Below are 57,381 nucleotides of genomic sequence, written 5' to 3' on the forward strand. Positions count from 1 at the left end.
GTACGACGGCGCCATGCGCGCCACGATCTGCATGTGACCCGGGCAGTTCACGGGCTTGATGGCGGCGGCGTGATCCTCCTCGGACAGCCGAAACATGTTCGAGGAGAAGTTGTCCCAGTGGCCGCTCGCCTTCCAGATCGCCTGCCGCAGGATCAGCGGCGTGCGGACCTCTCGATAGCTGTCGCGCATCATCTGGCGCCGGACCGCCTCCTCGAGGAGGCGATAGAGCGTGAAGCCGCGCGCGTGCCAGAACACCATGCCAGGCGCCTCCTCCTGGAGGTGGAACAGATCGAGGCGCTGGCCCAGATAACGATGATCGTCTTCGTCGAGCATGTCAGTCTCCGTCGGCGGTGGCCGGGCCAGACGGAGCGCTGAAAAGCGACGTGCCCCGTCCGGAGTCCGGCGGGGCTTGGTGTCTCGTGGTTCGTCAGCTCATCGCATGCACACGAGAACCATCCCGCCGGTGCGGGTAGTGGTCGTCGTGGTCGCGGTGAGGCGGGAGCTCACGAGGGGAGTTTTATCGCGGTGACCTGGGCTCGTCAAGCGGGACGTCCGTGCGCGTTTCGTGCTCCGGGCGCGTCCCGCGCGGCCTCGGGGCTGGCCGGCCGGCCGGCGAGGGCGCGGGAGAGGAGCACCGCCCCGGTGAAGAGGTAACCCGAGCAGGACCGGAAGACGTCGTAAGAGCGGCCGATGAACGGAACGTTCCGCAGGATGTCCGCGACGCGCCAGATCTCCTCGTGACGCGTGATCCTGAAGCTCTCGCCGCCATCGATCAGGTCGAACTCGTACGTCAGGATCACCCGCATCGGGTACGCGCAGCGCGGGAACAGCCTCAGGTAGAGGGTGCCGTCGACGACGGCGCGGCCCGCGTCGCGCGGCGCGCAGAGCCGGACGCTCAGCTGCGAGACGTCGAGGTCGAAGCGGGGACCGCCGCGCGCTCCGGAGAGGTCGACCTGGTACGTCTCGACGCCGCGCACGCGCCGCCACGGACCGACGAACTCGATGCCAGGGGCGAGGTAGGGATAAACCTCCTTCTCCAGCGTCGCGCCCGGAACGCTCGTGTCGTACAGGAGGAGCGAAAGGCGCCTGAAGCGGTCCTCGAGGTCGTCGAGCCCGAGGCGCGGCATCGAGGGCATCGTGAACGGGAGGCAGTTCACCTTTGTCGCCATGTCGTGACTCTCCATCTCGTTGCGTTCCCCGCCCGGTGTGAATCGACGGCGCGGACGGGGAAGATGAAGGCCGAGACGCAATGGACGGGCCGAGGCGGAGCGCGCTCCGGTGCGTGCGCGGCGGCGCCTCGCCCCGCCCGGCGCGCCGCGTGTGGTCCGCCGCGCACGGCGCTCGAAAGGCCCAGATCTCCGCGCGGCAGCAGGGCGAGAATCGGCGCGCTCGCCGCCGATTGGCCTGGTCGCGGGGGCGTCCGCCGCTATCTTCCCGCGCCGTTCGGCTCGCGAGGGGCGCGGCGTTTCGCGCCCTCTGCAGCCGGTGAGTCACGAGGAGAGGGAGTGTCACGGGTGCTGGAGAGCGCAGCGAGCGCCGCCGGGAGGTTCACGGAGCCGCGCAGGGCGGCGGCGCGGCGGCTCGCCGCCCTCGCGGCCGTCGCCCTCGCCTCGGCGGGGTGCATCGCGCGGGGGGCGCCGGCGCACGCCGGCCATGGAGACGCGGGCGCAGCGGCGCCGGCGCGCAGCGGTCACGGAGGCGCGGGCGCGGCGGCGCCGGCGCGCAGCGGTCACGGAGACGCGGGCGCGGCGGCGGAGCGGCTCTTCCGTGAGGCGGAGTCGCTGGCGAGCCGCCGCCGCGCGATCGGCGTGCAGCTCTTCGTGCTCGACGAGGCCGCGGAGGCCGGCGCCGCGGGCGAGCGCGCCGAGGCCCGGCGGGCGGCGCTCGAGGCGGAGGCCGCGCGGGCGCTCTCGAGGACCGTCGCGGCCTACGCCGCGCTCGTCGACGCGCCGGCGCTGCGCGCGGCGGAGCAGCGGCCCTCGGCGCTCCTCAAGCTCGCGCAGGCGCTCCAGGACAGCGGGGACCTGCGCGGCGCCGAGGCGCGGCTGCGCCAGCTCGCCCTCGAGCACCCGGCCTCGCGCGAGGCGCCCGAGGCCCACCTCGCGCTGGCCAACCTCGCGTTCGCGGCGGGGCGCCTCGACGAGGCCGTGAGCGCCTGCGACGCCGCCCTCCGCGGCGCCGCGGGCGCGGCGCTGCGAAAGCGCGCGCTCTACGTGAAGTCGTGGAGCCTGCGGGGGCTCGGCCGCGGGGGCGCCGTCGAGGAGGCGATGGAGGCGCTGCGCGCCATCGTGCAGCTCGGCCCCGCGCGCGCGGGCTCGCCGGAGGCGACGATCGACGAGGCCGCGGAGCGCGAGCTCGTCGAGCTCTACGCGGCGCACGGCGATCCCGCCCGCGCCCGCGCGTTCTTCGCGGGCGCGGGCGAGCGCGCGGGCCCGCGCCTGCTCGGCGAGGTGGAGGCCCGCGCCGCGCGGCGGCGGCGCCCCGGGGCGCTCGATCGACCGACGCTGTGAGCGGCCGCGGGGAGGGTCACCCTTCGCCCGCGTCGACGCGGAACCGCGGCGCCTCGATGCGCTCCCCGCGGCACGCCGGGCAGCGGCTCGGCTTCGCCAGCGAGCGCCGCTCGTCGAACGCGTAGCCGCACCCCAGGCAGCGCGCCGGCGCGATCGAGAGCCGCTCGCCGCGGGCGCGCAGCGAGCGCGCGAGGTGCTCGAGGTGCGGCGTCACGTCGCGCTCGCGCAGCCCGACGCGTGCGGAGAGCTCCCACGCGGTCGCGGCGCCCCTGCGCAGCTCCTCCAAGAGCGTCTGCCGCACCGTCTCCGACCGGGGCGCTGGGCTCGGCGGTGGCTTCGACTTGCTCATACAATTCCAGATCGTGACACCGCGGCTGCGCCGGTCCACCGCCGGCGCTGTGCCCCGCGCGCGGCGAGCGGTCCTCTGCCGGACGCCGGGCGCCGGGCGCCGGGCGCGCGCCGCGCGTCGTCGCGGCGCGGCCGGGACAGACGGGCTCCGTCTCGCGACGGCGGCGGCGCAGCGCGGCGCGGCAGAGCCCGCGCCACCATTGCGCGGAACACTCCTCGCACGGAGAATGCCGCTCCGGAGAACCGCAGCGCATGACCCCGTGCCCGTCCGAAGACGCCCTGGCCGCCTGGCTCGAGGGCCGCCTCCCGCACGAGGCCACGGCGACCCTGCGCGCGCACGTCGACGGCTGCGCCGACTGCCGCGCCGCGATCTCGGCGCGCCCGAGCGAGAGCGGCGTGGGCGCGCCGCTCCTGCTCCCCTCGACGGGGCACCGCGCCGGCGAGGCCGAGCCGCCGCCGTCGTCCTCGGAGCCGTGGGCGCCGCCCTCGACCTTCGACGATTACCGTGTGGTCAGGCCGCTCGGCCGCGGGGGCATGGGGCAGGTGTACCTCGCCCACGACGAGGTCCTCGACCGGCCCGTCGCGCTCAAGTTCGTCGCCGCGGACAACCCCGATCCGAGGACCATCGAGCGGCTGCGCGTCGAGGCCCGCGCGATCGCGCGCCTCCAGCACCCCAACGTCGTCGCCGTCTTCCGGATCGGCGAGGTGCGCGGGCGGCCCTACATCGCCTACGAGTTCGTCGAGGGCGAGCCGCTCGAGCTGCTCCCGAAGCCGGTCCCGTGGCAGGCCGCGCTGCGCATCGCGCTCGGCCTCGCGCGCGGGCTCGCCGCGGCGCACCGGCGGGGCGTCCTGCACCGCGACATCAAGCCGGCGAACGTGATGCTCGACGCGAGCGGCGAGGTGAAGCTGCTCGATTTCGGGCTCGCCAAGCTCGTCGACCGGACCGCCGGCCGCGACGCGGGGCGGCGCGTCTCGTCGAGGCCCCCCGGCGCCCCCGCGCGCCGGCCGCTCTCGGACGTGTCGGCGTTGACGACCGCGATCCTCACGGAGCCCGACGCGGCCCCCGCGCTCGAGGCCGCCGGCCTGACCCACGGCGGCACGATGATGGGCACGCCGCTCTACCTCGCGCCGGAGCTCTGGGCCGGGACCGCCGGCACGCTCCAGTCCGACGTCTACGCGCTCGGGCTGGTCCTCTACGAGCTGTGCGTGGGCCGGCTGCCCCACGCCGGGCTCGACCTGCACGCCATCGCCAGCTGGGTGACGGCGCGCGCGCTCCCGCCGCTCCGCTCGCTCTGCCCCGACGTCCCGGAGATGCTCGCGGAGGTCATCGACCGCTGCGTCCTGCGCGATCCCGGGGCGCGCTTCGCGTCGGCCGAGGAGGTGCAGGCCGCGCTCGAGGAGACCGAGGCGCTCTGCCGCGCGTTCCAGATCGTGCGCTCCGGGCCCGCGTCCGCGGGGTCGCCGGAGACGGACGCGGACGTCGTGGGCGCCTCCTTCGCGCGCCTCGCGCCGCGCGCCGAGGAGCTCGTCTCGCGCTTCTACGAGCGGCTCTTCCACCGGGAGCCGGCGCTCCGGGCGCTGTTCCCGCCGGACATGCGCGAGCAGCGGCTCAAGCTCGCCGCGGCGCTGCAGCTCGTGATCGACAACCTGCGCGCGCCGGACAAGCTGATCGAGATGCTCGAGGCGCTCGGGCGCCGCCACGCGGCCTACGCCACGCTGCCCGAGCACTTCGACGCCGTGGGCCGGGCGCTGCTCGAGGCGCTCGAGGCGCTGGAAGGCGACGCGTGGACGCCCGCCACCGCGCGGGCGTGGGCGGGCGCGTACGCGCAGGTCGCCGAGGCGATGCGGCGCGGGCTCGAGGCCGCGCGGGGGACGGCGGTCTCCTCCGCGCGGGCGCCGGCGCCGCTGCTCGCGGCGGAGACCCGGTTCGCCACGAGCGCGGACGCGAGCCTGGCCTACAAGGCCGCGGGCGACGGGCCGCTCGATCTGGTGCTCGTCCAGGGGTGGGTGACGCACGTGGAGGCCGCGTGGGAGGACGCGCTCATGTCCCGGTTCTTCGCCGAGCTCGGCGCGGGGTCGCGGCTCATCGTGCTCGATCAGCGCGGCACCGGCATGAGCGAGCGCGAGGGCGCCGGCGCGCCCGCCGAGCAGCAGGCCGAGGATCTGCTCGCCGTCCTGGACGCGGCCGGCGTGGAGCGGGCGGCGCTCCTCGGCGTGGGGGGCGGCTTCGCGCCGTGCGCGCTGCTCGCGGCGGCGCACCCGGCGCGGGCGCGCGCGCTGATCGCGCTCGGCAGCGCGGCGCAGATGGCGGCCTGGCCCGGGTGCCTCTTCGGCCTCGCCGGCGAGGACGCCGAGGAGGCCGAGCGCGCGCTGCGGAGCGCCTGGGGCGAGCCGCTCTTCCTCGATCGCCTCGCCCCCTCGGCCGCCGAGGACGCCGCCTTCCGGCGCTCCTGGGCCGCGTACCTGCGCCACGGCGCGAGCCCGAGCGGGGCGGCGCGCATGCTCCGGGCGCACGCGGCGGCCGACATCCGGTCGGCGCTGGGCCAGGTGAGCGTCCCGTCGCTGGTGCTGCACCGCGCCGGCGATCGGGCCGTCCCCGCGGCGGCCGGGCGCGACCTGGCCGGCCGCATCCGCGGCGCGCGCTACGTCGAGCTGCCGGGCGACGATCACCTGCCCTTCGTCGGCGCGTCGCGGCCGCTGCTCGCCGAGCTGCGGGCCTTCCTCGACGCAGAGGCCGCCGGGGGGAGCACCGTCGCGAGCTTCGTGCCGCCCGCGGCGCTCCGCACCTCCGGCGCCGCTTCCGGCGATTGACGCGTGACGCGCTGCCCCGAGCACGTCGCGAGTCGATGAACGTCCGCCGGCGCCGCGACGGCGGACGTTCATCGACTCGCGCTGCGGAGCGCGTGTGGGGAATATGCCGCTCGCGCGAAGCGCCGTCGGACCGGCGCTCGCCCCTCGGGCGCTCGAATGCGCTCGTTCATGGGTATTCGCGCGCATTCGAGCGCCGCGCAGGAGCGCTCGAATTCAGCGATCAGCGCCGCTCTCTCCGGTTTTGCCCGATACGACTTGAGAGATCTCCTTATCCATCTATCTTGTTGTGCAAAGACGGTATCCGCCTTGCCGGTGCATGATTCGACCGCTAACTTGAATTGATGGATATGTGGACACGCGCGCTCACCTGTGGCTGCGCCTTGATCGGAGCGCTCGCGAGCGCTTGCTCCGGGACGGAGCAGGGCGCTCCTGCCGCAGCGTCGAGCGCGACGGATGCGGGCGGCGAGGGCGGCGAGGGCGGCGCAGGGGACGCGGGCGAGGGCGGCGCAGGGAGCGCGAGCGAGGGCGGCGCCGGGAGCGCGGGAGAAGGCGGCTCAGGGAGCGCGGGCGACGGCGCGGGCGGCGCTGCCGGGGGCGCGGGCGGCGCCGGCGGGGAGGCGGGCGGCGGTGGCTGTCCTCCTGGAGAGGAGGGCTGTCCGTGCGGGTCTCTCGGCGAGTGCGGCGGCGAGCTCCGCTGCGTGGACGGCGTGTGTATCTCGGGCTGCGGCTGCACCGACGGATACGCCACCGTCGAGGGCGAGTGCGTCTGGCAGGGAGGCCCGCAGGATCCCTCGTTCCAGAGCGCGGACACCTGGAGCGCAACGGGCGCCGCGCTCGTCCGCCCCGAGGCCGAGGGCAACGGCAACCCGGGGGCCGGGGTCATCGGCAGGGGCGCGGTGTGCCAGATGGCGGGCTTCTCTCAGCAGCTCACGATGCCGGACCTCGCGTGCGCCGAGCCGCTGCTCCTCACGTTCGCCGCGCACGTCGCCTGCGACGCGGGCATGGACTGCATCGGTCCCCCGGGCGTCGGTGTCCGCATCAACGGCGGATTCACGAACCTCGATCTCATGCCCTCTTCGTCCTTCGCCCCGCAGCGCGTCTGCCTGGGAGAGCGCGCCTATGGAGGGCAGATCGAGCTGCTCCTCGGGCCCTCCCGGAGGTCTCCCCAGTGCGACGAGGAAGCCGGACAGGGCTACATCCTGGCCTTCGATGACGTCGCGATTCGACCGGATAAGATGAGCGCTTGTCCCCTGCCGGGCCAGGTGCTGAACGGCGACTTCGAGGCAGGCGACGCGGGCTGGACGGCGAAGCCGGAGAACGGCGTCTCCGAGGTCACGAGCGGCCTCGGCCAGGGCGGCGGCAAGGGCGGGCACATCGGCACCACGCGCTTCTGCCAGTATCCCTCGCTCGAGGGCACGGTCTCGGCCCCGTTGCCCTCCCCCGCGCTGCCGAACCCGGCGCTCCGCATCTGGAGCCAGGGCAGCCCGGGCGCGGTCGTCAACGTCACGCTGAGCACGCACCAGCTGACGGCGCTGACGGGCACGGGCGAGGCGCAGGTCTCGCACGTCTGCTTGCCCCGGTGGGCGCTCGGCATGGCCCACAGGCTCGCCTTCGCCTACCGGAACCGGAGCAGCCAGCCGTGCACGGACGAGAACCAACGCGACTTCGCGGTGGACGATCTCGCCTTCGTCTCCGACGATCGGTGCCCCGGGGACGCGCCGCTGTTCGACCCCGGCTTCGAGAACGCCGGCGCCGGCGCGAGCCTCTCGCCGGCGTGGGTCCTGAACGCGGACGATCCCTCGCGCGGCAGCGCCAGGCTCGCCGTCGACGCCGCCGCCGCGCACTCCGGCGAGGTCTCCCTCTCGCTGTCCGTGAAGAAGCCGTGCCGGGAGCCGTCGGCCTCCACCGTGTTCACGGTGCCCGAGCCCGAGGGGACGGCCGGCCCGGCGCTGAAGTTCTGGTACCGCACGAGCGACCTCCGCGCGGCGACCGCCTCCTCGAGCCCGGGCGCCGCCCTCCCCGCCAGCGAGCGCTGGAAGCAGCGGACGATCTGCCTGGATCCGCGCACGGCGGGCAGGCCCCAGCACCTCTCCTTCAAGCTGGGCGCCAGCGGCGTCTGCAACGAGCCGCTCGGTCAGGAGACGCTGCACGTCGACGACGTCGAGGCGACGACCGACCCCTCCTGCCCGGCCGCGCCGCCCCCCTGAGCTCCCGGCCCCCGGCGCGGTCGTTGCGCCGTCGTTGCGCCGTGCCGCGCGCCGCTCGGCTCAGCCGCGCTTGCGCCCCACCAGGATGACGATCGGATACGCGAAGCACACCTCGTCCCCCCGGAGCGCCGCGCCGACGCCGAGCGCGTCGACGCCGACGTCGGCGCGGTAGAGGGCCCGGAGCCGGTCCGCCCCGCCGGGCTCCGGGAAGGAGGCCCGGAGCGCGGCCTCGAGCTCCACCTCGAGCCTGTACCGCGCGGTCGTCTCGATCTCGAGCCCCGCCGCGTCGAACAGGGCGCCGAGCTCGCGCTCGGTGTGCGCGCGCGCGTGCGACGGATCGCGGATCTTCTCGGCGGCGTCGTACGCGTCCCGCTTGTCCTCGGCGGGCGCCACGTCGATCACGGCGACCCGCCCGTTCCTCTGGCACACGCGGGCCATCTCGCGCAGCGTCACGAGCGGATCCAGCAGGTGGTGGAAGCTGTAGCGGGTCGTGACGAGGCGAAAGCTCTCGTCCGGATAGGGCAGCCGGCTCGCGTCGCCGAGCTGCCAGGTGACGTTGGAGAGGCCGAGGCTCGCCTGTCGCTTCCGCGCCTCGTCCAGCATCGCCGGGACGATGTCGAGCCCCCGCACGCTCGCCACGCGCGGCGCGAGCGCGCAGGCGACGATGCCCGGCCCGCAGGCGACGTCGAGGGCCGCGTCGCCCGGCGCCGGCGCGAGCGCGTCGAGCAGCAGCGCCATGGCGGATTCGGCGGAGTGGGCCGGGACCTCGGCGAACGGCCTGGCCTGCCTTGTGAACTGTTCCTGGATCAGCGCATCATGCGTCGTGGGATCGGCTTGGCTCATGGGGCTCGAAGGTGGACCACCTCGGTCTTTACGGCTGCCGGCGACAGGACAAAGATCGTCGCCGAGAGGCCACGCCGTGCAAGCCCGCGTCATGACCCCCACGGAGACCGCCGAGCACCTCGCCAGGCTCGGGCTCGACAAGGTCCCCGCGCGCGCGTTCTCCTATGAGGACGAGCTGCCGGGCGTCGCCTACGCCTGGCACACGCACGCGCGGCACCAGCTGCTCTGTCCCCTGGCCGGCACGGCGCGCCTCGACGTCGAGGACGCGTCCTTCCTGCTCCCCCCGCAGCGCGCCGCGCTCATCCCCGCGGGCGAGCCGCACGCGACCACCCGTCGCGACGCGTCGATCGTCTCGATCTATTTCGAGCCCGCGGCGTTCCCCTCCCCCCTCGCGGCCGTGAGGGTCTTCGAGGTGACCGCGCTCCTGCGCGAGATGGTGATCTACGCGCGCCGCTGGCCGGTCGCGCGGCGCCCCGACGACGCCGCGGCCGACACCTTCTTCGCGGCGATGGCGGATCTCATCGCGCCGCTCCTCGATCGCGGCGCCACGTACCGGCTGCCCCGCGGCAGGACGCCGCCGGTGCAGCGGGCGATCGCGTGCGCGCTCAGCGACGTCGCGAGCGCGGATCTCGCGCGGGCCGCCGCCTTCGCCGGGGCGACCGAGCGCACGCTGCGGCGGCGGTTCCGCGAGGAGACCGGCGTCACGTGGCGCGCCTTCGTCACGCGCGCGCGCGTGCTCCGGGCGCTCGACCTGCTCTCCGGCCCGAGCGCCAGCGTCACGCAGGTCGCGGTCGACGTCGGCTTCCAGAGCCTCGGCGCGTTCGCCGCCGCGTTCCGCGCCGTGACCGGCCAGACGCCGAGCGAGTTTCGCAGGACCGCGCCGCCCTGGCCGGGCGGCGATGGCCACAGCAGCTGGCCCGAGCCGACCTGACGGCGCAGGCGAAGCGCCCGACGAGCGTGGATCCGACCGCGGCCGTGCGCGCCGCACCCGCAGCGCGCGCCGCACCCGCAGCGCGCGCCGCGCGAGCCCTCGCTACTGCGTAATCGCCTTGAGGTCGAGCATCTCCTCGACGCTCGGCACCACGATGAGGTCGCACCGGCGGTTCTTCTGCCGCCCCTCGTCCGTGTCGTTCGTCGCGACCGGGTCGGTGTCCGCGAAGCCCGCGGCGCTCCACTTCGCGACCGGGAGCGCGCCCCCGCCGCCCTTCATGTCGGCCGGGCTGACCAGGTACAGCAGCACCTCGCGCGCGCGCATCAGCGACAGGCCCCAGTTGTCGCGGAACTGACCGCCCGCGAGCGGCTTGTTGTCGGTGTGGCCGGCGACCTGGTAGTAGCGGTTGAGCAGCGACGGGTCGTTCCGGACGACCGTGGCCACCTTGAGGAGGATCTCCTTGCCCTCCTTCTTCAGCGTCTCGCGCCCGGAGTCGAAGAGGACGTCCCCCGGCAGCGAGATGACCATCCGGTTGTTCCGGATGTTCACCGCGAGGCCGAGCTTCGTGAGCTCGTCCAGCTTCTTCCGGAGCGTCTCGAAGCGCGCCTTGATCTGCTCCAGCTGGCGGGCGCGGGCCTTGAACTCGGCGAGCGCCTTCTCGCGCTCCTCGAGCGTCGAGCTCAGCTGCGACACCTGCGTGCTCGTCGCCTGGAGGTTCTCGTTCAGCTTGCTGATGTCGACGCCGGCCGCCTCGAGCTGCCTCGTCAGCTCCGCGACCTTCGCCTGCTCCACCTCGAGCGCCTTCTGCGTCTCGGCGAGGCGTTGCTCCGTGCTCTGCTGCTGGCTCTGGAGGCGGCTGTACTTGTCGAGCTGGGCCTTCCACTCCTCCTCGGAGTAACCGCACCCCAGCGAGAACGACGCGATCACGGCAGGCAGGAAGGCCGCGAAAGCAAGGCTGCGACCTTTCAAGACACGAGGGTGCATGAGCACGCTCCTTCACTCTAGTTGGTGAACATCGGCGGGGGCGGATGGCCCGGCCCGCGCCCGGTTCCAGGTGGACAGCGGCCCGTCAGGCCGTGCGGGGGCGTACCCTAGCGAGGTCGGCCGCGGTTGTAAAAGGCGCATCGCACCACCTCCCCCGGTCGCCCGCGCGCCGGCAGGCGAGCGCGCGGCGCGCGCTCGGGCTCGCTTGCCCATTGTTCCCGCCAGCACACCTGCTAATGGGACGGACCATGCCCTATCGCATCACGTTGATCCCCGGCGACGGCATCGGCCCGGAGGTCGTGAAGGCGACTCAGGACGTGGTCTCCGCCGCCGGCGTCGCCGTCGACTGGGAGATCCACCACGCGGGCATCGAGGTGGCGAAGCTGACGGGCTCGCCGCTCCCCCTCCCCGTCATCGACGCCGTGCGGAAGAACCGGATCGCCCTCAAGGGCCCGGTGACCACGCCCATCGGCGGCGGGTTCCGGTCGGTCAACGTGACGCTCCGGCAGACGCTCGACCTCTACGCGAACGTGCGGCCGATCCGCAGCCTGCCGGGCGTCGAGCCGCGGTTCGACGTCGACATGGTCATCGTGCGCGAGAACACCGAGGGGCTCTACGCCGGGCTCGAGCTCATGATCCTGCCCGGCGTGGCCCAGAGCATCAAGCTCACGACCGAGCGCAGCTCGACGCGCATCGCCGAGTTCGCGTTCCGGTACGCGAAGCGGCACGGCCGGAGCAAGGTGACCATCGTCCACAAGGCCAACATCATGAAGCTCTCCGACGGCCTGGCGCTCGACTGCGCGCGGCGCGTCGCCGTCGGTCACCCCGAGGTCCAGCTCGGCGAGATGATCGTGGACGCGGCGGCCATGACGATGGTCCGCGAGCCGAACAAGCTCGGTGTGCTCGTGACGGAGAACCTGTACGGCGACATCCTCTCGGATCTCGGCGCCGGCCTGGTCGGCGGCCTCGGGATCGTGCCCGGCGCGAACATCGGCGACGAGGCCGCGGTCTTCGAGGCGGTGCACGGGTCGGCGCCGGACATCGCGGGCAAGGGCTACGCGAACCCGACGGCGCTCGTGCAGAGCGCCGTGATGATGCTGCGGCACCTCGGCGAGCACGAGGCGGCCGACCGGATCGAGCGGGCGCTCACGGCGGTCTACCGGGCCGGCCAGGTGCGCACCCGCGACCTCGGCGGCACCGCGAGCACCGACGACTTCACCCGCGCGCTCTGCGCGGAGATCGAAAAGCCTCGCGCCGAGGCGTAGCGACGGGCATCCTGATCCCGCGGACGTGGGATCTGCCTGGACGTGGCTGCTCGAGCGGTGCGCCGAGACCGTCGGCGTGACGGACGGGGCCGCCGGCTCGGCGGGCGACGCCGCGCGGCGCCGGCGTCGGCGGACGCTCGCCCTCCTGCTGTCGCTCCTCGTCGGGGCGAGCTGCCTCCTCGGCGAGCGCTGGGGCGCGAAGGGCCTGCTCCCCGCGGTCGCGCTCTTCCTGCTGGCGGTGCAGGCCACGCGCGCCGTCCTCGCCGCGCGCGCGTCGGTGTGGCGCGCCGCCGCCCTCGAGCTCGACGACCCCGCGCAGCGGCCGAGCGAGCGCGCGGATCCGTGGTTCTCGCCGCCGACGGCGCGGGTCCTCTGCGCGCTGGCCTCCGTGATCGACGCCGCGCGCCGCGAGCGCTATGCGATCGCGCTGGAGCGGCTCCCGTACGTCGATCGGGCCGCGCTCCGGCCCGACGAGGTGCGGCTGCTCGACGCGGCGCGGGCGCTGCTCTCCCTCGGCCTCGGCGATCCGGCGCGCGCGGCGCAGCAGGCGATCGTCGCGCTGCCCACCGGGATCGACGCGATCGACGCACGGCTCGGCCGCGTGGTGCTCGCCGACGCGTGGAAGAGCCCCGCGCGGCTCGAGGCGATCGAGCGCGCGTGGCGGAGGGAGCTCCAGAGCGGCGTGACGTCCGAGGCGCTGGAGCGCCTCCTGTCGCTGTCGCGGCTGCGCTTCGCGCCGCGGGCGCTCGAGGCGCTCAAGCCCGCCGAGGCGCGCGCGCTGTCGGCCGAGGCCTGGTCGATCGGCGAGGAGGAGCTCGCCGCGGCGCTCGAGGCCCGCGCGCGGGGCGGCGTCTACCGCTGAGCCTCGCGCTCAGGGCGGCGGCTCGCGCTCAGGGCGGCGGCTCGCGCTCGGGGCGGCGGCTCGCGCTCAGGGCGGCGGCTCGCGCTCAGGGCAGCGGCTCGCGCGGCACGGCGGGCGCGGTCTCGCGCACGAGGCGGAGGCCGCCGAGGGAGATCTCGACCACCGCGGCGAGCCGCTCGCCGACGAGCCGCTCGGCGGAGGGCCCCGCGGCGCGCGTCTCGGCGACGAAGGCGAAGCAGCGCCGGCCGGAGCCGCCGAAGGCGACCGCGAAGCCGTCGATCGGCGCGCCGGGCGGGGCGTCGGCGACGCCGATCGCCACGACGGTGTCGAAGCCCTCGGGCACGTCGATCCGGCGCTCCACGGCGGTGAGGCTCTGGTCGGGGCGCGGCAGGTCGCGCCAGAGCCGCGCGCGCGCCTCGCACGCGGCGCGGCTCGCGCGGCCGTCCTCGCGCCAGGTGCGGACGAGCAGCGACGTCGACGACGCGGCGTGGGTCGCGACGAGCCAGGGGCCTTCGCCGTCCTCGACGCGGAAGCTGCGCGCGTCGGGCAAGGGGAGCAGGAGATCGAAGCGCTCCGAGCGGTATTCGCCGAGCTCGCCGTCGCCGAGCGTCGATGGGGGTGGGGGCGGCGCGAGCCTCGGCGGCGTCGCGGGCGGCGCGGCCAGGGCCGGCGCGCACGCGGGCAGCAGGGCGAGCAGCGCCGCGGCCGGCAGCAGGCCGCCGAGCGCCGCCCGCGCGGCCGGCAGCAGGACGCCGCGCTTGGCGCGCGCGGCCGGCCGCCGCGCGTGCCCCGGCGTCTCGGCAGGCTCCCTGCGCGCCTCCGGCCTCATCGCGCGAGCAGCACGAGCACGGCGCCGGCGCCGCCCTCGGCGTCCGGGGCCGTGGAGAACGCGGCGACGTGGCGGGCGACGCGGCCGTTGCTGAGCCAGGCGGCGATCTCGCCGCGGAGCACGGCGTGGCCGCCGGGCGAGTGGTTGCCCTTGCCGTGGACGATGGCGACGACGCGATCGCCGTCGCGCTGGCGCTTGCAGACGAAGGCCTCGACGGCCTCGCGGGCCGCCTCGAGCCTCAGGCCGTGCAGGTCGAGGGTGCCGTCGACGGCGTAGCGGGCGCGCCGGAGCCGCCGGAGCTCGCGCGGATCGACGTCGAGGCGCCTGCCCTCGATGCGCGCGCTGTCGTCCGTGGTCTCGAACTTGATGCCCTCGATGACGAGCGAGCGCATGCGCGAGCGCGCTTCCTCGTCCGGATCGGACGCGATCGTCGGCAGCGCGGCGCGCTCGACGCGGCTCGCGGTGACCGGGATCCGGTTCACGCGGTCCTCGAGCACGCGGACGCCTGCCATGTAGATCGCGAACGTCTCGGGGTCGACGGGCCGCGGCGCCGGCTCGACGCCTGCCTGCGCCGCCGCGCCGGCGGACGCCTTCGCCCTGGCCTTCGCCTCGGGCTCCGCCTTCGCCCTGGCCTTCGCGTCGGGCGCCGCGGCCGTCTTGGCCTTCGCGTCGGGCGTCGCGGCGGCCTTGGCCTTCGCGTCGGGCGTCGCGGCCGGCTTGGGCTTCGGCTTCGTCAGCTGCCGGAGCGTGGAGAACGGCTGGTAAAACGCCTCATTCGCCTTGTGTGCCGCCGCCTTCGCGGCCCGCCCCGGGCTGGCCGTCGCTCTCGGGTCTCTCTCGCGCTTCGCGCCCTTCGCCATCCCCCAGAACATCGCGCGCGAGACCGCGGAGCGCAAACCGAACGGACTCGATGCCGGCGAGCTGCCCGTCCTCGAAGTGCCAGTCCGGGTCGTCGAGGCCGGGGAAGTCGTGCGGGTTGCGGATGTCCTCGGCCGTGAGCGTGGGGATGAGGCGCCGCGCGAGCTCGACGACCTTGGCCCGCTGCGCCTCCTCCATGGCCGCGAGCAGCGCGAAGATGCGATGGAAGAGCTCGGCGGGCGGGAGGGCGGCGTGCCGGGCGCCGGGCTCGGCTGCATCGGGAGGGGGCATCGGGCGCAGGATACTTCATCGGACCGGCGCCGCCGCTCGGCCCGCTCACGGCGCGCCGCCGCTCGGCCCGCTCACGGCGCGCCGCCGCTCGGCCCGCTCACGGCGCGCCGCCGCTCGGCCCGCTCACGGCGCGCCGCCGCTCTCCTGCGGGGCGGGCGGGCGATGCTGGGGAGATGCGCCGTCTAGCGGCGTCAGCGATCCTGGAGGCTCACGGCGGGCATGGGGCAGCCCCCTGCCGGCGTCGCCTCGGATCGCCCGCGGTCACGGAGCCGCGCGTCGTAGGGATCGAACGGCCGGAAGGGCCGGAACGGCCTGTGCGGCACGAAGTGCCCATACGGCCGGAAGGGCCTGTAAGGCTCGAAGGGCCTGTACGGCTCGAAGGGCCTGTACGGCCGCAAGAGCCCATAGGGCCGGAGGTCCCCGCGATAGGGGCTATCGTCCGGGGGGATCCGGGCGTCGGCGAGCGTCGGGCTCGCTGCCTCCTCCACGATCACGAGCTCCTGGACGGGTACCGTGTCCTCCGCTGCCGCGAGCTGCGCGGCGCCGAGCGCGATCCCGGACAGCGCCAGCGCACCGAGCGCTTTCACCAGCTTCATCGCCGACTCCTTTCACGATCCGAGCGGCTTGCCGGGTGTCGTCCCATGCAGGCTGCGTCCACGGCGATGCAAGCTCGAGGCCCGTTCGCGACGGATCGCCGGGTGTCACGCGGCGAGTCGTGGATTCCCGAGAGCCTCGGGTTTGCGGCTGCGCGCCCGTCCAGCGGGGCGTCTCGTGTGCAAGGCGTGGACAGCGGACAGCGCCTCACGGGGGGCGCCGCGGATCCAGGGGCGAGCATCACGCCAACCTGTCGCATCTTCCCGACGTCGGCGGGTATTCCTCCGCGCCCGCCGAGCTGGCGAGGCACGAGCAAGCAGCAAGCGTCTCAGAAATCAACAGCGGTTGCGCGCATCGACGCATGTTGCACGGAATTGGCGCATGCGGCTCGGCGCCAGCGGGCCCAGAGGCCACGATTCGACAGTGCGATCGAGGGTTTGACCTGACGGCGCAAGAGGCTTGCCCGGCGTCGACGTCGGGTATGCACAGGATCGCATCCCACATTATCTGACCAAATTCACCTCATTCCTCCATTGGACTGCATCGAAGGGGCGACTCACACGTTGATCATCGAGCCGTCTCGCACAGGAGGAGGGGGAGATGCCTGCCACGATGGTCACCGGGAAGTCGCTCCGTCGATTTGCTGCGCAGTCGAGCAAGATCGCGGGAGCGGGAGATCGAGCGATGAGCAGCGATGGGCATAAGGACGCTCCCTACGCGAATACCTTGCTTTCCTCCGCGTCGCCGACGAGCGCCACGCTGCCTCAGGGGGAGACGTTCGAAGCCGGCTGCGCGGCCGCGGGCGCTCGCGAGCGGAAGGGCCGCGCGGCGACCGCGGTGGTCGCCCCGCCGCCCTCGCTGCGGTTGCAGACCAAGCCGCCGCCTTCGGCCGGCACCCGCATCGGCCATTACGAGCTCCTGCGCGAGCTCGGCCAGGGTGGGATGGGCGTGGTGTTCCTCGCGCGCGACACGCGGCTCGCGCGCCTGGTCGCGATCAAGCTGCTCACCCGGCTCAGCAGCCTCGGGGTGCAGCGCTTCTTGGTCGAGGCGCAGGCCACCGCGCGCTGCAAGCACGAGCATATCGTGACGATCTACGAGGTGAACGAGCACGACGGATATCCGTACATGGTGCTCGAGTACATCGAGGGCCAGAGCCTCCGCGGCTGGATGGAGCAGCGCAGGCCCGCGGGCGCCGGCGAGGAGGCGTCGACGGCGCCGCTGCCGCCCGGCCTCGCGGTCGACATGATGGTCCCCGTCGTGCGCGCCCTCGCGAGCGCGCACGCGTCCGGCATCGTCCATCGCGACCTCAAGCCCGAGAACATCATGCTGGACGCGTCGGGCGCGATCAAAGTGGTCGATTTCGGCATCGCCAGGCTGCGCGACGACGAGGCGAGCCTCGCGGCCGAGGGCTCGTTCGCCGGAGACGCGCGCCTCACCCCCGACGGAGGGATGATCGGCACGCTGCCGTACATGTCCCCCGAGCAATGGAGAGGCGTCGAGATCGACCCGTCCAGCGACATCTGGGCGGTGGGCGTCATGCTGCACGAGCTCGTGCTCGGCGCGCACCCGCTCGCGCCGTACGACAGGATGGTCCTCCTCCGCGTGCCGGCCCTCGACGAGCCGATGCCCGAGGTCGGCGCGCGCCACCCCGAGCTCGGCGCGCTCGGCGCGATCATCGATCGCTGCCTGCGCAAGCGCAGAGCCGAGCGGTACGCCTCCGCCGAGGAGCTCCTGGCCGAGCTCCTGCCCCTCCTGCCCGGGTGCGGGGAGATCCACCTCGGCGCCGACGAGAGCCCGTTCGCCGGCCTCTCGTCCTTCCAGGAGGCCGACGCCGACCGCTTCTTCGGCCGCGCGCAGGACGTCGCGGGCGTCGTCGCGCGCCTCCGCAACCAGCCGCTGCTCGCGATCGCGGGCGCGTCGGGCGTGGGGAAGTCGTCGCTCGTGCGGGCCGGGGTGATCCCGGCGCTCAAGCGCTCCGGCGAGGGCTGGGAGGCGCTCGTCGTGCGGCCCGGGCGCGAGCCGACGGCGGCGCTCGCGGAGCTCTTCACGAGCCCGGCCGTGACCCTGAGCGCCGAGCTGCAGGCGCTCGTCCCGGAGGGCGGCGCGGAGGCGCGCGCGGCGCTGGCCCCGCGGCTGCGCGCCGAGCCGGGCCTGCTCGGCGCGGCGCTCCGCGGGTGGGCGGCCCGCGCGCAGAAGCGCCTCGTGGTGTTCGTCGATCAGTTCGAGGAGCTGTTCACGCTCGGCGCCCCGGCCGACGAGCGCGCGGCGTTCCTCGCGTGCCTGGAGGGCATCGCCGACGACGCCTCGTCGCCGCTGCGGGTCGTCGTGTCGGTGCGATCGGACTTCATCGAGCGGCTGGCCGGGCACGAGCGCTTCATGGCGGCGATGCTCCGCGGCCTCGTGTTCCTCCGGCCGATGGGGCGCGAGGGGCTGCGCGAGGCGCTGGTGAGGCCGATCGAGGCGGCGCGGCACGAGATCGAGGACCCGGCGATGGTCGAAGGCATCCTCGACGCGCTGGAGGCGACGCACGGCGCGCTGCCGCTGCTCCAGTTCACGGCGGCGAGGCTCTGGGAGATGCGCGATCGCAAGCGCCGGCTGCTCACGCGGGCGAGCTACGAGGCGCTCGGCGGCGTGGCCGGCGCGCTGGCCAGCCACGCCGACACGCTCCTGGCCGGGATGAGCGGGCGCCAGGCGAAGCTGGCGCGGGCGGTCCTGGAGCGCCTGGTGACGCCGGAGCGGACGTGCGCCGTGGCCAGCCTGGGCGAGCTCTGCGAGCTGCCCGGGGATCCGGTCGCCATCGAGCGGGTGGTCGGCCTGCTCGCCGACGGGCGGCTCCTGGCGATCGAGCGGGGGAGCGATCGCGCGGGCGGCACGGTGGAGATCGTGCACGAGTCGCTGATCGAGCGCTGGCCGACGCTCAAGCGCTGGCTCGACGAGAGCGAGGAGGACGCGGTGTTCCTGGACCGGCTGCGCGCGGCGGCGAGGCTGTGGGATTCGAGCCATCGCGCCGCGGACATGCTCTGGCGCGGCAAGGTGGCCGAGGAGGCGCGCGGCTTTCGCAGGCGCTACCGGCGGGAGATGCCGGAGCGGGAGCGGCTCTTCCTGGAGGAGGTGCTCCGGCTGGCCGACGACAAGCAGCGCCGGCGGCGCCGGCTCGTCACCGGGGTCATCGCGGCGCTGTTGCTGCTGATGGTCTCGGGGACGGGGTTCGTGAAGGCGACTCACCAGAACTGGCTGATCATGGGTCAGAACGAGGACATGTGGCGGGCGATCGCGAGCGCGGCGGAGGCGAGGAGCGCGGCGGACAAGGCGCGGCGGGAGAGCGAGGCGCAGCTCGTGCTGGCCGAGCTGATGCTCCGCGACGCGGTGGAAGACCGGGAGCGCGCCGAGGTCGAGGCCGAGCGCGCCCAGCTCGCCGCGATCGAGGCGCGGAAGGCCGAGGTCAAGGCGAGGAAGGTGGTGGAGGAGGCGGCGCGGAGACGGCGCATGCGGAGCGGACCCTATGAGATAGCGACAGAACGGTAGACGGCGCTCGATCGATGTGGAGGTCGACGACCATGGCGGCGCGGTGACGTGGGACGACGGAATCGCCGCCGGCCTGCTCTCACGCCGAGATCGCCTTTTCCGCCGCGCCGAGCTGCTGCACACGCAGCTCCGTGGCGAGCGCCTCCGCTGGCCTTCCCGCCGTCCGCAGCAGCTCCACGAGGGACGCCCCGACGGCGGCGTACGAGGTCGTCTTCCGCACGCCGGGGTCGAGCGACTGGGCGAACGCGAGCGCGTCCTCCCACGTCCGCTTGGCCAGCGCGGGATGGCCTTCCAGGCGCGAACACTCGCCGTGCATGCGCATCGCCTCGAGCACGAGCGCTGGCGCCTCCTGCCCCAGGTTCGCGGCCGCGGCATACGCTTCGCGCGCCTCGGCCAGGCGCTTCGCTGCGAGGAGGACGCCCGCCTCGCCGAGCGCCGCGTGAGCCCCGAGCAGCCGGCGCCCGGCGGCGAGGGCGAGCGCCTTGCCCTGGCGAAAGGCGGCGAGCGCGGCGCGCGGGTCACCCGCCGCGGTCGCGGCGCTGCCCAGCGCGATCGACGCTGCGGCCTCCTCCTGATCGAGGCCGCTCACATGGCAGAGCATGCGGGCGGCGCGCAGCTTGCGAACGGCGCGCTTGAACGCGCCGTCCTGCATCGCCTTGCCGCCGTCGAGCAGCAGCCGGCGCAATGACGCGCCTGCGTCCTCCGAGGCGATCTTCCGGCCGAGCGCCCGCTCTACGGCGTCTTTCTGGCGGGGGGCCAGCTTCGGCTGCCCTTCGGTGGGCGCCGGCGTGCCATCGCCACCGAGCTGCCTGAGGGAATCGAGCAGCGCCGCCTGGTCGACCTCGAACCTCGCCTCGCCCGGAAGAAGCGCGGCAAGATCGCTGCCGGGCACCTCGAGCGCCGCGAGGCGCAGCGTGGTCCCGTTGGATACCGGGACGAGGCGCCCGACCAGATCGCGGTACGCCGACGCCTGCTCGACCTGCGCGGGAGCGAGCACGACGACGAGCCCATCGAGCACACCGGCCGCCGTCCGCCCTGCTTCCGCGAGGCGCTTCCGCAGCGCGGCTTGGTCCACGGGTCCCCTCGCCGGAGGGAGCGGCGGCAGCGCCAGCCCGTCTTTCGCGAGCCCGTCTCGAAGCGCGGCGAGGTCGCGCTCGAGCCGCTCGGCGATCGCCTCGACGTACGCCGCTTCGCCTGCGAAGGACGCCTCGACCACCACGAAAGGGTGCCGGTTGTCCGGCTGCCACTCCATCCACCGGAGCGTCTTCAACCAGTCTCTCCGATCTGCCGGGCCTGTCCTGACCCGCAGCGCTCTCGGCCCGCTCCGCTCGTGGCCGGGCGGCGGGGACCAGAACGCCTGCCATTCTCTCCGGAAACGCTGCGCCGCGAGCGTGATCGGGTCCATGGCGGCTCCCTCAGTTCACCTTCACGACGCTGCCCGTGATGTCCACGGTGCCCCCGGCGATCTTGATCGCGCCTCCGGTGATCTCGACGCCTCCCGCGGAGATCTTGATCGCGCTACCCCCGCCCGAGAGCACGATCTCGCCCGCGGCGGTCGCCGTGATGGTCGCGCCCTGAAGTGTGACCGGCCCGGTCGCCACGGCGCTCAGCACGGTGGAGTTGATCCCTGCCACCGTGGTCGCGTTGATCGTGGTGACCGTGCTGTTGATGGTCATCATCGTCGCATTGACCGTCTCCACCGGCGTGTTCAGCGTGTGCCGCGCCGCCGCGTTCACGGTCATCGGGGAGGTCACCGACAGGTCCAGGGTCGCGCCGACCGTCTCGGTCTTCGCGGCGGTCACGGTCACTTTTTGAGGCCCGTTCACCGTGTACGTCTCCGGCCCGGTGCTCACCTCGTGCGGACCGGTCACCGTGAGCTTGCGATCCGCGGTCACGGTCATCTCCTGTCCGCTCGTGATCGTGAGGGTCTGGCGCCCACCGACCGTGATGCGTTCGTCTCCGTCCACCGATTCTTCGTTCTTGCCGCCCACGTGGGCCTTCCGGTTCGATCCCGTCTCCTCGGTCCGGTTCACCTTCACGGTCGAGGTCGAGTCGTTGGTCACCGTCTCGCTGCGGTTGTGTCCGACGTCGGTGTTCATGTCCTTGCCGGCCGAGACCTTGATTTGCTCCTTGCCTGCGGTGTCGTCGAACGACAGCTCGTTGTGCGTCTTGCCGCCGGGGCTCGACATCGACTTGAAGGTGCTCACGGTCGCCGCGCCTTTGCCGGCGGCGGGCGGCTTCTGAACGCCGTTGTAGACGCGCCCGGTGACGATGGGTCGATCCGGATCGCCGTCGATGAACTCGACGACGACCTCGGTCCCCACGCGCGGGTGGAACACCGCGCCGCCGCCCGCCCCGGCGAAGCTCTGGCTGACGCGAATCCAGCAGCTCGCGGGCTCTTTCCTGTGCCGTTCCACCTCGGTGTCCCAGTGAAACCTGAGCCGCACGCACCCGTTCTCGTTGCCCGCGGGCCCTCCGACGTGGATCTCGGCGCCGCGCGCGCTCGGCTCGTCGACGACGAGCGCCGTCTGGGAGCCGTGGATCCGCGGCTTCTGCGTGCGTCGGGCGGGCCGGAACCTCGACTCTTCCGCGCGTCCGGCGGCGCCGCGTCGGGCGCACTCCACGCGCGCCCAGAACGGCGCGCCGTCCGGGGTACCGGGGTCCCTTCGCACGCCGAAGCCGCCCGCGAGCTCCCCCTCGGCGGCGCCCCGCAGCTCGGCGCGGGTGACGAGGTACTCGCCGTCGTAGCGGTCCACCGGGTGATCCAGAAAGAAGACCGTGCCCGCGCCGAGGAGCCGGCAGGCCCCTTCGGCCGTGGCAAAGCGCGCCTCGGTCTGGAGCCGCTCGAGCAGCGCCCGCGCGATCGGCTTGCCTTGTTTGGGCGCGTCGGCGTACCGGCCGGGGTACGCTGCCACGAAGAGGTCGCCGTCACCGGCGCTCGCCTCCGCGGCCATGTCGAGGTTCGGCTTCTCCCAGTTGTAGTCCGTCAACCTGACGCGCGTTGGCCGCAGGCGGCTGCCGAGCCGCACGTTGTCCAGGTGGCGGCCCTTGGTGTAGGGCGTCAGCGGGTCGAACGGCGCGAGCTTGAAGCGGCCCTGGTCGCTGTCGGACAGGACCAGCACGACGGCGCGGTCCGTGTGCTCGAAGTGGTAGGTGATGCCGTCCTCTTCGAGCAGACGGGCGACGAAATCGAAGTCGCTTTCTTCGTACTGTACGCAGTAGGGCCGCGCGCTCGGGTCGTCGAGCCGCGCCGGATCGCGGATGCGGAAGGCGAACGTCTCGCTGGGCGTCACGAACGGGTCGGCTGGTTCGGCTGCGCCTTGCGGCGGGTCTCCGGGCTGCATTCGCGGATCGCCGGTGAGGACGGCCTGGAGGATCTGGCGCGTCGTCTTGTTCAGGAAGATGCGGCTCCGGCGGCGGTGCATCGCGCGAACCAGCGGCGGCATGAGCACGACCTCGTAGGTCATGCCAAGGACCGACGGCCCCAGCTCGACCGCCTCGACGATGAGCCCATGGACGAAGCGGAGCGGCGGCTCGGCGCCGGTCAGGATCCGCAAGGTCGCGAGCTTGCCGATGAGGTCGGCCGGGTCAACCTCATCGTCCTGCCCGCGAGCCTGGAGGGTGATCCGCGCCTGGTACGGCGCGCTCAGTGCCTCCTCGATGATGAAGCCGACGACGTGGAGGTGGTTCCACGATGCTCCGCCGCCGTCCCAGTGGAGCGTATATTCACCCTGTTCCAGAGCCATAACAACCTCTCTATCATAGACGCGTCGAACACCCATCTCACCACGCCCCCCCCGCTCGCCCCATCCTCAAGAATCAGATTGCAAACAATCAATTAGCACACAAAGACCCCCTCACCAGAGGCGAGCAGCCCTTCCAGCTCTCCTATGTCGAGCACATGGTCAAAAATTCCTGCCATTACACCAGGAGAAAACCTCAAGAGCGCCGCCGCCAAAGACACAGCAAACGTCGCCGCGTCATTCGACGCCTGACAGCCCATCACAAGACGGTATTCACACATAGGCCTGCCCCCTAGGCGACTCTCAACAGACACCGCAACCCTGCCCTCATACGAGCACCCACAACGATCTTCGGAGCCAACCCTCCGCAACAGCCAAAAATCATCTCCACCATGAACAACAACCGCAGCAAGAGCCTCTTCATTTTCATCAAAATCCGCACCATAAATACGACGAAGAGCGCTCAATCCACTTTCAACCATACCGCGGTCAGCCGGATCAATTTCGATAGCATCAAACCCTTCGAGCGCAAAACCGATCTCGACACTCGACACAAAGAACAGAGAAATATCTAAACCAAGCAGCCTAAGTCCGGACACTTTACCCATTTCATTTTCAACATCAGGACCAACAAACGAGTACACAGCAAGCTGCACCACGCCTTTCCAACGCCTTAGAATTTGGAGCGCAACAATTACGGCCAGAGGACCACTTTCAATCTCGCTGGAGAGAACCAGACTGACGCTAGACTCCGGTTTCCTTCGCAGCCGAAGCACCACACCTTCTTCCGGCCGCTCAAAAACTCCGCGAAGCGTCGATCGGGCGCCGTAGATCCATACATGAACACGACCAGCAGAAAAACGAACGCTCAAACGATCACCATCGATAACCTCTCCGCCTATGGAAGCCATAAAACACTCAAAGTCGCGCTCTTCAACACGCTCCTCAAAGTACAACGATATCGACCGACTCATGGCTTCACCAATGCAACCAGATCATCGAGCGTTCTCACCACCAGACCACCCGCCTCAACAATATCATTCTCAGCAAGACGATTGTATTTTTCAGAAAATATTATAACAACTTTATTATCTGGATTGAACAGGGGCGTAAGATATTTATCTTTAACCTGCCCCAATTTACCAGTCTTACTCACCGTCGCTTCAATGATGGCATGCTCAAGCTCAAAATCGATCTCTCCGATTTCCACACCCAAATCGTCATATATTTTCTTATTTCTCTGAAGGATAGGAATTCCCTCTGCTTTCAATCGAGCTTCGATTTTTTTCTCTAGAAGGTCCCCTTTGCTACCACACGCGCCAGCAAGCCCGAACACATCGGTCCAGGTCAATGAGCTGTGCACGTAGCCATACGGTCGGAGTCCGCCGATCAGCCCGATCGGGTCCTGGCTGATATACCTCCCGCTCTCCGGGTCGTAGTACCTGAACCTGTTGTAATACAGCTCCGTCTCCGGGTCCTCATACTGCCCCGGATACCTCCACGGGCACTCCGCCCTCTTCGCAGCGAGATCCTCCCGCGGCACCCCGTACAGGTCGAGCTGCGCCTTCCACGCCGCCTGCCCCTCCTCGGTCATGAGCATCGTCGGGGTCCCGAGGTGGTCGGTGACCACGCTGTACCGCTTCCTCCCCTCGAATTTCGCCACCGGCGCGAACGCCCCAGGCTCGAAGATCCACGTCACCAGCGGTTCCAGCGTCCCGTCCGCCCTCCGGACGCGCTCGTGCACGAGGTCGTCCCCATCCCAGACGTACTCGGTGGCGCTCCCATCGAACTCTTTCCGCACTCGCCGCCCGAGCGCGTCGTACGCGAACGTCACCGTCTTGCCGTCCGGCCGCTCGACCTCCCGCAGCCGCCCCGCCGGATCCCACCGGTACGTCCACCGGCTCCCATCCGCGAGCCGCTTCTCGCTCAGGTTCCCCGCCCCGTCATACCGGTACTCGGTCTCTCCGGCCCGCAGCAGCACGCCGCCGCGCCCGTAGCTCCGGTCCTTCCGGTCCGCGCTCCGGAACAGGTTGCTCACCGCGTCGCTCTGCCGATGCTGCGTCGTCCCGTCCGGAAACAGCGCCGCGATCAGGTGCCCCCGCGGATCGTGCGTGAATCGCGTCGCACCCTTCCGCGTATCGATGAGCGCCGCGATCTGCTCCGGCCCCTCCCACTGGTACCCGACACGCATCACGTCGGCCCCCGGGCTCGACCCCTTCGCCCCGGTGAGCACCTGCCGCAGCGCCGGTCGCCCGAACGCGTCGCGCTTCCATGTCGCGACCACCCCGCCCGGCAGCCGCCGCGCGAGCTCCAGCCCGAGCGGGTCGCGCTCGATCTTCATCTCCCAGTCCGGCATCTCCATCAGCGGCAGCCTCAAGCTCACGATCGCCGGTGAGAGCAGCCGCGTGCTCGGCCCCGCGCGCACGCCGGTCAGCTCCCCGGCCTTGTCCCACGTGTACTCGGCGCGGTGCCCCAGGTCGGTCTGCCGCTCGACCCGCAGGCCCGCATCGTCGTACCGGCTCTCCACCTCGTAGCTCGCCTCGCCCGCCTCGTGCCGCTCGCGAACGACCTGCCCCAGCGCGTCGCGCTCCAGCACCACATTCACGTCGCCCGACCGCGCCTCCACGAGCTCGCCCAGCGCGCTGTACGCAAACCTCTCCTCCAACGGCACCACCCCTCCCAGCGGTGCGCTCAGCGTCCTCCGCGTGATCCTACCGAGCGCATCCCGCTCGATCTGCGTCACGCTGTAGTCCGGCCCCAGCACCCGCAGCGTCCGCCCGGCCTTGTCGTACAGGTAGCGGTGCCTGCGCCCGTCGAAGCCGATCTCCGCCTCTACCCGCCCCGCGCGATCCAGCTCGAACCGGTACTGCTCGCCGTGCTGGTTCTCCACCGCGACGAGGACCTCTTCCTTGTCGTAGCGCAGCCGCACCGCATACCCCATCGGATCGGTGTGCTCCACGAGCCGGTTCATGCCGGCGTACCGCATCGTCACCCGTCGCCCCTGCGCGTCCACCTGCTCGACGACGTTGCCTTCCGCATCGCGCACCATCGACAGCCGCTCTCCATCCACGCGCTCCAGGTACGTGATGCGCCCCAGCTTGTCCCGCACGGCGCGGGACACGCGCCCGCCCGCATCGACGCTCTTCACGAGCCGCCCCCGCGCGTCGTGCTCGAACCGCGTCACCCGCCCTTCGCCGTCGGTCGTCTCGGCGAGGTCGTGCCGCGGCGTCCAGCGCATCCGCGCCCGCCGCCCCGCCGAGTCGTCCAGACCCACGAGCCGCCCCTGCTCATCGTGCGCGTACCACGTCACGGCCCCGGCCGGGTTGCGCGCCCACGCCGGCCTGCCCCGCGCGTCGTACGCAGCAGACCACTCTCCGCCCGCGGCATCGACGAGCCGCACGAGCTGGTCCTCCCGGTCGTACTCCATCCGCGTCTCGTTCCCGAGCGCGTCGCGGTAGAGCACGCAGTTCCCCCGCGCGTCATACGCCCATTCGCTCTTGTTCCCGAGCCCGTCGGTCTCCGACGTCTTCCGGCAGTAGCCGTCCCACGTGTACTCGGTCACGGCGCCCATCGGATCCACCATTCGGTCGACGAGCCCGAGCGCGTTGCCCCAGTACTGCGTGATCCCGCCGCGCCCGTCCTCGACCGACGTGAAACGCCGGTGCTCGTCGTACGTGATGCGGCGATCGTAGATGCCCCCGTCCCCCCAGGTCCGGACGCACCACCCCTCCGGGTGATACCAGCTCCACGCGAAATGAAACGAGAGCCCACCCTTGTGGGTCTCCTTCACCATCACCCCGCCGCGGTACTCGTACCGCAGCGCGTGTCCCAGTGGGTCCGTCGCTGCCGACAACCGGCCTTCAGCGTCGAAGCTGTAGCGGACGAGCGGCTCCCCCTCGAAGTACACCCCCTCCATGCGCCCTTCCCGCGTCCAGCGCACCTCGAGCACGCGCCCCGCCGTGTCGAGGATCTCGCGCATGAACCCGCGCTCGTACTTCAGCACGACCGCATTCCCCGACCGATCGACGAGCCTCGTCAGCACGAACCGCCGCGCGCCCGCGGGTCTCGTGAACACCACGCGCACCCCGTCCGCCCCGCGCTTCTCGTACCCAGCGTCCGTGCGCGTCAGCATGTAGCGGTCCTCGCCGTCCCAATCCGAGGCCCCCACGCGCAGCGGCGGGTGCTCCTTCGGACGCCCGTCCGCCAGCCGCAGCACGACCCCGGTCGCCGTCTCCTCCACGCTCTCCTCGAACGGATGGCTCCACCCGGGGCCGAGCGCTCCTTCCTCGGTCTGCCGGCTCCGGTAGTTGCGCTCCCACACGATCGGGATCATCCCCGGCAGCTCGAAGTCGACCGCCTCCGCGATCAGCTCCCCCGTCATCACGTCGACCGGGTGCCCTGTCAAAAAACAGATCACCTTGCTCCGGAACGACCCCTTCGTCGCTCCCGTGAGCGCGTGCAGCTTGTTCGACACCCACTTCGTCCGGATCGCCTGCGTCGCCGCCGCCGCGAAATCCACAGCCTCGGGCCCGCCGATCAGCACCGGCGCCCCCATCGGCACGGCGAGGCAGACGCTCGTCGGCAGGTTGATCGGGAAGTTGCAGCTCATCACGACGGACGCCGTACGGCTCTGGCTCGACCCCTCGAAGTCCACGGTCTTCGAGCCCGTGATCAACGTACCGTCGTTGCCAGGGATATCGTTCGGCGCGAAGGACACGCCCGGCGGCGTGGGGAAGTGCGGCACCCCCTTCACCTCGGTGCCCGTGTTCCCGACGGGCATGCCGTTGACGCGCACCGCGCCCCCTCCGCCGAAGACGGCCCCGATCACCGCGCTCATGGCCGCGCCCATCGGGTCGAACACCACGCCGACGAACGGGTGCGGCAGCGGCGTCGGCACAGGGCCGCCGGGCGTCGGCACCATCACCATGTGAATATCGATGCCGAGGACGGGATCACCCCACTTCGCCGCGATCATGCGAGAACCTCCACGGCTGCTCTCTGAAGCCAGAGGCCGCACGGTAACACCAAGACACTACCGTCCGGGAGCTACGGAGCGCGTCGGAACGGCACCATGGCGGCTGGCAGCAACGTCGCCCCGGAGAGGGGTAGCGTCTCCTCTTCGGGGAGCGGCCCGGCGCTCGCAGGAAGCAGCTGCGTGGCGCAAGGATCTGCCATGTCGCCGGCCTGCGGCGCGCAAGCGCCGGCGGCCGGCTCCTCCAACGCACCGGGCCGCTGCGCCTCCCCAGCTGCCTTGAAGGGGAGCGCCTCCTTCGGCGCGAACGTCGAAGCGTGAAGCAGAGCAGTCGATGTCGCCTCGGACTCCCCCTCAGGCTCCTCTCCCAGCGCATCATCCAGCGCGGTCGCGCGGCCCGGATCGCTCGATCCCAATTGCCCCCATGCGACACGATAAGCTGCCTCGAACACGCGCAAGCTCGAGGGCTCACCGCGCTCCACGTCATCCGCCAGAGACGCGAGCCATCCCTCCTCGACCTCGTTCCAGCGGCCTGCGTCGAGCCCGAAGTCCGCCAGCACCTCGCGCTTCGGCTGACCCGCGTCGAGCCGGGCTCGCACACGCGCGAACTCCTCCAGCGAGACACCCCGATCCCTCGCCATCCCCCAACCTCCTGCTCGCGCGCCGACAGATCCCCCGCCGCCCCACCGGCAGCACATTACAGGAGTCAAGTCGAGCCTTCCTCATCCTACAGAATGAAGACGCGTCCCGTCAAGGCCGACGTGAGGACCCTCACCCCCGCTCCGGTGGGATGCGCCAGCGAGCGAGCACGATTCGGCCGGCTGCGAGCGGTTGTGTCCCGTCGGAGAGCGCAATTACCCTCACCGCCACCGGAGGATCGTCTCATGGCCAAACCCAAGTCCCCGAAGAAGGCATCCGCCCAATCCACACTGGCCGGCTCGTCCGAGGATGCGCCGCCGCCGCTCGTCCTCACTGCCGCGGAGCAGGATCTGCTCGAGCGCTCCCTCAAGCTGCTGGTCAACATCCAGACAACCCCCTTCAGCGCGCGCGCCCGGCGCGAGGGCTATACCGCGGACGAGCATCGCGAAGGCTGGCGGCGCCTCCGGCTCGCCTCGGGTGAGGCGAAGCCGCTCGAGCACCTCTTCGCCGAGGTCGCGAGCGGCGGGGCCGTGGAGGGCGCGGAGCGGCTCCGGCTGCTCCAGGACGTCGACACCTTCGAGAACACCTGGTTCCCGCGCACCCGGGCCGTCATACGCCGCGTCGTCCCCCGCGCCCGCCGCGAGGCCTTCGAGGCCGCCTTCTTCAAGAACCTCGAGCAGCAGCCCCTCGGGCCGGCCGTCATCGTGTCGGTTCGCGCCTTCCTCACTCGCCTCGACGGCCTCTCGCAGAGCGACGACGCCGACGCGAAGGAGGTCCGCAAGACGCTCGTGAAGCGCGGCCTGACCGACGAGAAGCTGAAGGAGGTCCGCGGCATGCTCGGCAGGCTCGAGGTCGGCGGGGGCTCGCCGCCCGAGCGCAAGGTGTCCGCCGCCGAGCTCGCGAAGGCCCATCAGGAGCAGCGCGAAGGCCTCGACGATCTCCGCGATTGGTTCAACGACTGGGCCACGACCTTCCGGCAGGTGTTCAACGTCAAGGCCCAGATCAAGCTCGGCCTCACCACGGCCAAACGCGCTTCGAACGGCAGGACGGAGGCAGTCGAGGAGGAAGACGACGGCGAGGAGACCGACGACGAGGACGTCGGCGACGATGCGGAGGACGGCGCCGACGAGGTGGACAGCGACGAGGAAGATTCGGAGCTCGACGAGGAGGAGTAGGCGATTGCAGAATCCGGTCCGCTGAACGGCGCCTTCGGTCGAGCGAACGAAGACTTCGCTCTCCCGAACCTCGGGCGCGGGTCTCGCGAACGGAAAGCGGGGTCTCGAGGTCCGCCGAGGGGGGTCTCGCGAACGGAAAGCGGGGTCTCGAGGTCCGCCGAGGGGGGTCTCGCGAACGAGATGGCGGCTCTCGAGAACGAAATCCTGGCTCTCGAGAACCGCGCGCGGGGTCTGGAGATGTGCCCCGACCGCGCCGCGCGACCTCGAGACCTCCGATCCCGTGGACCGGAGCCATGATTCTGCAGCCGCGACCCGAAATCTCGCTCCAGCGACCCGAAATCTCGCTCCGAAGAGCGCCGATCCCGTTCCGCCGCCTCGAAAGCTCGGTCTCTCGACCTCGGGAGCGGTCCTCACCGCCGCCTGGGCGGCCTGGGCCGACCGCTTTACGGGCGCCGCGGTCAGCGCGGGGACGGGGCCGCGACGGCGAGCGCCCGCAGCAGGGTGACCACCGCGATCACGTGGCTGATCCGGCCGTCCTGCATCGCCGCCGTCACCTCGTCGGCGCTCATCACGACCGGCTCGGTGCTCTCGTGCTCGTCGCCCTCGGGCTCGCCGACCCGGCGCGCGCCGCGCGCCAGGTAGAGAGAGCAGCGATTCGCCTGGAGCGCCGGATTCGGGTGCACCCACCCGAGCGACTCGATCGACGCCGCGGCATATCCTGTCTCTTCGAGCAGCTCGCGCAGCGCCGCGGCGGCCGGCTCCTCCCCGGGATCGACGATGCCGCCCGCCGTCTCGATGGTCACCGCGTCGACCCCGTACCGGAACTGCCGCACCAGGACGAACTCCCCTGCATCGGTGACTGCGGCCACCGAGATCCAGTCGGCGAGCTCGATCGTGAAGACAGGATAAGGCGCGCCTTCGGCCACGACCTCATGACGATGTACCGCCAGCGGACCGAACGTACCGGCGACCGCCGAGGCGTGCCGGCGAGGGATGGTGATGCCCATCGCGCCTCCCTACTACAGCGCGCCGCCCGCCGCCTTCTCCGGCGCGCCGCCGGTTGACTTCTCCGGAACAGCGCGCGCCGTCTTCTCCGGCGCGGCGCTCGTCGACTTTTCCGCCGCCTTCTCCGGTCCAGCAGCGCCCGCCGCCTTCTCCGGTCCAGCAGCGCCCGCCGCCTTCTCCGACGCGCCGCCCGCCGCCTTCTCCGCCACCGCGCTCGCGGCCTTCTCCACCGCGCCCTCCGCCTTCTCCGCCGCGCCCTCCGCCTTCTCCAGCACCGCGCTCGCCACCGCCGCCGGCGCCGCGCTCGCCGCCTTCTCCGCCACCGGCGCCGGCTTCTCGCGGCGCTCCCGCCGGAGCACCTCCTCCGCGTTGTCGCTGGACACCGCCTCCGTCGCCGACCGCGCCTCGTCCTGCGACGGCGGCCACGCGGCGACGTAGCGGGGCACCTCGCCGGGCCCGGACGCGTCGATCCAGGACACGGTCCCCGTCCCCGGCGCGCGCACGTCGACGTGCACGAACGAGCTGTTCGGATAATACCCGCAGCCCGTGTCCGCGAGCGCGCGGCACGCCGCCGCGAGCTCGTCGTTGCGCACCCCCGCGATGCGCAGATCGAGCGCCCGCCCCGTCTGGTGCAGGCTGCCCTGGCTCTGCGGCCGGTACCCGCTCACGAGCGACACGAGCCGGCCCGGATACCGCCGCGCGAGCGCGTCGATGCGCGTCAGCAGCCCGGGATCGAGCAGCCGCACGCCAGGCGCGACCTCCCCGGCCTGCACCGCGCTCGCCCGGCTCGCCTTGCCGGAAGCGGCTCCCCGCTTGTCGCCCGCCGGCCGCCGCTTGCTGCCCGCCGCGTCCGCCTTCGGCGCAGCCGCGCGCTCGCCGTCCAGGATGGGCCGCGGCGTGCCCCAGGGACGCGCGAGCAAGGAGAGCGCGCGCCGCGCCTCCTCGCGCGGCTTGCCCTTGCAGTCGACGAGCTCGAGGCGCTCCGGCTCGATCCCGCTCCGATCCATCGAGAGCACCGGCCCATGGCACGGCTTCGGAGGCGCCTCCCTGTCGAGCCCCTTCTTCGCCCCGCGCCGCTTGCTCTCGACCGTCCGCGCCGCCCGCCGCTTCTCCTTCTTCTTCCCCCCGGTCACCTTGGCCGCGCCCCCCTGCTTCGCGCCCGCGCCCTCGGCCGCCTGCGACGCCTGCGCGCGGCTGCGAGCCTTCCGACCGCTGGCGCCGCTCGCCGCCTCGTCACCGGTCGCGCCGATCGCCGCAGACGCCGTCTTCCCGCGGCCACGGCGCGGCTTCTCCCGCGCCTCCGTCCGCGGCCCGCGCTCCGCGCCCGGCGGAGACGCGGAAGAGCCCGGCGCACGATCGCCCCGATCCCCGCGACGGTCCCGCTTGCCAGCCTTCTCCTCGGCCTTCGCGGCAGCGTGCGCCCTGGGCAGCACCTCCCCGCGCGCAGGCCCCGCCAGGAGGGCCGGCACCGCCATGCTCACCAGCGCCGCCAGCACGGCAGCGCGAGCACGAAGGGAGCGCGGTCGCGGCTCCGCGCTGCGCACAGCCCCCCCTGCGTCCCGCGGCGCCGCGCCTGCACTGCTCACGGATCGAAGGCTGATCATGGAAAGCTCCAGTCGGGTCGGGTGCGAGTGGCATCCACCACGGATCGGATCTCCCGGACACGGCGTCCCCGCCCGTCCGCAGGATGTGGGATTGGAAAGGCCGTCGGCGGTCCGCTTCTTGAATCGACCTGGAACGAGGTCATCCGCGTCGAAACTGCGTCTCCGAGACGCCCCTCGTGGAAGCTCGGAAGCTCGGAAGCTCGGAAGCTCGGAAGGAGCCTCGGAAGCTCGGAAGCTGCGAAGGTCAGAACCTCCGAAGACCGGAACCTCCGAAGACCGAACGCTCCGAGGACACGAATGTCATGAAGTGCGGAGGGCAGCCCAATTTTCTGCGGCGCTGACCAAAGGCTGTGGTAGGAACCAGCTGCCTCGCGGCTGCGGTCGGGTCGTGAGCGCGGTTCCGGGGTGCATGGGGGCACAGCCCCTCACCACGCGGTACCGCGGCCGGGTATCGCCCGGCGCGCTACGCACTGCGGCGGGACCCTGCCTTCACGATCGGCGCGACCAGCGCGATCAGCCCGGAGGCAGGCATCGCGCCCCAGGTGCAACATCGTCCGGGCCATCGCGGATCGCGGGGGAAGCGCCCGGCCAACCACGCACCAGCCTCATTCACCACACCATCGATGCAAGCGGGGCGCCACACGCGGGATGCGGAAGCCGAACCCGGTGGCGCGTCCATGATCGCTCCGAGGTCAGCAGGGGCACCACATGCGGCGAATTCGTAGAGACGCAACCAAGGTCTGGCACAATCCCGAGCTCCACACCGCCTATGGCCGTGGCCAGCCCAACAGCGCGGGGCTGCCGCGCCCAACACAGACCGGCGAGGACCGGCGGGCGGCGAAGCAACACCGCGCCGCGCTCGAGGCGCTCTTCTCCCCGCGCAAGGAGCCCGAAGCCGAGGATGGCAAGGGCGGGCGCGCCAAGTCCGGGCGCGACGCCGCCTCCAAGGCGCCGGGCCGCATCGTCCTCGCGCCGCCTCCGCAGAGCGACCCGAAGGCCGTCGAGCGCCAGCGGCTCCTGTCGAAGCTGCTCTGCGCGTCGGGCCGGCCCAACATCTCCAAGGCCGCGAACGAGTTCCTCCGCGCCGGCCACACCTTCCCCGCAGAGCAGGACGTGTACCTCCAGCTGCTCGAGCACAGCGACGAGCAGCGCATCCAGGAGGCGATCGACGAGCTCTCGGGCATCCTCGTCGCCGAGCTGCCGAAGCGCCGCGCCGTGCTCGAGTCGCGGCTCCGGCGCATCGAGGAGTTCGCGGAGGAGCCCGCGACGCGCGAGGCCGCCGAGCGCCTGCGCCGCCAGGTGAGCGGCAGGCCCGAGGCCCCGGGCGCCCCCTCGGCCGAGCCGGGCTCCCACGCGCGGCCGTCGAGCCGCGAGGCCGCCCTGCCCCACGCGGCGGCGGACGGCGCCGCCCAGCGCGGCGACGGCGGCATCTCCGAAGCGAGCGTCGAGGCGGAATGACGCGCGCGGAATTCGAGGCCGAGCTCCGCAAGCTGATCCAGGCGTTCGAGACGGGCACGGGCAACGAGCGGTGCGTCGCGTGCGTCGCGTGCGAGCGCTGCGTCGACTGCACGTTCTGCCGCGGCTCGAAGGCGCTCCAGCGGTGCCACTACTGCGTCGACTCGCAGCGCTGCTCGGACAGCACGCACTGCCGCGGCTGCCGCGATCTCATCGCGTGCAGCCACTGCGTCGCGTCCGAGCGGTGCACGCAGTCGTCGTACCTCGTGAAATCGGTCGACTGCACCGGCTGCACCTACTGCTTCGGCTGCGTGGGCCTCGTGCGCAAGGACTTCCACATCCTGAACCAGCCGTACGATCGCAGCTCCTACTTCAAGCTCACGGCGAAGCTGATGCGCGAGCTCGGGCTGAGCACGGGCAGCGGGGCCGAGCCCGCCCCGGCGCCCGCGGCGCGCGCCGCGCAGCGCTAGCGATGCGGGCGGTCGTGCAGCGCGCGCTCGCCGCGCGGGTCGAGGTCGACGGCCAGGTGGTCGGCGCGATCGAGCGCGGCCTCGTGGCCTTCGTCGGCGCCGCGAAGGACGACGACGAGGCCGACGCCGACCACGTGGCGAACAAGGTCGCGGGGCTCCGGGTGTTCAGCGACGAGGCCGGCAAGATGTCGCGCGCGCTCGCGGACGCGCGCGGCGGCGTGCTCGCGATCAGCCAGTTCACGCTCTTCGGCGACGTCCGGCGCGGCCTCAGGCCGAGCTTCGACGGCGCCATGGAGCCCGCGCGCGCCGAGGCGCTGTACGAGCGCTTCGTCGCCGCCCTGCGGGCGCGCGGCCTCGAGGTGGCCACGGGCCGCTTCCGCGCCGACATGCGCGTGTTCGTCGAGAACGACGGGCCGGTCACCATCCTCATCGATTCGAAGCGGACGTTCTGACGCCGGCCGCCGCTCCCGGGCGGCCGACGCCCCTTCCCTCCCGGCGTCGCGCGGGCTACGTGGGGCGCCATGCGGATCAGCATCGTGGGCGCGGGGGCGCTCGGGCGGGTCTACGGCGTGCGCCTCGCGGCCCAGGGGGACGACGTCACGTTCGTGGTCAAGCCCGAGCGCGCCGCAGACGCGCGGCCGTTCGTCATCGAGCAGGTGAACAGCGCCGATCGCCGCGACACGCTCGAGCGCCCGCGGCTCGCGGCCGACATCCCGGCCGACGCGGAGGTCGTGATCGTCACGGTGCGCTTCGATCAGCTCGCCCCCGGCGGCGCGGCGCCGCGCCCCGCGGAGGGCAGGACGGTCGCGGACCTCCTGCTCCGCGGACCTTCGGTCCCCGTCGTCGTGCTGACGCCGCTCCTGCCGCCGCAGCGCGCGAGCCTCGAGGAGGCCGCCCGGCGCCGCATCACCCCCGCGATGCCGAGCATCTCGGGCTACCTCGATGAGCGCGACGTCGTCCGCTACTGGATCGTCGGGTTCGCGTCGACGCTCATCGACGACGAGGGAGGCGCCCCCGCGGAGCGGCCGCTGCTCGAGGAGCTCGCGCGCCGCCTCACGAGCGCGGATCTCCCGGCGCGGCTCGATCCGGACGTGGGCGCGCAGAACGCCGCCACCACGACCGCGTTCTTCCCGCTGATCGCCGCCATCGACGCGGGCGGCGGCACGAGCGCCCTCCTCGAGAACGAGGGCGTGCTCGGCACCGCGCTCCAGGCCACGCGGGAGTGCATGGCGCTCGCGGACCGCGTCGGCACGGTCGCCCCCTGGACGAAGCTGCTGACCAGGGCCATCGGACCGTTCACGCTGAAACCCGGCGTCGCGCTCGCGCGCCTCGTGGCCCCCGAGGCGCTGCGGTTCCTCGACGCCCACTTCGGCCCGAAGCTCCACGCGCAGCACCTCGCGATGGGCGCCGCCGTGCTCGCGATGGGGCGCGAGCACGGCGTGAGCCTGCCGGCGCTCGAGCGGCTGATGGCCCTGATCGAGGGCCGCACCGGCGCGCGCTGATCCGCGCAAGAAGACGTCGGCGAGCGTCGGCGAACGTCGGCGAGCGTCGGCGAGCGTCGGCGCGCGTCAGCGCGCCGACGCGAGCTGCGCCGCGAGCGCGATCGCCTCGCGCATCCCGCGCGGGTCGGCCTTGCCCGTGCCCGCGAGATCGTACGCGGTCCCGTGGTCGACGCTCGTGCGCACGATCGGCAGGCCGAGCGTGACGTTCACCGCCTCGCCGAAGCCGAGGAGCTTGCTCGGGATCGTCGCCTGGTCGTGGTACATCGCGACGACCCCGTCGAGCGCGCCCCGCGCCGCCAGCCGGAACGCCGTCTCCGCGCCGAGGGGCCCGCTCAGCTCCGCCGCCGAGCCCGAGCGCGCGAGCCGCCGCGCCGCGAGGCGGATGCCCGGCGCGATGCGCAGCTGCTCCTCGTCGCCGAGGAGCCCGCCCTCGCCGGCGTGCGGGTTCAGCGCGGCGACGGCCACGCGCGGCTTCTCGCGGCCGAGATCGGCGAGCAGCCGCGCGAGCCACACCGAGGCGCGCGCCACCTCGCGCGGGCTCACCGCCTCGGGCACGTCGCGCAGCGGCACGTGGGTCGTCACGAGGGCGGTCACGAGCTTGCCCGAGGCGAAGGCCATCGTGACCTCGCGCGCGCGGAGCCGCCGGCCGAGGTGCTCGGTGTGTCCGAGGAAGTCCGCGGACCCCGGCGCGCCGCTCGTCGCGATCGCGTGCTTCGACGCGGGCCCCGTGACGAGCGCCGCCGCGACGCCGTCGCGGACCAGGTCGGTCGCCTCGTCGATCCAGGCGAGCTGCGCCGCGCCGTCCTCGGCCTCGGGCCGACCGAAGGCGCTCGGCCGCGAGAGCCGCGCGCTGCCCGCCCAGATCCCGATCGCGCCCGGCGCGAGCCGCTCGATCGCGGCGCGCCCATCGACCGCGACCAGCCGGCGGGCCGCGACCCGGACGAGCCGCGCGGCCCGCCGCAGGACCGCCTCGTCGCCGACGAGCACGCAGCGCACGCCCTCGATGGACGCCGCGCCGGCCACGGCCACCTCGGGGCCGACGCCGCTGGGGCAGCCGACGCTGATCGCGACGATCGGCGCCGCGGCGCCGCGCGAGGGGCCGCCGCGCCCCGCGCCGCCGCGCCCCTTGGCGGCGGCCGTCCGGGCAGCACCGCGGCGACCAGGCGACGTCGTCATCGCGTGACGCGCCGGTCGCGGTCGGGCGTGGCGGCGTCGTGCGCCGATGACGCCGACCGGCGCTCTGCGCGCGCGGCCTCCTCGTCGTCCTCGTCCTCGTCCTCGCCGTCGTCGCCCTCGGCGTCCTCGTCCTCGTCCTCGTCCTCGTCGCGCGGCTCCCCGCGCTCCTCGCCGTGAGCCTCCGCACCGGCGGCGCCGCGCGGCGCCGTGCGGGCCGCGTCGCCGCCCTCGGGCCCCCCGGAGCCGGGCAGCGGCGACTCGAGCCGGTAGCCGGCCCCGCGCAGCGTGACCAGCGGCAGCGCCGCGCCGAGCTTCGCCCGGAGGCGCCTCACATGGATGTCGACGGTCCGCGCGCCGCCCTCGTACTGGCTGCCCCAGACGCGCCGGAGCAGCTCTGTCCGCGACACAACCTTCCCGCGGCGTTCGCACACGTACGAGAGCAGCGCGAACTCCTTCGCGGTGAGCGGCACGTGCATGCCGCCGACCGACACGTCGTGGGCCGCGCGGTCGATGACGATCGCGCCCACCTTCACCCGCTCCTCGGTCGCGAACTCGCTGCGGCGCCACTCGACGAGGCGCACGCGCGCGTAGAGCTCGGCCGGCACGTACGGCACGAGCAGGAAGTCGTCGAAGCCGCTGGACGGCTCGATCCGCGCAATCTGCGCGACGCTCACCGCGACGAGCGCGCCGACCTCCTCGAGGCGGGGCTCGCGGCGCAGCGCGCGCAGCGCCGCCGCCGCCAGGTCCGGCCGATCGAGCGCCTCGACGACGATCGCCCGCGCCTTGCTCTCGTCGTCGTGGAAGAGCCGCGGTGGATCATCCCAGAGATCCAGGGTTCGAACGTCAGCGCCCAGCGAGCGCAAGACCGATGCAGCGCCCTCCTCCCGCTCCAGGTCAGGTCCGTGTCCGACGATGGCAATGAACGAACGACGCGCCATGTCCGCCCCGTATACGGGTGTCACGGCGCGCCGACAAGACGCACCGCGCTAAACCCACCCATGCTGCTGCGGCGCTTACATTCCCCCGGGGCTCCAGCCTAGAAAATCAGCCGATCCGCGTCCCGCCGACCGTGATGCGATCGATCTTGATTGTGGGGCAGCCAACACCCACCGGAACGCTCTGTCCGTCCTTGCCGCACGTCCAGATGCCGTCGGAGGTGGCGACGTCGTGGCCGAGCATGGTGACGCGCCGGAGCACCTCGGGGCCGTTGCCGATGAGGTTCACGCCCTTCAGCGGCGCGGTCAGCTTTCCGTCCTCGATGAGGTAGCTCTCGGTGAGCGAGAAGACGAAGTCGCCGTTCGAGATGTCGACCTGGCCGCCGCCGAACTTCTTCGCGAAGACGCCCCGCTTCACGGACTTCACGATCTCCTCGGGATCGTGCGGGCCGGCGAGCAGGATGGTGTTCGTCATCCGGGGCATGGGCGCGGAGGCGAAGCTCTCGCGCCGCCCGTTGCCGGTCGGCGTGAGCCCGTAGTGCCGGGCCGAGAGCCGGTCGTGCATGTACCCGACGAGCTTGCCGTTCTCGATGAGTGTGCTGCGCTCGGGCTCGTTGCCCTCGTCGTCGACGTTGATCGTGCCGCGCGACTGGAGGAGGGTCGCGTCGTCGACCACCGTGCAGAGCGGGCTCGCGACGTCGCTGCCGACCCGCCCCGCGTAGTTGCTGGTCCCCTTGCGGTTGAAGTCCGCCTCGAGCCCGTGCCCGACGGCCTCGTGGAGCAGGATGCCGCTGTCGCCCGGGGCGAGCACGACGTTCATCTCGCCGGCGGGCGCCTCGCGCGCGTCGAGCATCGCGACCGCCTGCCGCGCCGCCTCCTTGGCGTGCCACTCCGGCGACCTGTCCTCGAAGTAGGCCGTCGTCATGCGCCCGCCGCCGCCGCTCGAGCCTTCCTGGCGCTTGCCGTCGCGCTCGGCGATCGCCCGCACGCCGAAGCGGATGAGCGGCTGGACGTCGTGCGCCATCCGCCCGTCGCTCGTGGCCACGAGCACCTCGCGCACCTCCTCGACGAAGCTGGCCTCCGCCTTGATGATGCTGGGGTCGTAGGCGAGCGCCGCGGCGCTCGCGCGCTCGAGCAGGGCGCGCTTCGCGAGCCCGGGGGCGTCGAGCGAGATGCTGGGCAGCTCGTAGCGGCTCGGCAGCTCGCGCCGCCGGAGCTCGATCTTCTCCGTCCCGCCGGAGCCGGTCGCGATCTGCGCCGCCGTCTCGGCCGCGCGCCGCATCGCGTCCCACGTGAGGTCCTCGGTGTAGGCGTACCCGGTCGCGTCGCCCCGCTGGACGCGGACGCCGACCCCCATCGACACCCCGCGCGACGCCGCCTTGAGGATGCCCTCGTCGAAGGTGAACCCGCCCCCCGCCCGGTACTCGAAGAAGAGGTCGGCGTAGTCGCCCCCCTTCGACAAGGCGACCGACAGGAGCCGCTCGCAAAGCGCGGCGTCGACGGCATTTTCCTCTCCAGGAGCGAACGGGGCGCGGTAGGCCTGGCTGCGCGACATGGTGCCCAACTCTAGGTCCATTCGCCGGGGCGGTCGAGACGCGGCAGCGCTCCGGGCGCCCCTCCCCGGGCGCAGGGCTGCGGAGATGTATGCAGAAATGTGCAAGAAGGCCGCTCGACTGCTATGGTTTGAGCCGTCCTCGCGTCGACGGCGGCGTTTGCCGCCTTCTCCGCGATCTTCGCGAATCCCCGGCCGCTCGGCGCGCTCCTACGACGTCACGATGTAGGGCGCGCTCGTCGACACGCCTCGACCGGACCGCCCAGCGTCCGACCGGGGCGGGGGGCTCGCGGCCACCGCGTCAGGCGGTCGCCGCATCCCCGCGCGGGGATGCCCCGCAGGGGTTTGCCCCCGCGCGGGTTTGCCCGCGCGGGTTTGTGAAGAGCGCACGCTGCAAACAAGCACCTTGGCGGTAGCTTCGGAACTTCCGAAGCCGCGCGCTTGTACGTGGTAGCGGGATTGGCTAGGTGTTTTTAGAAGGCGAAGCGAGGGCTCCCGGCGGGGCGCCCGAGCGCCGCCTCGCTGTCCTCAGTAGGAGATTCCCATCGCCGTGGCGGTCGATCGCGACAAGGTACTCCAGACCGCGCAGAAGCTTGTCGAGCGGAAGCGCTACGACAAGGCCATCGTCGAGTACCAGAAGCTGGTCGCGGAGGATCCGAAGGACGTCCGGACGCTGCTCAAGATCGGCGACCTCTACCTGAAGACGGAGGAGTACGTCGAGGCGATCACCACCTACGAGCGCGTCGGCCAGTTCTACTCGCTCCAGGGCTTCGCGCTCAAGGCGATCGCCGTTTACAAGCAGATCCGCGAGATCATCCACAAGCACGTCCCGCAGTACGAGGACCGCTTCGGCCACATCGTCCCGCGCCTCGCCGAGATCTACACGCAGCTCGGGCTCACGAGCGACGCGCTCGCCGCCTACGACGAGGTCGCGACGCGCCTCCTGCGCGCGGGGCGCGACCGCGACGCGATCGACATCTTCAAGCGGGTCGTCGACCTCGACCCGAACAACCCGCTCGCCTACCTCCGGCTCGCCGAGGCGCTCATCCGCGTCCGCGACTACGACGGCGCGATCCAGCGCTTCGGGACGGCGGCCGAGCTCCTGCTCAAGCTCGGCCGGCGCGACGACGCGCTGAAGGTGGTCGAGCGCCTGCTGCAGCACCGCCCGGACGCCCGCTTCGCCCGCATGGCCGCCGAGATCTACCTCGATCGCGGCGACCCGAGCGACGGGATGTCGGCCCTCACCAAGCTGCAGATCGCGTTCAAGGAGAACCCGCGGGACCTGGAGACGCTGGCGCTCCTCGCCCGGGCCTTCGACCTGCTCGGGCAGCCGGCCAAGGCGATCGAGGTGCAGAAGGAGTCGGCGCGCATCGCCAAGGAGGCGGGGCGGGCCGACCAGTTCGCCGCCCTCGTCGCCGCCCTGGTCGCGCGCGCCCCGAACGACGAGGGCGTGCGCCAGCTGGCGGCCCAGCTCGTGCCCTCGTCGCGGGGCACGCGCGCGTCGATCGACGTCGAGCTCGACGAGGACGACGAGGACGAGGCCGAGGAGCTCGAGGTCGAGGACGTCGAGCCCTCGTCCGCGGCGCCGATCCCGCTGCGCGCGGCGCAGCCGTCGACGGCCCCGGTCACGAGCCCGCGGCAGCTCGTCGCCCACGCCGAGAGCCTCCGGCGCGAGCGCCAGTACGACAAGGCGGTCGCCCTCCTGAAGGGCGGCGTCGCCCGGCTGCCGGCCGCGCGCGAGCTGCGCGAGAAGCTCTGCGACATCCTCATCGAGGCGGGCGACCAGGACGGCGCCATCGAGCAGATGCTCGCGTTCGCGCAGCAGCTGTCCGGCGAGGGCGCCGTCGACGACGCCGCGCGGCTCCTCGACGAGGTGCTGCTCCTCGAGCCCGGCCACGCCCAGGCGACCGAGATGCTCAACCTCCTCGGCTACGCGGTGCCGCAGGAGGACGAGCTCTCCGACGAGGAGCACACCGGGGCGGAGATCTCGCCGACGGCCAACGACGCGTACGCGTCCGAGGTGCCGAGCCAGGACCTCTACGATCCCGACGCGCCGCTGCCCGCGTACACCCTCGACGAGGACGGCGTCGTCGAGGCGCTCCCCAGGCGGCCCGAGCTCGTCACGCACCTCGACGATCCGTTCGCGAACGAGCCGCCGCTGCCGAGCTTCCCGATCGACGACGTCGAGGAGGTCGAGGACGTCGAGCCGCTCGAGGAGCTGGAGGACATCGACGACGAGGAGGAGACGGCGTCGGTCCACCCGAGCCGGTCGCCGGCGCACCCGCTGGCCGTCGCCGCGTCGCAGGCGCCGCCGGCGCCCTCCTCGATGCCGCCGCCCCCCGTGCTCGCCCCGCCGCCGGCCCTGTACAGCCCGGCGCCGCCCCGGCCGGCGTCGGTCCGGCCGGCGTCGGGGCGCTCCGTGCCGCCGGGGTCCGGGCGTCGCGCGGACGCGCTCGACGAGGACGCGCTCGAGGAGGTCGAGTTCTTCGCGCAGCACGGGATGTTCGAGGAGGCGCGCAACATCCTCGAGGAGCAGCTCGCGCGGCTGCCGAACCACCCGCTCTTGATGGAGCGGCTGCGCGAGGTCACCGAGCTCGCGTCGGAGACGCGCGGGGAGCGCGCGGCGACCGACAACGAGAGCGGCACGCGGGCGGTCCCGCGCGGCAGCGAGCGGCCGGACGAGGACCGGGCGTTCGACATCGCCGAGTCGCTCAAGATGATCGACGAGCTCGAGGTCGCGCCGGGCTCGGTGACGGGCGTCCAGGAGGATCCCCGGCAGATCAGCGTCGAGAGCGTCTTCGAGCAGTTCAAGGCCGGCGTCGCGGCGCAGATCTCCGAGGGCGACGCGTCGACGCACTACGATCTCGGGGTCGCGTACAAGGAGATGGGCCTCTACGCGGACGCCATCGCCGAGTTCGAGCTCGCCGCCCGCGACCCCGGGCGGGAGTGCGTCTGCCAGTCGATGATCGGCGTCACCTACCTCCAGATGGGCAACATCGAGGCGGGCATCGACGCGCTCATCCGGGGGCTGCACGCCTCGCACAAGACGGTGGAGCAGGAGCTCGCGCTGACGTACGAGATCGCGGACGCCTACGAGATGCGCGGCGTCCCCGAGCAGGCGCTCTACTACTTCCAGCGCGTCGCCCGGATGAGCCCGAGCTACAGCGATCCGCGCGGCAGCGTCGCGGAGCGGCTGCGCCGCATCGACGTCCCGAAGCCGGCCGCGCGCGCGGTCGGCGCCGAGATGATCGCGGACGAGTTCGACGCCGCCTTCGACGACATGCTCCCGAGCGGCAAGCTGCCCTGAGCGCGGCCGGCGGCCGCGCTCGAGGCGCGCGGGGCCCGGCGCGCCCACGGGACGCCAGAAATTGGGCCCTGGCCGGCGCCCTCATGTACCGGAGGTGCATGAACCGACCGCTGCTCTTCGCCGCCCTCACCTCGCTCCTGGCCGCCGGCTGCGGCGCCGGGATCGGAACGACCGCTCGAGCTGGCCGCCCGCAGGACGCCGCCGCCAAGGCAGCGGACCAGGCAGAGCGCGAGGCCCCGGAGCGCGCGAAGGGCGAGGCCGACGCGAGCGCCCCGGCCGCGGAGGAGGCGCCGCCCGCGCGCGCGCCCGGCGATTACGTGGCCTACCGGTTCTCGGGCAGCTTCAGGAAGACGCCGCTGCTGCTCACGCAGCGGGTGGTCGCGCGCGAGGGGGACGTCCTCGTGGTCGACGTGACCCTCGAGGACGGCAAGGAGACCGAGGCGCTGCGCGTCCGGATGAGCGACGCGCCGAGCCGGCGCGGCGAGATCCTCGGCGCGGCGTGGATCGACGGCGGCGCCGAGCGGCCCGCGACCCTCGCGGCGTACGACGCGATGATGGCCAAGACCGCGCTCGCCGCCGACGAGAACGAGGAGGTGCTCGGCACCGAGGCGGTGAACGTCGAGGTCGGCGGCGGCGCCATCGCGTGCCAGAAGACCAGCTTCCGCGTGCGCATCGGCAGGACGAAGGCGACGATGCGCACGTTCCAGAGCGACGACTTCGCCTGGGGCGACGTGGGCGGCGAGATCACCGCCGAGGACGGGCGCGTGCTCTACCGCGCCGAGCTGGTCGACCGGGGCCACGCGGACGCGCGGCCGAGCGCGCCCGCGGCGACCGCCGGCGCGGAGCCCGGCCTGGCGCCGCGGCCGGCGACGGTGGCACGGTCCGAGGACGACGACTACGAGGATTGAGCCGGCGGGGGCACGTCGCCCTGGCTCTCCTTGCGGGCGAGGACCTCGCCCGAGCGCACGGCCGCCGCGCGGACCAGGTGGCCCATCTTCGGGTGCTCGGGCTCGACGTCGGGCTCGATCCCCTCGGCGCGCAGCGCCTCCGTGCAGACCGGCCCGATCGACGCCACCATGCCCCGCGCGAGCCCGGCGCGCAGCCGGTCGACGAGCCCCTCCTCGGCCGCCACGAGGAGCGCGTGCTCGACCTGCGCGCGGCTCGTGAAGAGCGTGATCGCCGCGCCGCCGTCGGCCAGGAGGCGGAGCGCCTGCCGGAGCGCCGAGGTGTCCTCCGGGAGCGCCCAGCGGTACACCGGCACCGGGGTGACGCGGGCGCCGGCCGCCTCGAGCCCGGCGTAGAGCTCGTGGCTCGGCGCGCCGTGCTCCTGCACGGCGATGCGCTTGCCGCTCAGGTCGCCGAGCCCGCGGACGACATCGATGATCTCTCGCCAGGTGTTCGGCTCCGGGACGGTGACGAAGCGGGTCACGCCGAGCTCGCGCAGCGCCGCGGCCGGCTTGGGGCCGCGCACGACGAGCTGCACCGACGAGAGCGCCGCGGCCATGAGGGATACGCCCTGGGCGCCTGCGTCGGCGTCGGGCGCGCCGTCGCCGCCGTGACCCGGATCGAGCGCGGGCGCCGCCTCGGCCACGAGCGCGCGGGTCCCGACGCCGGTCATCAGGATCACGAGGTCGAGCTCGGCGCCCGCGAGGCGCCGCGCGAAGTCGAGCGCGCGCTCGTTCCGCTCGATGGGCACCTCGCGGAGCGTCGGCGCCGTGACGGGTACACCGCCGTACCGCTGGATCAACGAGGCCATCTCGGCGGCGCGGCGGCTCTCGAAGGTGATGACGCGGCGCCCAGCGAAGTCAGGCGACGCGGGACGGGAGGGACGGTCGTTCGGGGGGTGCGTGGGCGTGCTCACCCGCGCAGCATAGCCCGGGTCCAGCGCAGGCGGGTTTCGGGCGGTTGACCAGTTTGCTAAGCTCCCTCCTGTGAGCCATCCGATGAGCAACGAGGCTGGCGGGGTCCAGGGGAGCGGGCTCTCGCGTGCGACTTCGGAGAACGACGTCGGCCCCGATCCCGTCATTGGCGCGGGCATCGCGCTGCTCGGCATCTTTCTGATGGGGGTGGGCGGCGCGCAGGGCGCGCACTACCTCTTCAACTTCGGCACGCTCGTGGCGGTGCTCGGGGCCGTCCTGTTCGTCCTCTTCGTGACGCTGACGGCGCTGAAGCAGCGCCGCGCGAGCCGCGCGCCGAGCCCCGACGCGGGCGCCGAGCAGCGAGACGCGCGCGACTGACCGCGCAGCCAGGCGGCGCGGCCGATCACGCCGGGGCGCCGCTGCGCAGGCGGGCGGCGCCGCTGATCACGCCGGGGCGCCGCCGCCGGGCTCGCCGCGATCGTCCGGCGGGGCCGGGGAGCCGGCCTGCACGGAGAGGTCCGGCTCGATGTCGGCGAGCGAGACGCCGAGCTCCTCGGCGATGCTCTCGATCTCGGCCCGCTCGGCCGGCGTGGGCGCGCCGTCCGCCGCCGCGAGCCGGATCAGGAGGCGCACGACCTCCACCCGCTCGCTCGCGTTGCAGAGCGCCTTGAGCTCGCGGTAGCAGCGGTCGACCTCGCCCTCCTGGAGCGCGGGCAGCTTGCCCTGGAGGGCGTTGAACACCGCGTCGACCCCGCTCGGCGCGAGGCCGTCGACGTGCGTGAGCAGCTCGCGGAGCAGCTCGTCTTCCTTGTCGGAGAACCGGCCGTCGACGCAGGCGACCTTGCCGAGCAGGACGATGACGGTCGCGATGTAGCGGAGGACCACCGCCTCGTCGTCCGGGAGCGCCGTACGGAGCTCCTTCAGGAGGGCGTCGAGGTTCGGGAACGAGCCCCCCTGCTTCAGGCCCAGCCAGGCGAGGAGTCCCACGGGATGAGGCTACCAGATCCTCGCCGGGCAGGGCAGCCCGGCGGAGCACCGCCCTCGACGACCGTCATCCATGCCAGCCGCCTTAGTCCTCGCCCCCGCGGTCCGCAATCCAGTCGTCCACCGGGTTGTCGGACTTCGGGGTCTTCAAGATCGACCCGTCGGGCCCGTCCTTGCGCACCACGAGCGTGCGCCGCGTGGTGGTGTCGGACGTCTCGCGCGCGACCACGGTGATGACGTTCACCCCCGGCCGGAGCGGCGCCTCGAACGAGAAGTCGGCCTTCTTCGGGTCCGCGCCGTCGCGGTTCGACTTGTAGTAGAGCTTCCGCGACCCGACGAAGATGAAGGTGTCGAGGAGCCGCTCGCTGTCCGCGGCCGTGCCCGTGATCTTCACGGTGTCGGCGGTCGTCGCCAGCGCCGCGGCGGCGATGTCGAGCGTCGGCGGCGCGTGCGAGTAGACGTCCTCGAACGCGACCGCCGCGGGCGCCGGCCCGCCGCCCGGGCCCACCTCCCGCGACGCGACGAACGCGAAGCGGCCCGCGCCGAGATCGACCTTGAAGAACCCGCTGGGCGCCTCGCCGAGCACCTTGACCACGGCGCCCGAAGGGAGCCGACCGAAGCCGCGCGCGCTCGCCTCGGGCGACGGGAGCAGCGTCGCCCCCTGCGCGCCGGCCTTCACGGTGGAGCCGCCGCCCGTGAGCTGCACGCGCGGCGAGATCGGGATCTTCACCTTCTCGCTGGCGAACTCGCGGAGATCGCGATCGCCCACCGAGAGCGAGAGGGTCGCCTCGGGCTCGGACAGCTGCGGCTCGACGTCGAAGCTGAAGACCACCTTGCGCACGTCGCCCGGCTTGATGTTCGAGACGTCGAAGCGCCCCGCGTGCAGCAGGAGCCCGTCGCCGGAGAGGTTCGCGATGTTCGCCTGCGTCTCGTACGACGGCCCCTTGCCGACGTTCTTGACGGTCAGGTACATGCTGACCCGCTCGCCCTTCTGGATGAGCCCGTCGCCGTTGCCCTCGCGGTCGTCGACGATCTGGTAGGCGTACTGGAAGAGCGGCCGGTCGAGCGCGCGCACCGTGGGCCGGATCTCGACGGCGGGCGGCTCCGGCGCGCCGGCGACCTCGAACTTCACCTTGAGCCCGTCGCTCCGCGAGAGGGCGTCCATCGGGATCTTGCAGACGCGCTTCTCGTTCGCCTTCCGCGGCCTCGTCGAGCCGACCTTCCGCCCCTCGACCTCGCACCAGCCGAGCGGCGCCTTCGCCGTCTTCGTCTGGCCGGGGCCGATCTTGCCGAAGATGAGCTCCTTGCTGTCGAAGTACAGGTTGTCGCTCTCCGTCGTCCCGCGGAGGCGGTAGACCGGCTGCTTGCCGTTGTTCTTGACCGTGACCTTGAGCTCCATCGGCTGGCCGGCGACCACCTCGGCGTTCGGGCGATCGGTCTCGACCTTCACGTCGAGCTCGGACTTGGCCGTCGCCGTCGCGGCCGCCGTCGTCGCGGCCTCGGGCGCGTCGGACCAGTCGACGCCGAGCTTCGCCAGCTCGGCCGCGACCTTGCCGAGCTCCTCCTTGCCGACCTGCTCGATGTGGTCGTGCACGGCCCGGAGCTGCTGGATCCTCGGGGTGCTCGGCGGCATCCGCGTCGCGAGCTCCCGCGCGAAGCGGATGGGGAAGTCGAGGGCGAAGTCCTCGTCGATGTCGCCCCCGCGATCGCGCATCGCCTCGCGATCGGCGCTCGTGAGCTGGTAGCGGACGACCTCGGACGGCTTGCCCGCCGCCGCCGCCCGCGCGTTCGAGAGGTGCGCCGAGAGGTCGCGCTCCCGGATCCCGTCCTTCTGCACCGTGAGATCCATCTCGAGCTCGTCGACCGTCATCGGATCGAGCTCGATGTCCGGCGTGACCCCGACGCCCTGGATCGAGATGTCGCCCGGCGTCAGGTACTGCGCGATCGTCAGCTTGAGGGCCGCCTTCTCCGCCGTGACGTCGGGGAAGACGAGCTGCACGCTGCCCTTGCCGAACGTCTGCGAGCCCACGATGACGGCGCGATCGTTGTTCTTCAGCGCGCCCGCCACGATCTCGCTCGCGCTCGCGCTGTTGCCGCTCACGAGCACCACGATCGGGTACGGCGGCTCGGTGCCGGGGCCCTTGGCGCGCTTCTCCTCGCGCCCCTCGGAGGCGCCGACCGTCGAGACGATGACCCCGTCGGCGAGGAACTTGTCGGCGATGCGCGCGGCCTGATCGAGCAGGCCGCCCGGGTTGCCGCGCAGGTCGAGCACGAGCCCCTTCAGGTGGCCCTTGGCGCGCAGCCCGTCGAGCGCCGCGTCGAGCTCCGCGGTCGACGTCGCCTGGAACGTCTTGAGCCGGACGTAGGCGATGCCGCCGTCGAGGGCGCGCGACTCGACGGACCGGACCTTGATCACCTCGCGGGTCAGCTCGAAGGCCTTCGGGCCCTGCCAGCCGCCCTCGCCGTCGCGGGTCACCCACACGGTGACCGCGGTGCCGGGATCGCCGCGGAGCCGCCGCACGGCGTCGTCGAGCGGCATGTTGAGCGTCGACTCGTTGTTGATCTTCACGATCCGATCGAGCCGCTTGAGCCCCGCCCGGCCCGCGGGCGTGTCGGGCATCGGGTTCAGGACGGTGAGCATCTGGTCGCGGATCGAGATCACGACGCCGAGCCCGCCGAACGCGCCCGACGTGGAGAGGTTCATCTCCTTGTACGCCTCGGGGCTCAGGAACGACGAGTGCGGGTCGAGCGTGTGCAGCATGCCGTTGCACGCGGCGTACTCGACGTCGCGCAGATCGACCTCCGTGCCGCGGAGGTTCTTCTGCAGGAAGGCGAAGACCTCGCGGAGGCGCGCGGAGACGTCCCAGGGGCCCTGGATGTTGTCGATCCGGAACTTCTTCTCGCTGGTCTCGACGCGGACGGTGACCTCGTTGGGGTCCTCGTTGAGGACGATCACCTGCGCGACGTCGCGCTGCACGGCGTTCAGCGCCGAGAGCAGCATCTCCTTCGGCTTGACGCGATCCGGCTCGACGTACTTGTCCCGGATCATCTTGAGCGTCTCGTTCACGGCCTCGAGGCGGGTGAGATCGTACGGCGCCTTGGCCACCTGACCGGTGACCGCGAGCGCCGGCTCGAACCCACGCCAGAGCCCCCCGGGGCCGAACTGAAGAACGAAGTACGCTGCCAGCGGGAACGCGGCGGAGACAACGAGCGCCTTGACGATGCGCTCCAGGAGTCGGTGGGGCATACGGCGATCGAGTATAGACGCGCGCCGGCGAGCGTCGACCGACGTCGAGCCGCCCCGCCCTCGAGCGCCGCGATCCGGCGCGGGCGCTACACGGGCTTGTGGGTGTCCTCTTCCTTCACGTCGGGCTTCGCGGGGAGCTGCTTGGCGGCCTCCTCCTCCTCGTCGTCGCGGATGCCCTTCTTGAAGTTCCGGATGCCCTCGCCGATCCCCTTGCCGATGTCAGCGATCCTCCCCGCGCCGAAGAGGAGCAAGGCGAGCCCGATGAGAAGGGCGATTTCCAGCGGTCCGATGCGGCCCATAGCGATCTTCCCTCGAAGGCTGCCGCGCGCGGCGACAGGTGGCGGGCCACCGCCCGACACGGGTGGAGCCATACCACCCATCCTCCGCACGGGCAATGCAGCGGTTCGGTGCCTCGAAACCCGTGCTAGGCTCGCTCAACCGGCTTCGCTGGCGGAGACAGGACGCGCGCGCGCACTCGCTCCGCCAGCGGTTCACAAATCGAGAACGGCGCGACGGCTCAGCCAGGGCCGCCGGCCAGCCGGCCGGACCGGACGCGAGCGCGACGCGCGGCCGGCGGCGGTCCAGCGCGGGAGCCCTCGCGGGCCCCGCGACCATCGAGACGGGGAAAACACGATGCCGATCAACCGCATGAATCGAAAGGCAGCGCAGTATCTGGCAGGAGCGTCGGTGGCGGCGGCGGTGCTCGCCGGCGCTCCCGAGCGCGCGAGCGCCCAGCAGACGAGCGACCAGGTGAGCGTCGACGGCAAGGGGATCGTCGGCGGCGCGCTGCTCGGCGGCGAGGTCGTGATGCTGACCATGGGGGCCGTCGGGGTCGAGCGCGCCTGGCCGTACCTCGTCTTCGGCGGGCTCGGCGCGGTGGGCGGCGGCGTCGCCGGCTACTTCATCGAGGCCTCGGAGCCGCCCGCGGAGGTGCCGCTCTACATGCTCGCCGGCGGCATGGCGCTCGTCATCCCGACCCTCGTCGTCACGCTCAACGCCACCGCGTACAAGCCCCCGGCGGGCGACCAGAGCGAGCCGATCCGCAACGAGCCGGCCGCCGAGCCTCCCCAGCCGGGCGTCAACGTCCAGATCACGTCGGACGCGGCGCCGCTCCTCCGGGGCACCCGCTGGGAAGAGCCCCGGCTCGGCCTCGTCGACGTCACGCCGCGCCGGGTCGCGCTCGGCATGCCGGCGCTCTCGCTCAGGCCGCTGTACTCGCAGGACGAGATGTTCAGGTTCGGCGTGGCGCAGGGGCACGAGCTCCGCGTTCCCGTCCTCCGGGCGTCCTTCTGACCGGGGCAGCGCCGGGCCGGACGGCGATCCTTCCGACCGGGGCAGCGCCGGGCCGGACGGCGCGCCGGGCCCGCCGCCCCCCTGCCCGGCGCGCCGGTCTCTGTACCCAACGCGACGCTCGGCGTTAGGCTCTCGCCGTGGCCGATCTCCACGATCCCCCGCTCCCCTGGTCGACGCGGCTCTGGTTCGCCTTCGCATGCTTCTTCCGCGTGCTGTTCGATCCGCAGTTCGCGGCGCGGGCCTGGCAGGCGCGCGAGGCGGCCGCCCTGCCGCCGGCCGAGCGGGCCGAGCCGCGCCAGCTCGAACGAGCCGAGCCGCACCAGATCGAGCGAGCTCGAACCGCCGGAGCGCCGCCCACCGCCGAACCCGCGGCGGCCGCGCCTGCACCCGCGGCGGCCGCGCCTGCGCCCGCGGCCGCGCCCGGCGTGAGCTCGGCGCTCCAGCTGCTCTCGCTGCTGCAGCGCGAAGGGCGGCTCGTCGACTTCCTCGAGCAGGACATCGCCTCCTTCGGCGACGCGGACGTCGGCGTGGCGGCGAGGATGGTCCATGAGGGCTGCCGCAAGGCGCTGCGCAGCCACGCGAAGCTCGCGCCCGTGCGGCGCGAGGAGGAGGGGGCGAAGGTGACGCTGGAGGCCGGCTACAACCCGTCCGAGGTCAAGCTCATCGGCAACGTGTCCGGGAGCGCGCCGTACCGAGGGGTGCTGCGCCACCGGGGCTGGCGCGCCGACGAGCTCTCGCTGCCGACGCCGATCGCCGGCCACGACGCCAGCGTCATCGCCCCCGCGGAGGTCGAGCTGTGAGCGCGCGATACATCATCGGCATCGATCTCGGCACCACCCACTGCGCGCTCGCCTACGCGCGCCTCCCCGAGGACGGCGCCGACCCGCGGCTCGCGCCTTCGCCCGAGGTGCTGGCCGTGCCGCAGCTCGTGGCGCAGGGCACGCTCGAGGCGCGGCCGCTCCTGCCCTCCTTCATGTACATCCCCCACGAGAGCGAGGGCGTCCAGGCGCTGCCGTGGGACGCCGAGCGGCGCTTCGCGGTCGGCGAGCACGCCCGCGCCCGCGGGGCCGACGCGCCGGCGCGCCTCATCTCGAGCGCGAAGAGCTGGCTGTGCCACCCGGGCATCGACCGGCGCGGGCCGACGCTGCCGGTCGGCGCGCCCGAGGACATCGAGAAGATCTCGCCGGTCGAGGCGTCGTGGCGGTACCTCGAGCACCTCACCGAGGCGTGGGACCACCTGTTCGCGAAGGACGATCCCGAGCTCGCCCTGGCGAAGCAGGAGATCGTGATCACCGTGCCCGCGTCGTTCGACGCCGCCGCGCGCGACCTCACCGTCGAGGCGGCGAGCGCCGCGGGGTTCGAGGACCTCACGCTGCTCGAGGAGCCGCAGGCGGCCGTGTACGCCTGGATCGACGCGGCCGGCGAGGCGTGGCGCAAGCACCTCCAGCCGGGCGACGTGCTGCTCGTGGTCGACGTCGGCGGCGGCACCACCGACTTCTCCGCGATCGCCGCGGTCCCGCGCGACGGCTCGCTCGAGCTCGTCCGCGTGGCGGTCGGCGACCACATCCTGCTCGGCGGCGACAACATGGACCTCGCGCTCGCGCACGTCGTGAAGGCCAAGCTGGCGGCCGAGGGCAAGGAGCTCGACCGCTGGCAGATGACGTCGCTCACCCACGCGGCGCGCGTCGCCAAGGAGCGGCTGCTCGGCGATCCGTCGATGACCGAGGCGCCGATCGTGATCGCCGGCCGCGGCTCGAAGCTGCTCGGGGCGTCGATCCGGACGGCGCTCACGCGCGACGAGATCACGCGGACGCTCGTGGACGGGTTCTTCCCGGAGGTCCCGTCCTCCGCCCGCCCGGCGACGCGCGCGCGCGCCGGCCTGACGCAGCTCGGCCTGCCGTACGCGCAGGACCCGGCGATCACCCGCCACCTCGCCGCGTTCCTGGGGCGGCAGGCCGGCGCGACGGCGAAGCTCGAGGGCTTCGTCCCGAGGGGCGCGGAGGCGGCCGAGGCCGGCCGCGCGCCGCTGCTCCTGCACCCGACGGCGGTGCTGTTCAACGGGGGCGTCATGAAGAGCGCGGCCCTGCGCGAGCGGCTGCTCGCGACGCTCGGCGCCTGGCTCGAGGAGGACGGCGCGCCCCGGCCGCGGGTGCTCCCGATCGACGACCTGGATCTCGCGGTCGCGCGCGGCGCCGCCGCCTACGGGCTCGCGCGGCGCGGCCGGGGGCTCAGGATCCGCGGCGGCACGGCGCGGGCCTACTACGTGGGCATCGAGGGGGCCGTGCCCGCGGTGCCCGGCCTGGAGCCGCCGATCACGGCGCTCTGCCTGGCGCCGTTCGGCATGGAGGAGGGCACCGAGGCGACGCTGCCGCCGCAGGAGTTCGGCGTGGTGGTCGGCGAGCCGGTGCGCTTCCGCTTCTTCAGCTCGTCGGTGCGCCGGGACGACCAGGCGGGGACCGAGCTCGAGGACTGGAAGCCCGGCGAGCTCGAGGAGCTCTCGCCGATCGAGGTCACCCTGCCCGCCGAGGGCCGCCGCGAGGGCGACATGGTGCCGGTGCAGCTGCGCGCCTCGGTCACCGAGGTGGGGACGCTGCTCCTCGAGGCGATCCCGCGCGAGGCGCAGAAGCCGAACGAGCGCTGGCGGATCGAGCTGTCGGTGCGCGCCGAGGCGTGACGGCCGGCGCGGAGCCGATCCGGGGGTCGGACCGGCTCCGCGGGCCTCAGGGTGCGGGGGTCACTCGCCCTCGTCGGCGGCGCACGCGTCGCCCTCGGCCTTGCAAGCGCCCCCGTCGGTGAGGGCGGCCGCGACGCCGCAGGCCGTGCACTCGTCGCTCGGCTCGTCGACGGTGCCGGCACAGCTGTCGAAGCAGGGATCCCCCTCGGCCGCGCCGCACTCCGTACAGATGCACGTCGTGACGGCCTCGTACTCGTCCACCGAGGACTCGCACAGATCTGCCGGGTCATCATTGCCGAGCAGCGGCGCCGAGCAGGTCACGCACTCCGTGCCGGCTCCGCCCTCGTTGCTGCCGCCCTCGTTGCTGCCGCCCTCGTTGCTGCCTCCCTCGCCGCCCGCGCCGCCCGTGCCGGTCGTGCCGGTCGTCCCGGACGTGGCGCTCGTGCTGCTCGCGGTGGTCCCGCCGCCCCCTTCGGAGTCGTCCCCGCACCCCGCGGAGAAGGCGGCCGCACCAAGGATGAGAGCCATCGAGCCAACGCTGATAAGTTTGATATTACGCATGATGTCCTCCAGCGCGCTTGAATGAGCGCCAGTCGTCAAGAGTCGCTTCGTCAGCCGGTCCCAACGGGACCCGCCGGTCGCGGCCTATCCCGCGCGCCAGCGGTGGCACACTACTCCACCCCGGCTGTGACGCTCAACTATCTCGAAGCGGCTCACCGAATCGACATCCCGCGCTTCGACCGATCCAGTGCGACCCAAACACCAAGGCATGAGCTTCTCGGACGAGCCCGGCGGCGCCTGCACGGCTCAGGAATCGCCTGACGCCGGCGCCGCGCCATCGCACCACCGAAGTCGTCATCCTGTGGAGAGCGCCCATTGCCGCGACCACGGCGCCTGCGCTCACGCGCGCTGCGCACCTGCAAAGGGTTCGGGCGCCGGGCCGAATCCAGCAAGTCGCGAGTTACGAGCCTCCCTGTGCTCCACGAAACGCGGCGCGCCGGAGCCCGGACAGGCGCTGGGCACGCACCGGCGGCGCCCGCAGCGTCGCCGCGAATCGATGCATCGAGCGAATCTGGAGATGGAGGCGGACGTCGACGGGAGCGCGCCTTCGAGTTGAAGGTGGAAGTTGGAAAACGCTCGTGATCGCGGCCCTGCGGGCCGGAGATGCTATGATGAGAGGTGCGAGGCGCGCAATCGCGCACGATCGCGGCATCCGGCCTCGCCCGCGGGCGCGCGCGCTGGGCGAGAGCGATACGGCTCCACGCGCGTCGCGGGGCTCCGGCGATTCGCGTGGCCCGTCGCGGTCGGGGGACACGGGGGAGGGCACGATGAGCTTTCGGTTGCGCGTGTGTCTGTTGGCGGCGCTCGCGGGCCTGTGCGCCTGCGCGAGCGCGCCCGTGCAGTGGCCCTCGCCGGAAGGGCCGCCGAAGCTCCCGCCCGCGCGGGAGCTCAACCCCCCCGCGCGGCCGGACGCCGCGCATTCCGTCGCGATCGTCGGGGCCACGCTCGTGGACGGCCGCGGGGGGCCGCCCGTGCGGGACGCCGTCGTCGTGGTCCGCGGCGACCGCGTCGTGGCCGCGGGCGCGCGCGCCGCCACGGACGTCCCGGCCGGCGCGGAGCTCGTCCGCGGCGCGGGGCTCTGGGTCCTGCCTGGCCTCATCGACGCGCATTTCCACCTCGGCGGCGACGACGGGCTGCCCGGCCTCGTCCTCCGGCGCGGCGTCACCTCGCTGCGCGAGCCGGGGAACTGGATCGAGGCGTACGACGCCGCGCGCCGGCTCGGCCCGGTGCCGCGGCTCTTCTTGACGGGTCCGATGCTCGACGCGCCGGCCCCTGCCTACCCAGAGAGCGCGATGCTGGTGCGCGACGCGGCGGAGGCGCGCTGGGCGGTCGAGCAGCTGGTCGAGCGCGGGGCGTCGGGGATCAAGGTCTATTTCCGGCTGCCGCTCGGGCTCGTCGAGGCCGTCGCGCAGACCGCGCACGCCCGCGGCGTGGTCGCCGTCGGCCACCTGGAGACGGTGGACGCGGCGGCGGCGGCCCGGGCGGGGCTGGACGGCATCGAGCACATCACCTCGCTGGGGACGGCGCTCGTGCCGCCGCGCGAGGCGGAGCGTTACCGGCAGTCGGTGATCGCCGAGAACGAGGCGCGCTTTCCCGGCCGTTACGAGATCTTCCGCGGCATCTCGCTCGAGGCGCCCCGGACCGCGCAGCTGCTCCGGCTGCTCGCGGCGCGCGGCACCTTCGTCACCCCCACGCTCGCCATCTTCGAGCGCCGCGCTGGCGGCCAGGGGGTGACCGACGTCGAGGTGCGCGGCTTCGAGACCATGATGAAGCTCACCGCCGCCGCCCGCCGCGCCGGCGTGCGGGTGGTCGTCGGCTCTCACGGCGCGGTGCCGGGCGCCGCGCGCGGGTGGGCGTATCAGCGCGAGATGGAGCTGCTCGTCGAGAGCGGCCTATCGCCGATGGAGGTCCTCGTCGCCGCCACGCTGGAGAACGCCAGGTATCTCCGCATCGACGATCGGCTCGGCAGCGTCGAGCCGGGCAAGCTCGCCGACCTCGTCCTGCTCGAGGGCGACCCGCTCGCCGACATCCGCGCGATGCGCCGCGTGAATCGGGTCATGTTGAACGGGAGGTGGGTCGCTTCACCGCAGGGCGATCACCCCCCGACCTCCCAAAACTCGTCTCTGGTTGTCCGCCCACGGTAGGCCCCCGGGGAGGTCGGCAAGACCTCCCCGGAAACCAGGGGCGAGCGTCAGCCCATCTCGACTTCGACGCGCACCGTCGCGCCGGCCTGGGCCAGCGGGATGACGTTGCCCGCGACCGTCTTGCCGTCGACGGTCAGCCTCTTCACGCCCTTGCACACCCCCGAGTTCTTGACGCTGATCTCGTAGGTGGCGCCGCGGAAGCGGCGGGAGATGGAGAAGCTCTTCCAGGCCTTGGGCACGCACGGATCCAGCTTCAGGCCGTCGTACTGGGGCTGCACGCCGAGGATCCCCTGGCTGACGGACACGAAGGTCCACGCCGCGGTGCCGGTGAGCCAGGCGTTCTTCGCTTCGCCGAAGACCGGAGCGTCCTTGCCCGCGATCATCTGCGCATAGACGTAGGGCTCGGCCCGGTAGGTCTCGATCTGGCTCTCCTTGGCCGAAGGACAGATGGAGAGATAGTACTCCAGCGCGCGCTCCCCCTCGCCGAGCAGACACCAGCCCAGGTGGATCCAGGTGTTGTTGTGGCAGAAGATGCCGGCGTTCTCCTTCACGCCCGGCGGGTACGAGGTGACCTCCCCGAGCTCGAGGTGGTAGGTCGAGTACGCGGGCTGCTGCAGCACGATGCCGTTCTTCGTGTAGAGGTGCTTGTGCACGCTCTCCATCGCCTGCCTGGCGCGGCCGTTCTCCGCGCCGGCGCCGCCGAGCACGCACCAGCCCTGGCTCTCGATGAAGATCTTGCCCTCCTCGTTCTCCTTGCTCCCGACCGGCCGGCTCTCGGCGTCGTAGGCGCGGCGGTACCACTCGCCGTCCCAGGCCTCCTTCTCGACCACGGCCAGCATCTCCGCGTAGTGCCCGCGCATCCGCTCCGCGTCGGACTTCTGGCCCATCCAGTCGTACAGGGCGGCCATCTCGCGGCTGGCGTAGAGGAAGAGGCCGGCGATCATCACCGACTCGGCCTTCGAGTCCTTCACGTCGCCCGCGGTCTGGAAGCTCTCGTTGGGCTCGGTGCTGAAGCAGTTCAGGTTGAGGCAGTCGTTCCAGTCCGCGTGGCCGATCAGCGGAAGGCCGTGCGGGCCGCGCTTCTTCATCGTGTACGCGATGGACGTCTCCAGGTGGTGCAGGAGGTCCTCCTTGGAGCCCTGCTTGTCGGCGTAGCCCACCGCCGCCTTGAGGATGCCCTTGTCGCCGGTCTCCTTGATGTACGCGCACGTGGAGAGGATGAGCCACAGGTGATCGTCGTAGAAGTCGCCGCCGATGTCGGCGTTCCCCTTCTTCGTCAGCGGCTGGTACTGGTGGTAGCAGGTGCCGTCGCTCAGCTGCGTGGCGGCGATGTCGAGGATGCGCTGGCGGGCGCGCTCGGGGACGAGGTGCACGAAGCCGAGGAGATCCTGGTTCGAGTCGCGGAAGCCCATGCCGCGGCCGATGCCGGTCTCGTACATGCTGGCCGACCGCGAGAGGTTGAAGGTCGCCATGCACTGGTACTGATTCCAGGTGTTGAGCATGCGCCGCGCGTGCTCGTCCGGGCAGTCGGCCTGGAAGTTCGCGAGCAGCCCCGCCCAGTCCTCCTTCAGCTGAGCGAACGCCCCGTCCACGACGCCGGGCGCCGAGTACTTGGCCAGGATCTCCTTGCCCTTCTGCTTGTTCAGGACGAAGGGCGCCTTGAACTTGGGCAGATCCCCCTGGTCCACGTACGAGAGCACGAAGCTCAGGGTCTCGCTCGCGCCGGGGGCGAGCGAGAGGCTCACCTGGTGGCTGCCGATCGGGTTCCAGCCGAACGCCTTCGAGTTCGTGGCCTTGCCCCGGAGCGGGACCTGGGCCTCGTGCAGGCCGTGGTGGACGCTGCCGCAGAAGGCGTCGCGGCTCGTGTCGAACCCGTCGATGGCCCGCGTGCAGGCGAAGAGCGTGTAATGGGAGCGGCGCTCGCGGTACTCGGTCTTGTGGTAAATGGCGCTCCCGTCGATCTCCACCTCGCCGATCGAGTAGGTGCGCTGGTAGTTCGTCATGTCGTTGAGCGCCTCGAAGAAGCAGAACTCCTGGAAGGAGAAGAGCTGGATGTCCTTCTTCGAGCCGCTCTTGTTCGTGACCCGGGTGCGCCAGATCTCGACGTTCTCGCCGGGGACGATGAAGTAGAGGACCTCCACCTCGACGCCGTTCTTCTCGCCCGTGATCTTCGTGTATCCCAGGCCGTGGCGGCACTCGTAGCGATCGAGGGCCGTCTTGAGCGGC

The 57,381-nt window shown here is 72.6% G+C and carries 44 protein-coding genes (2 of these 44 cut by a window edge); 19 read left to right on the forward strand and 25 right to left on the reverse strand.

Annotated features, from left to right (window positions below):
• Positions 1-333, reverse strand: partial view of a threonine--tRNA ligase gene (gene thrS, locus WME98_RS09065; protein ID WP_437950911.1) — the beginning only. The gene continues 867 nt to the left of window position 1, outside the view; only the first 333 of its 1,200 coding nucleotides appear in the window; the start codon lies at positions 331-333; its stop codon lies off the left edge, out of view.
• A 206-nt stretch (positions 334-539) separates the two neighbouring features.
• The gene (locus WME98_RS09070; protein WP_437950912.1) at positions 540-1,169 is read right to left on the reverse strand and encodes a hypothetical protein; all 630 of its coding nucleotides are present in this window, start codon (positions 1,167-1,169) and stop codon (positions 540-542) included.
• Positions 1,170-1,505: 336 nt separating this feature from the next.
• On the opposite strand from WME98_RS09070, the gene WME98_RS09075 reads away from it, so the two are divergent.
• Positions 1,506-2,510: a tetratricopeptide repeat protein gene (locus WME98_RS09075; RefSeq protein ID WP_437950913.1), complete on the forward strand. Its 1,005-nt coding sequence runs from the start codon at positions 1,506-1,508 to the stop codon at positions 2,508-2,510.
• A 16-nt stretch (positions 2,511-2,526) separates the two neighbouring features.
• Here the strand turns inward: WME98_RS09075 and WME98_RS09080 are convergent, their stop codons facing one another.
• Positions 2,527-2,859 (reverse strand): transcriptional regulator, encoded by a 333-nt coding sequence (locus WME98_RS09080; RefSeq protein WP_437950914.1) that lies wholly within the window; start codon positions 2,857-2,859, stop codon positions 2,527-2,529.
• A gap of 251 nt (positions 2,860-3,110) precedes the next feature.
• Between WME98_RS09080 and WME98_RS09085 the strand changes: the two genes are divergently transcribed.
• Both WME98_RS09085 and WME98_RS09090 read left to right on the forward strand, forming a co-directional pair.
• Positions 3,111-5,669 carry an alpha/beta fold hydrolase gene (locus WME98_RS09085; protein ID WP_437950915.1) on the forward strand — a complete coding sequence of 853 codons (2,559 nt, stop codon included), beginning with the start codon at positions 3,111-3,113 and terminating at the stop codon, positions 5,667-5,669.
• 341 nt (positions 5,670-6,010) lie between these two features.
• Complete coding sequence (locus WME98_RS09090; protein ID WP_437950916.1) at positions 6,011-7,876, forward strand: hypothetical protein; 1,866 nt, start codon at positions 6,011-6,013, stop codon at positions 7,874-7,876.
• Between the two features lie 60 nt (positions 7,877-7,936).
• On the opposite strand, the gene WME98_RS09095 is transcribed toward WME98_RS09090, so the two are convergent.
• Positions 7,937-8,719, reverse strand: coding sequence for a class I SAM-dependent methyltransferase (locus WME98_RS09095; protein ID WP_437950917.1), 783 nt, complete (start codon positions 8,717-8,719; stop codon positions 7,937-7,939).
• 91 nt (positions 8,720-8,810) lie between these two features.
• Between WME98_RS09095 and WME98_RS09100 the strand changes: the two genes are divergently transcribed.
• A complete protein-coding gene (locus WME98_RS09100) occupies positions 8,811-9,650 on the forward strand; it encodes an AraC family transcriptional regulator (RefSeq protein WP_437333014.1) in 840 nt (279 codons plus the stop codon).
• A gap of 102 nt (positions 9,651-9,752) precedes the next feature.
• Here WME98_RS09100 and WME98_RS09105 read toward each other — a convergent pair whose 3' ends face one another.
• The gene (locus tag WME98_RS09105) at positions 9,753-10,634 is read right to left on the reverse strand and encodes an OmpA/MotB family protein (protein WP_061622058.1); all 882 of its coding nucleotides are present in this window, start codon (positions 10,632-10,634) and stop codon (positions 9,753-9,755) included.
• A gap of 248 nt (positions 10,635-10,882) precedes the next feature.
• On the opposite strand from WME98_RS09105, the gene WME98_RS09110 reads away from it, so the two are divergent.
• Together WME98_RS09110 and WME98_RS09115 are read left to right on the forward strand one after the other, a co-directional pair.
• Positions 10,883-11,899 (forward strand): isocitrate/isopropylmalate dehydrogenase family protein, encoded by a 1,017-nt coding sequence (locus WME98_RS09110; protein WP_437568038.1) that lies wholly within the window; start codon positions 10,883-10,885, stop codon positions 11,897-11,899.
• A 25-nt stretch (positions 11,900-11,924) separates the two neighbouring features.
• Positions 11,925-12,761 (forward strand): hypothetical protein, encoded by an 837-nt coding sequence (locus WME98_RS09115; protein WP_437950918.1) that lies wholly within the window; start codon positions 11,925-11,927, stop codon positions 12,759-12,761.
• A gap of 85 nt (positions 12,762-12,846) precedes the next feature.
• Here the strand turns inward: WME98_RS09115 and WME98_RS09120 are convergent, their stop codons facing one another.
• From WME98_RS09120 to WME98_RS09135, 4 genes are all read right to left on the reverse strand, one after another.
• Positions 12,847-13,590 (reverse strand): hypothetical protein, encoded by a 744-nt coding sequence (locus WME98_RS09120; RefSeq protein ID WP_437950919.1) that lies wholly within the window; start codon positions 13,588-13,590, stop codon positions 12,847-12,849.
• The gene (locus WME98_RS09125; RefSeq protein ID WP_061627684.1) at positions 13,587-14,450 is read right to left on the reverse strand and encodes a Smr/MutS family protein; all 864 of its coding nucleotides are present in this window, start codon (positions 14,448-14,450) and stop codon (positions 13,587-13,589) included. The genes WME98_RS09120 and WME98_RS09125 overlap by 4 nt, the downstream gene beginning before the upstream one ends.
• Positions 14,362-14,739: a hypothetical protein gene (locus tag WME98_RS09130; RefSeq protein WP_437950920.1), complete on the reverse strand. Its 378-nt coding sequence runs from the start codon at positions 14,737-14,739 to the stop codon at positions 14,362-14,364. The genes WME98_RS09125 and WME98_RS09130 overlap by 89 nt, the downstream gene beginning before the upstream one ends.
• Before the next feature lie 191 nt (positions 14,740-14,930).
• A complete protein-coding gene (locus WME98_RS09135; protein ID WP_437950921.1) occupies positions 14,931-15,335 on the reverse strand; it encodes a hypothetical protein in 405 nt (134 codons plus the stop codon).
• A gap of 682 nt (positions 15,336-16,017) precedes the next feature.
• On the opposite strand from WME98_RS09135, the gene WME98_RS09140 reads away from it, so the two are divergent.
• Positions 16,018-18,858: a serine/threonine-protein kinase gene (locus WME98_RS09140; protein ID WP_437953966.1), complete on the forward strand. Its 2,841-nt coding sequence runs from the start codon at positions 16,018-16,020 to the stop codon at positions 18,856-18,858.
• A 79-nt stretch (positions 18,859-18,937) separates the two neighbouring features.
• Here the strand turns inward: WME98_RS09140 and WME98_RS09145 are convergent, their stop codons facing one another.
• The 5 genes from WME98_RS09145 to WME98_RS09165 form a co-directional block, all read right to left on the reverse strand.
• The gene (locus WME98_RS09145) at positions 18,938-20,263 is read right to left on the reverse strand and encodes a hypothetical protein (RefSeq protein WP_437950922.1); all 1,326 of its coding nucleotides are present in this window, start codon (positions 20,261-20,263) and stop codon (positions 18,938-18,940) included.
• Positions 20,264-20,273: 10 nt separating this feature from the next.
• Positions 20,274-22,604, reverse strand: coding sequence for a type VI secretion system Vgr family protein (locus WME98_RS09150; RefSeq protein ID WP_437950923.1), 2,331 nt, complete (start codon positions 22,602-22,604; stop codon positions 20,274-20,276).
• 92 nt (positions 22,605-22,696) lie between these two features.
• Positions 22,697-23,557: a hypothetical protein gene (locus WME98_RS09155; protein ID WP_437950924.1), complete on the reverse strand. Its 861-nt coding sequence runs from the start codon at positions 23,555-23,557 to the stop codon at positions 22,697-22,699.
• A gap of 14 nt (positions 23,558-23,571) precedes the next feature.
• A complete protein-coding gene (locus WME98_RS09160) occupies positions 23,572-27,576 on the reverse strand; it encodes a DUF6531 domain-containing protein (protein WP_437950925.1) in 4,005 nt (1,334 codons plus the stop codon).
• A 71-nt stretch (positions 27,577-27,647) separates the two neighbouring features.
• Entirely contained in the window at positions 27,648-28,214 is a 567-nt protein-coding gene (locus WME98_RS09165; RefSeq protein ID WP_437950926.1) for a hypothetical protein, read from the reverse strand.
• 93 nt (positions 28,215-28,307) lie between these two features.
• Between WME98_RS09165 and WME98_RS09170 the strand changes: the two genes are divergently transcribed.
• Positions 28,308-29,387, forward strand: a complete 1,080-nt coding sequence (locus WME98_RS09170; protein WP_437950927.1) for a hypothetical protein — start codon at positions 28,308-28,310, stop codon at positions 29,385-29,387.
• A 458-nt stretch (positions 29,388-29,845) separates the two neighbouring features.
• Here WME98_RS09170 and WME98_RS09175 read toward each other — a convergent pair whose 3' ends face one another.
• Both WME98_RS09175 and WME98_RS09180 read right to left on the reverse strand, forming a co-directional pair.
• Complete coding sequence (locus WME98_RS09175; protein ID WP_437950928.1) at positions 29,846-30,394, reverse strand: NUDIX hydrolase; 549 nt, start codon at positions 30,392-30,394, stop codon at positions 29,846-29,848.
• Positions 30,395-30,406: 12 nt separating this feature from the next.
• Positions 30,407-31,888, reverse strand: a complete 1,482-nt coding sequence (locus WME98_RS09180; RefSeq protein ID WP_437950929.1) for a YcbK family protein — start codon at positions 31,886-31,888, stop codon at positions 30,407-30,409.
• An 816-nt stretch (positions 31,889-32,704) separates the two neighbouring features.
• Here WME98_RS09180 and WME98_RS09185 point away from each other — a divergent pair.
• The 4 genes from WME98_RS09185 to WME98_RS09200 all read left to right on the forward strand — a co-directional run bounded on the left by WME98_RS09185 (position 32,705) and on the right by WME98_RS09200 (position 35,423).
• Positions 32,705-33,454 carry a hypothetical protein gene (locus WME98_RS09185; protein ID WP_061627097.1) on the forward strand — a complete coding sequence of 250 codons (750 nt, stop codon included), beginning with the start codon at positions 32,705-32,707 and terminating at the stop codon, positions 33,452-33,454.
• Positions 33,451-33,921 carry a hypothetical protein gene (locus WME98_RS09190; RefSeq protein WP_437568049.1) on the forward strand — a complete coding sequence of 157 codons (471 nt, stop codon included), beginning with the start codon at positions 33,451-33,453 and terminating at the stop codon, positions 33,919-33,921. Before WME98_RS09185 ends, WME98_RS09190 begins: the two co-directional genes overlap by 4 nt.
• 2 nt (positions 33,922-33,923) lie before the next feature.
• Positions 33,924-34,373 (forward strand): D-aminoacyl-tRNA deacylase, encoded by a 450-nt coding sequence (dtd, locus tag WME98_RS09195; RefSeq protein ID WP_061627095.1) that lies wholly within the window; start codon positions 33,924-33,926, stop codon positions 34,371-34,373.
• A gap of 69 nt (positions 34,374-34,442) precedes the next feature.
• Positions 34,443-35,423 carry a ketopantoate reductase family protein gene (locus WME98_RS09200; protein ID WP_437950930.1) on the forward strand — a complete coding sequence of 327 codons (981 nt, stop codon included), beginning with the start codon at positions 34,443-34,445 and terminating at the stop codon, positions 35,421-35,423.
• A gap of 66 nt (positions 35,424-35,489) precedes the next feature.
• Here WME98_RS09200 and pdxA read toward each other — a convergent pair whose 3' ends face one another.
• From pdxA to WME98_RS09215, 3 genes are all read right to left on the reverse strand, one after another.
• Positions 35,490-36,599 carry a 4-hydroxythreonine-4-phosphate dehydrogenase PdxA gene (pdxA, locus tag WME98_RS09205; RefSeq protein WP_437950931.1) on the reverse strand — a complete coding sequence of 370 codons (1,110 nt, stop codon included), beginning with the start codon at positions 36,597-36,599 and terminating at the stop codon, positions 35,490-35,492.
• On the reverse strand, positions 36,596-37,537 hold the full coding sequence (locus tag WME98_RS09210) for a winged helix-turn-helix domain-containing protein (RefSeq protein WP_437950932.1): 942 nt from the start codon (positions 37,535-37,537) through the stop codon (positions 36,596-36,598). The genes pdxA and WME98_RS09210 overlap by 4 nt, the downstream gene beginning before the upstream one ends.
• A 106-nt stretch (positions 37,538-37,643) precedes the next feature.
• A complete protein-coding gene (locus WME98_RS09215) occupies positions 37,644-39,089 on the reverse strand; it encodes a TldD/PmbA family protein (RefSeq protein WP_437333027.1) in 1,446 nt (481 codons plus the stop codon).
• A 547-nt stretch (positions 39,090-39,636) separates the two neighbouring features.
• Between WME98_RS09215 and WME98_RS09220 the strand changes: the two genes are divergently transcribed.
• A complete protein-coding gene (locus tag WME98_RS09220) occupies positions 39,637-42,393 on the forward strand; it encodes a tetratricopeptide repeat protein (RefSeq protein ID WP_437950933.1) in 2,757 nt (918 codons plus the stop codon).
• A 98-nt stretch (positions 42,394-42,491) separates the two neighbouring features.
• Complete coding sequence (locus tag WME98_RS09225; protein ID WP_437950934.1) at positions 42,492-43,301, forward strand: hypothetical protein; 810 nt, start codon at positions 42,492-42,494, stop codon at positions 43,299-43,301.
• Here the strand turns inward: WME98_RS09225 and WME98_RS09230 are convergent.
• Positions 43,289-44,254 (reverse strand): uroporphyrinogen-III synthase, encoded by a 966-nt coding sequence (locus WME98_RS09230; protein WP_437950935.1) that lies wholly within the window; start codon positions 44,252-44,254, stop codon positions 43,289-43,291. The two genes, WME98_RS09225 and WME98_RS09230, sit on opposite strands and share 13 nt — an antisense overlap.
• An 82-nt stretch (positions 44,255-44,336) precedes the next feature.
• Here WME98_RS09230 and WME98_RS09235 point away from each other — a divergent pair, with 82 nt between their 5' ends.
• Complete coding sequence (locus WME98_RS09235; protein ID WP_020739515.1) at positions 44,337-44,630, forward strand: hypothetical protein; 294 nt, start codon at positions 44,337-44,339, stop codon at positions 44,628-44,630.
• 66 nt (positions 44,631-44,696) lie between these two features.
• Here the strand turns inward: WME98_RS09235 and WME98_RS09240 are convergent, their stop codons facing one another.
• From WME98_RS09240 to WME98_RS09250, 3 genes are all read right to left on the reverse strand, one after another.
• Positions 44,697-45,239, reverse strand: coding sequence for a TerB family tellurite resistance protein (locus WME98_RS09240; RefSeq protein WP_437950936.1), 543 nt, complete (start codon positions 45,237-45,239; stop codon positions 44,697-44,699).
• Between the two features lie 82 nt (positions 45,240-45,321).
• A complete protein-coding gene (locus tag WME98_RS09245; protein ID WP_437950937.1) occupies positions 45,322-48,483 on the reverse strand; it encodes an MXAN_5808 family serine peptidase in 3,162 nt (1,053 codons plus the stop codon).
• An 86-nt stretch (positions 48,484-48,569) separates the two neighbouring features.
• Positions 48,570-48,782, reverse strand: a complete 213-nt coding sequence (locus WME98_RS09250; RefSeq protein WP_061624352.1) for a twin-arginine translocase TatA/TatE family subunit — start codon at positions 48,780-48,782, stop codon at positions 48,570-48,572.
• A gap of 349 nt (positions 48,783-49,131) precedes the next feature.
• On the opposite strand from WME98_RS09250, the gene WME98_RS09255 reads away from it, so the two are divergent.
• From WME98_RS09255 to WME98_RS09265, 3 genes are all read left to right on the forward strand, one after another.
• Positions 49,132-49,776: a hypothetical protein gene (locus tag WME98_RS09255; RefSeq protein WP_437950938.1), complete on the forward strand. Its 645-nt coding sequence runs from the start codon at positions 49,132-49,134 to the stop codon at positions 49,774-49,776.
• Positions 49,777-49,913: 137 nt separating this feature from the next.
• Entirely contained in the window at positions 49,914-50,576 is a 663-nt protein-coding gene (locus WME98_RS09260) for a DUF2760 domain-containing protein (RefSeq protein ID WP_437950939.1), read from the forward strand.
• A complete protein-coding gene (locus WME98_RS09265) occupies positions 50,573-52,450 on the forward strand; it encodes an Hsp70 family protein (protein WP_437333036.1) in 1,878 nt (625 codons plus the stop codon). Before WME98_RS09260 ends, WME98_RS09265 begins: the two co-directional genes overlap by 4 nt.
• Positions 52,451-52,510: 60 nt before the next feature.
• On the opposite strand, the gene WME98_RS09270 is transcribed toward WME98_RS09265, so the two are convergent.
• Positions 52,511-52,978, reverse strand: a complete 468-nt coding sequence (locus tag WME98_RS09270; RefSeq protein WP_437950940.1) for a hypothetical protein — start codon at positions 52,976-52,978, stop codon at positions 52,511-52,513.
• An 800-nt stretch (positions 52,979-53,778) separates the two neighbouring features.
• Here WME98_RS09270 and WME98_RS09275 point away from each other — a divergent pair.
• A complete protein-coding gene (locus WME98_RS09275; RefSeq protein WP_437950941.1) occupies positions 53,779-55,155 on the forward strand; it encodes an amidohydrolase family protein in 1,377 nt (458 codons plus the stop codon).
• A 47-nt stretch (positions 55,156-55,202) separates the two neighbouring features.
• On the opposite strand, the gene WME98_RS09280 is transcribed toward WME98_RS09275, so the two are convergent.
• A protein-coding gene (locus WME98_RS09280) for a GH36-type glycosyl hydrolase domain-containing protein (RefSeq protein WP_437950942.1) crosses the window boundary here: on the reverse strand, positions 55,203-57,381 show its 3' portion. 263 nt of this gene lie beyond the right edge of the window; only the last 2,179 of its 2,442 coding nucleotides appear in the window; its start codon lies off the right edge, out of view — the gene reads right to left on this strand; its stop codon occupies positions 55,203-55,205.

Source organism: Sorangium sp. So ce296 (genome assembly GCF_051529605.1).
Lineage (GTDB): Bacteria > Myxococcota_A > Polyangia > Polyangiales > Polyangiaceae > Sorangium > Sorangium cellulosum_D.

Coding starts and splice junctions, on each gene's coding strand:
- WME98_RS09070 (WP_437950912.1), bottom strand. CDS start 1,169: ATGGCGACAAAGGTGAACTGCCTCCCGTTCACGATGCCCTCGATGCCG.
- WME98_RS09080 (WP_437950914.1), bottom strand. CDS start 2,859: ATGAGCAAGTCGAAGCCACCGCCGAGCCCAGCGCCCCGGTCGGAGACG.
- WME98_RS09085 (WP_437950915.1), top strand. CDS start 3,111: ATGACCCCGTGCCCGTCCGAAGACGCCCTGGCCGCCTGGCTCGAGGGC.
- WME98_RS09090 (WP_437950916.1), top strand. CDS start 6,011: ATGGATATGTGGACACGCGCGCTCACCTGTGGCTGCGCCTTGATCGGA.
- WME98_RS09095 (WP_437950917.1), bottom strand. CDS start 8,719: ATGAGCCAAGCCGATCCCACGACGCATGATGCGCTGATCCAGGAACAG.
- WME98_RS09100 (WP_437333014.1), top strand. CDS start 8,811: ATGACCCCCACGGAGACCGCCGAGCACCTCGCCAGGCTCGGGCTCGAC.
- WME98_RS09105 (WP_061622058.1), bottom strand. CDS start 10,634: ATGCACCCTCGTGTCTTGAAAGGTCGCAGCCTTGCTTTCGCGGCCTTC.
- WME98_RS09110 (WP_437568038.1), top strand. CDS start 10,883: ATGCCCTATCGCATCACGTTGATCCCCGGCGACGGCATCGGCCCGGAG.
- WME98_RS09120 (WP_437950919.1), bottom strand. CDS start 13,590: ATGAGGCCGGAGGCGCGCAGGGAGCCTGCCGAGACGCCGGGGCACGCG.
- WME98_RS09125 (WP_061627684.1), bottom strand. CDS start 14,450: ATGGCGAAGGGCGCGAAGCGCGAGAGAGACCCGAGAGCGACGGCCAGC.
- WME98_RS09130 (WP_437950920.1), bottom strand. CDS start 14,739: ATGCCCCCTCCCGATGCAGCCGAGCCCGGCGCCCGGCACGCCGCCCTC.
- WME98_RS09135 (WP_437950921.1), bottom strand. CDS start 15,335: ATGAAGCTGGTGAAAGCGCTCGGTGCGCTGGCGCTGTCCGGGATCGCG.
- WME98_RS09140 (WP_437953966.1), top strand. CDS start 16,018: ATGAGCAGCGATGGGCATAAGGACGCTCCCTACGCGAATACCTTGCTT.
- WME98_RS09145 (WP_437950922.1), bottom strand. CDS start 20,263: ATGGACCCGATCACGCTCGCGGCGCAGCGTTTCCGGAGAGAATGGCAG.
- WME98_RS09150 (WP_437950923.1), bottom strand. CDS start 22,604: ATGGCTCTGGAACAGGGTGAATATACGCTCCACTGGGACGGCGGCGGA.
- WME98_RS09160 (WP_437950925.1), bottom strand. CDS start 27,576: ATGATCGCGGCGAAGTGGGGTGATCCCGTCCTCGGCATCGATATTCAC.
- WME98_RS09165 (WP_437950926.1), bottom strand. CDS start 28,214: ATGGCGAGGGATCGGGGTGTCTCGCTGGAGGAGTTCGCGCGTGTGCGA.
- WME98_RS09170 (WP_437950927.1), top strand. CDS start 28,308: ATGAAGACGCGTCCCGTCAAGGCCGACGTGAGGACCCTCACCCCCGCT.
- WME98_RS09175 (WP_437950928.1), bottom strand. CDS start 30,394: ATGGGCATCACCATCCCTCGCCGGCACGCCTCGGCGGTCGCCGGTACG.
- WME98_RS09185 (WP_061627097.1), top strand. CDS start 32,705: ATGCGGCGAATTCGTAGAGACGCAACCAAGGTCTGGCACAATCCCGAG.
- WME98_RS09190 (WP_437568049.1), top strand. CDS start 33,451: ATGACGCGCGCGGAATTCGAGGCCGAGCTCCGCAAGCTGATCCAGGCG.
- dtd (WP_061627095.1), top strand. CDS start 33,924: ATGCGGGCGGTCGTGCAGCGCGCGCTCGCCGCGCGGGTCGAGGTCGAC.
- WME98_RS09200 (WP_437950930.1), top strand. CDS start 34,443: ATGCGGATCAGCATCGTGGGCGCGGGGGCGCTCGGGCGGGTCTACGGC.
- pdxA (WP_437950931.1), bottom strand. CDS start 36,599: ATGACGACGTCGCCTGGTCGCCGCGGTGCTGCCCGGACGGCCGCCGCC.
- WME98_RS09210 (WP_437950932.1), bottom strand. CDS start 37,537: ATGGCGCGTCGTTCGTTCATTGCCATCGTCGGACACGGACCTGACCTG.
- WME98_RS09215 (WP_437333027.1), bottom strand. CDS start 39,089: ATGTCGCGCAGCCAGGCCTACCGCGCCCCGTTCGCTCCTGGAGAGGAA.
- WME98_RS09225 (WP_437950934.1), top strand. CDS start 42,492: ATGAACCGACCGCTGCTCTTCGCCGCCCTCACCTCGCTCCTGGCCGCC.
- WME98_RS09235 (WP_020739515.1), top strand. CDS start 44,337: ATGAGCAACGAGGCTGGCGGGGTCCAGGGGAGCGGGCTCTCGCGTGCG.
- WME98_RS09245 (WP_437950937.1), bottom strand. CDS start 48,483: ATGCCCCACCGACTCCTGGAGCGCATCGTCAAGGCGCTCGTTGTCTCC.
- WME98_RS09250 (WP_061624352.1), bottom strand. CDS start 48,782: ATGGGCCGCATCGGACCGCTGGAAATCGCCCTTCTCATCGGGCTCGCC.
- WME98_RS09255 (WP_437950938.1), top strand. CDS start 49,132: ATGAATCGAAAGGCAGCGCAGTATCTGGCAGGAGCGTCGGTGGCGGCG.
- WME98_RS09270 (WP_437950940.1), bottom strand. CDS start 52,978: ATGGCTCTCATCCTTGGTGCGGCCGCCTTCTCCGCGGGGTGCGGGGAC.
- WME98_RS09275 (WP_437950941.1), top strand. CDS start 53,779: ATGAGCTTTCGGTTGCGCGTGTGTCTGTTGGCGGCGCTCGCGGGCCTG.